Below are 57,671 nucleotides of genomic sequence, written 5' to 3' on the forward strand. Positions count from 1 at the left end.
TTTATTTTTAATGCCAAATAATTACTTGGTGTATTCATAAAAGTAAGAAAAGGCAACTGGTTAAAATAAGCCAGCTGAGAACGTACACTCACCACGCTTAGCAGCTCCGACTGCATTCTAAAGGTTACCCCCACCTCGGAGCAGGCATATATCAAACTTCGAATCTCATCCTGATCTAAAGCACCTTTGCAATACATTACCTCATCAAGGGCCTTACCATCTATCACATCGGCCATGTTCTTGTGCTCGGGCAGTACGGTATAGTTTTTTCGGTATTTGGCTCTTATGTATTTGCTATCGCTCATAATGGCCCAGACTTTAAATCCCCAATCTTTGGTATCTATCAATCTATCAATAAAATAATAGGAGTCCTCATCGGCAATTATTAATACCGATCGGGAGTTATACCCTCTGCCACGTAAAGTTTTCATGATCCGATAAATGATCCACTTATATGTATATAGAACAATCAGGTTGCTAATGGCAAATACCATGAGTACCATGCGCGAGATCATATCAAAATCCATAATCACAATTGCTGTAAACACAAAGCCCATGCCGATGCCAACAACAGTCATGTACTCCACCAAAAGGGTTGAATACATTTTTACACGAATCATTTTGCCCAATCCGAAATTATCGAGCAGTACAAACCATAGGGGTGCAATAAATAAAAAGATAATTTTATATTCTCTAAACTCTCCGCCAACAGGCTTTATGAAAGAGTGGGTTCCCCACCAGGCTGCGTAAAAACAGACCAGCGTAATTAATACCTGAAGCCCTACACTGAACTTCTCTAAGGCTGATTCTCGTTCTCTAATCATTGATATAGGGTTTTTTTAGTAAATGGGTATGATATTGTTGTTTATTGTTAATGGGTATTGGATCTTTGATCTTTCGACTTTTCCAGACTTTATTTGATATTTGGGGCTTGGAGCTTGTTTTTTCTTTCTTCCCCTCATTCCCTCTGTCTTTGCGAGGCGGAGGAACGAGGCCGCGGCAATCTGTTTATTTTCTTATGGTGATGATAGCTTTCGCGATGTTTTTAATGACTTTACCTTGCAGTGCTTGATTTTTGATCTTTGATTTTCTTTCTTGTCCTCTAGCCGGACGGGCTCAAACTTTTCCATTGATGAAAAGTTTGCTACCGAACGAAGAGAGATCATGAACACCCGTGAAAATTATTATTGTGAATAACAATCTACCGCGCAGATAAAAGATCTAAAAATCAGATCTCTTCGCTAAAACCTGAAACTCGTCCTTTTAGTCTTTCATTCTTCAAGCCTAACGTTCCTCAAACAAGTCAGGTTTCTTTACGCTACTTTTTTCTGATTTTCTTAACGCTCTTTTCTCTGATGCGGATCCTACCGCTAGCATTCGTCATGCTGAACTTGTTTCAGCATCTCCTGCTTTGGCAATGTCGGGAAAAAGCCGCCGGATAATTTTTAATTCTTCATTATTAATTTTTCTTTGTCCTCATTTCCTCTGTCTTTGCGAGGCGGAGGTACGAGGCCGTGGCAATCTGTTTATTATCTTATGCTGATGATAGCTTTCGCGATGTTTTTGATGACTTTACCTGGCAGTGCAGTGCTTGATTTTCGACCTTCGACCTTTGATTTTCTTTCTTGTCCTTTAGCCGGACGGGCTTTTCCTTTTTCCATTGATGAAAAAGTAAACAAAAAATCTACCGCGCAGATAAAAGATCTAAAAATCAGATCTCTCCGCTAAAACCTGAAACTCGTCCTTTTAGTCTTTCATTCTTCAAGCCTAACGTTCCTCAAACAGGTCAGGTTTCTTTACGCTACTTTTTTCTGATTTTCTTAACGCTCTTTTCTCTGATGCGGATCCTACCGCTAGCATTCGTCATGCTGAACTTGTTTCAGCATCTCCTGTTTTGGCAATGTCGGGAAAAAGCCGCCAGAAAATTTTTAATTATTAATTCTTCATTATTAATTAGCTATCAGCTCCAAGCTTTCCGACACTTCGGGATTGCATTTTGGATTTTCGACCTTTGACCTTTGACCTTTAGACTTTGGATTCCTCATTATTAATTAATTAGCAATCAGCTCCAAACTTACCGACACTTCGAGATTGAACTTTGGATTTTCGACCTTTGACCTTTTCACCTTTCCACCTTTTCACTTTTCCACTTTTCCACTTTCTAAATAATGCTCATACATCAATTTAATTCCTTCCTCGAGTTCTATTTTATGTTTCCAGCCCAGAGCGTGCAGTTTCGATGGATCGGTTAGCTTGCGCATGGTACCATCGGGTTTGCTGGTATCAAATTCTATGATGCCTTTAAAGCCAATTTCCTTTTGAATGGCTTCTGCCAACTGGCGAATACTCAATTCTTTTCCTGTTCCGATGTTGATATGGGTGTTGCGTACTTCGTTCAACGCGGATTCCGCTAATTTTGACGAATTACACGAATGTGATTCTTCCACCACATCTGCAAAATCTCTGTTCTCCATAAGGAATACACAGGCATCGGCCATGTCTTCGGACCAAAGGAACTCGCGCAAGGGTTTGCCGCTGCCCCATAAATCAAGACGAATGTCATTGCGAGAGCTCTGCTCGTGGCAATCTGTCACCATCTGTACACCGTACTTATTTAGCAGCTCTATAATTTCCTTTTCTTCTGCATTCCCATCCACACCTTCAACTGGTCGGCGGTTTAAATCCTCGCGAAGAGATTCCCAATTGTTGTCTTCCAAACATTTTGCCAGATGGATTTTACGCACCATAGCCGGCAATACATGGGAAGTCTCTAAATTGAAATTATCGTTGGGACCATACAGGTTGGTAGGCATCACCGAAATATAATTGGTGCCATACTGCAGGTTGTAGGCTTCGCACATTTTCAGACCTGCGATCTTGGCAATGGCGTAAGGCTCGTTGGTGTACTCCAGGGTATCGGTGAGCAAACAATCTTCGGGCATGGGCTGAGCTGCCATTTTCGGATAGATACAAGTTGATCCCAGAAAGAGCAGCTTCTTCACCCCATGCAAATAGCTCTGATGAATCACATTGTTCTGCATCTGCAGGTTCTCATAAATGAACTGTCCGCGATAGAGGCTATTGGCCATGATACCGCCTACTTTAGCAGCTGCCAGCACCACATACTCGGGTTGCTCGGCATCGAAAAAAGCCTTTACTGCCAGCTGATCCTGCAAATCGAGCTCGGCATGAGTGCGTAGTACCAAATTGGTATATCCTTTGGCTTTTAGGTTATTGACAATGGCCGATCCTACTAAACCTCGATGACCGGCTACGTATATTGTTGAATTCTTATCCATATCTGTATATTTTTATTCGCTCCTCACAAACTTGTCTTTGTGAAGGAGCCTTAGCGACTGACGCAATCTGTTGATTACTTGTAGCCTGCTATTTGTCATTCTGCCCGATTCGAGGAGATTGCTTCGTCGTTCTACCCGATTCGGGGAGATTGCTTCGTCGTCATGCTTCCTCCTCGCAATGACAGTATGAATTGTCATTGCGAAGGAGCCTGTGGCGACTGCGGCAATCTGTTGATTACTTGTAGCCTTTTATTTGTCGTTCTGCTCGATTCGAGGAGATTGCTTCGTCGTTCTGCCTGATTCGAGGAGATTGCTTCGGCTTCGTTCCTCAGCCTCGCAATGACAGTATGAATTGTCATTGCGAAGGAGCCTGTGGCGACTGCGGCAATCTGTTGATTACTTGTAGCCTGTTATTTGTCGTTCTGCCCGATTCGGGGAGATTGCTTCGGCTTCGTTCCTCAGCCTCGCAATGACAGTATGAATTGTCTTTGCGAAGGAGCCTTAGCGACTGCGGCAATCTGTTGATTACTTGTAGCCTGCTATTTGTCATTCTGCCCGATTCGAGGAGATTGCTTCGGCTTCGTTCCTCAGCCTCGCAATGACAGTATGAATTGTCATTGCGAAGGAGCCTTAGCGACTGACGCAATCTGTTGATTACTTGTAGCCTTTTATTTGTCGTTCTGCCCGATTCGGGGAGATTGCTTCGTCGTTCTACTCGATTCGAGGAGATTGCTTCGTCGTCATGCTTCCTCCTCGCAATGACAGTATGAATTGTCATTGCGAAGGAGCCTGTGGCGACTGACGCAATCTGTTGATTACTTGTAGCTCTTTTATTTGTCGTTCTGCCCGATTCGGGAAGATTGCTTCGTCGTTCTGCTTCCTCCTCGCAATGACAGTATGAATTGTCATTGCGAAGGAGCCTGTGGCGACTGCGGCAATCTGTTGATTACTTGTAGCCTGTTATTTGTCGTTCTGCCTGATTCGAGGAGATTGCTTCGGCTTCGTTCCTCAGCCTCGCAATGACAGTATGAATTGTCTTTGCGAAGGAGCCTGTGGCGACTGCGGCAATCTGTTGATTACTTGTAGCCTGTTATTCGTCGTTCTGCTCGATTCGGGGAGATTGCTTCGGCTTCGTTCCTCAGCCTCGCAATGACAGTATGAATTGTCATTGCGAAGGAGCCTGTGGCGACTGCGGCAATCTGTTGATTACTTGTAGCCTGCTATTTGTCGTTCTGCTCGATTCGGGGAGATTGCTTCGTCGTCATGCTTCCTCCTCGCAATGACAGAGGGAATTGGCAATGACAGATTATTCAAAGTAGTTGAGAACCTGATAACCACCTGCTTTCAGGTAAGCATCTTTCTTGAACAGCTTGATGTCCGATTGCATCATGTCTTCAACCAGACCGGCCAAATCGTACTCTGGTTTCCAGCCCAAAACGGTATTCGATTTACTTGGATCACCAATTAGCAGATCCACCTCGGTAGGACGGAAATACTGAGGATCGACCCCTACAATTTCATCCTGATTTTTTACTCTTTCGAGGATTTGAGGCAAATATTGAGCACCCACCTTATCAGTGAAAACTTGCTGATCAACGGCGGTTAAATGACCTTTCTCCTCAACTCCTTCTCCGCGGAAATCGATGCTTAAACCCACTTCTTTTGCGGCCAGCAATATAAAATCGCGAATGCTGGTGGTAATTCCCGTAGCAATCACATAATCCGAAGGCTTATCCTGCTGTAAAATGGCGTGCATGGCGCGGATGTAATCTTTAGCGTGACCCCAATCGCGTTTCGAGCTTAAATTCCCCATATAGGTTTGCTCCTGCATGCCCAAAGCAATACGGCTGATGGCACGGGTTACCTTACGGGTTACAAAAGTTTCCCCTCGTATGGGCGACTCGTGATTAAACAGAATTCCGTTTGAAGCGTGCATTTTATAGGCCTCGCGATAGTTTACGGTAATCCAGTAGGCATACATTTTTGCCACCGCATAAGGAGAGCGAGGATAAAATGGGGTAGTTTCTTTTTGTGGAACTTCCTGCACCAATCCGTACAACTCGGAGGTAGATGCCTGATAAATACGGGTTTTCTCTGTTAGGCCCAGCAAACGAACGGCCTCTAAAATACGAAGCGTTCCCAATCCATCGGCATTGCCCACATACTCGGGTGTTTCGAAACTTACTGCCACATGACTCATAGCCGCTAAGTTGTAAATCTCATCGGGTTGTACTTCCTGTATGATACGGGTAATGTTCATACTATCGGTTAAATCGCCATAATGCAGAATAAAATTACGATTCTCTACATGCGGATCCTGATAAATGTGATCGATTCTATCGGTATTGAACAAAGAAGAACGACGTTTCATCCCGTGAACAATATATCCTTGTTTCAATAAATATTCCGCCAAATAGGCTCCATCTTGTCCGGTAACTCCGGTAATTAAGGCAACTTTTTGTGACATTTTTTTTATTCTCTTTTATCATTGCGAGGGAACCAAAGGCAACCGAAGCAATCTGTTAATTCATTTTTTTCTTTGATAAGTAGTCAGCCATATACTCCTGTATGACCTGCGGTGATCATCACCCTACGGACTTTAACCTTTAACCTTATTCTCTCCAGCTCTGCTGGACCCGAGTATCAATATTCAACTTTTGTATTGTTAATTATTCATTTTATCGTAAACCTGAAGAACCTGTTTGGCGATAGTATCCCAATTATATTTTTTCTCTACAATGTAAATCTTAGTATTTGAATTTATATTTTCATATCTAATTTCTACTAAAAAAATCTATAGTAAACTTCAGAGGAAAAACAAAAGCTGATTCAACATACCGTCTTCGCGTATGTTTTTCCTTATAAAAACGATAAATCCACCGAATATTTAATTTATCAAAGAGTACAGGATAATAATCCAATTTATTCATTGCAATTTGATGAATAAATCCACCACAAGTAAAACCAATACCTAAAAAACCACTATTTTTTGTTTCTACTAAAAAATCTTCTTGCATTGGTGTTCCCATACCCACGATTAAATAATCTGGATTTTTACTTATTATATCTTTAATCGTATTTTTCCGATCAACCTCACCATTAAAATAGCCATCACGTGATCCTACAATATTTAAATCGGGGTAGATCTTATTAATGTTTACCATTGAATTGGTAATTTCATTTTTCTTGGCACCTACAAAATAAATTGTTTTTTTATTTTTAACGATATGCTCTAATAACAAGGATGCAACAGAAGTCATATCAAAACTTCTCCTTTTTACTGTTTTACGATAGTATGTTTTTGTAAACAAAGAAAGAATTCCACCATCCGCAAAAATTCCATCAAATTGATGAAATTTATCTTTCTGATTACTAGCAAGTAAATAGGAAACAGGATTTAAAAAGGTATAGATTTTCCTTTTTTCATTAAATATGGTTTGAAGAGGATAATCATTTGTATTAATGATTTGACGAACAATTTCTTTCATATAATTTAGAAGTTAAAACTACATATATTTTTCAAACTTAATCGACTTACTATTTTCTAGTTTATTGCCTTTCTTAATATATTTTTGCAAAACACAAGATCAACAGGATCATCTTTTATCTGTTCAGATATTGCTATCAAACTATGGTTCAGACATAAACTCTAAAAAAAACTAAGTACCTATCTTACCAGACTTGACTATATCGGTTGGTGTATGATTTCGTAAGGGATTGCGAGCTTCAAACCTATCACGTTGTACCCAAAGATGATGTGGGTGATACCGCTCAAAAACCACTGAAACCCTTATAAATTATAAACAGTGTTGTGTGCATATGTTTTTTTTATTAATTCTTTTTATAGTGAAGCATTTCAGGAAAATCTTTTAAAAATTGCCCCGCCATTACTTTTGCTCCTTCTTTTGTCGGGTGAACACCGTCTGCACAATAGCCATTTTTCCAATTCCCGTTTTCGTCAAATAGTGCTTTTTCAAAATCAACGTAACGATAGCCTGACTTGCGAATGTATTCGTTTTTGTATTTGTTAAACACCTTTGGGCAAGTAGGTACAATTCCAAATATAAGAGTAATGCCATTTTTCTTACAAAATTCTTGTACCTTCTCTGTGTAAAACAACCAACTCACATTATTTATGTATTTGTCACTACCATCGTTCATTCCTAAGCACCACACAAGATACTTTGGTTTACTAACGGTTATTGCAGTACTTAAAAAATCATAAGAATGAATTGATTTACCACCAGGTAATCCATCGCATAGAAAATTTAAACTATCCTTAAATATCCAATATGTCCATCTTGCTGGATTAGCACAACTAACATAACTGTCTCCAAAAATCCATACTTCGTTTTTATAGTCATTGCAAGCAAATGCAAAATCATTTACTTTAATCTTTGAGCCAACAGAACGAATAAAAGGATTATCCATTCCTATAAATTTACTTGAAATCTTAAATGAGTCAATTTTGTTTGTTAATAAGATTCTTGCGCTATCTAATTTTTGGTCAATAGTAATTGACAAATCATTGTTTAGTTGTAAATTGTGTTTGGTTGCAAGTTGTTGTCTAGTACTGTTTGTTTTGATGTAAGCATAAATGCTGTCTTTTGTGAGTTTTAAGTAACTGCTACACCATCTGTTGTTTCCTTTGCCAATATAAAGTGTTTCAAAAAGTTCAACTTTCCCATCGAAATGAATTTGATAATTTTGCTTTATTGCATTATTAATCAATAACTTTTCATCTCCGTCACTCAAATAGAAATTTCTCATTTCTGTTGTTGAAACGACATTTTCAGTATATGAAATAATGTTTCTTATTGCGCGCAAGTGAGGATAAAACAAAACCACAAAAGCAATGCCTAAAATAAATAGCAAAACTGCTGGTACAATAATCTTTTTCTTTGTTATTTTATTGTTTTCTCTATGTTATTATTTATTCTCGTCCGCTTAAATGGTGTCTTTTTTACCATTGCACATAACTAATCGCAATGAGTGTATATCAAATTATTCACTGTAACAACCTTTTGGGGCACTATAAAAAGAAAAATTATCAGCAGGTTAATTTTTAATTTAATTGAGAAAAAAGCTTGTACCACTCTTCTTTAATTGAATTAATAATAAATTCTTTAGATTTTTCAATAGCAGCATTTGCCATTTCATTTAATAATTGTTTGTTTTCAATAAGCTTAATTAAATGTTTTTTGGTTATTTCTTTACTATATGGTGTTGGTGTAATATAACCAGATTTCCCATCATCAATTATATCAAAAACAGCTTCGTAACTACCATAAGCAATAGGAACAACACCATAACTCATACACTCAGTCAACACTAACCCAAACCCCTCAAGATCTGACGTCAAAATAAACAAAGAAGCATCCTTGTAAAATTTTATTGGTGGCTCTACTTGAAATCCTTCAAATCTAACGCGTTCAATTTTATGTTCAGAGACATAGTCTATTAGATTTTGTTTATGCGGACCATCTCCAACTAATACTAATTCCCAATCAGGATAATCTTTAAATAATTCTTGCCAAACTTCAATAATTCTATTAACACGCTTATTAATAAAATCCATACGTCCTACATAAAGAAGTTGCTTCTTCTTTTCTGTCAAATCCATGGGTAAATAATCTACATCAATTGTAATAGGATTACTTATAGCAATGATGGCAGGCGAATCAGATATTCGAGCATATTTCAACAACGATTCTTTAAAACCATTTGATAATAGAATATATTTTTCGTTGTGTTTTACATTATAACGAATACTCCACCTTATAATCTCATCTTTAGTTCTATAAATAAGATAGTTTATTGCCTTACTAATATTATTAGACGATTCTTTAATCTTATCTTGAGCAGTAAGTATTACTTTTGAAGTATAAGGAGAACCGTGCAAAACAGAAACTAATTTACATTTAGTATTGTGAATCGCTCTATTGCAAAGCATTGTGGTTTTATATGGAAGCCCCCACTGATTAATAATTAGATCAATATCTCGAGAAATAATTTCATGATGCAACTTTTTAGCATTTCTTCTAGAATTAGCAGAATAATCCAAAGTTATTAAATCTATGCCGGAAGAGAGTTTATCCAATAATTCCATATTCGGCTGCTCAAATGAAGCAATACAAACATTATGTCCATCTTTCACAAATTCATTTGCTAATACTGTTGTTACAACTTCTACACCTCCGTAACACGGAAAAACACGATATAAAAAAAGTATATTCATTTCTTTTTAATAGATTTCATGTAAACCCCATTATAACTTCATTAAATGAAATCTGTTAACCACATATCTCAAAGTAAGCCATAAAATTGATATAACGATTTATTTTAATACGGATCTTAAAAAATCCATCTGACAATCCTGTTTCTCTTTTAGCCCATCAATCGACACAACCTTTTCAGTGATATCAGACAAACCTGCATTCTCGAAAAGAGCAATTCTAGGTGAGTCTGAATATAATTTGCATTTATTACCAAATGAAAGTGCGGGGATACATGCATGAACTCGATCAGAATGTACTTCGGAAGCATTTGCGTATAATAATAAATAATCTAACGGCGTATCTGATACCATAATACCTTTTTCTGATAATTTCTTAATATTTGAGTATGGATAGGGTTTATGATTAGTAAATATTACATTCTTAAATTCTTTTGAACACTTATCCTTTATACTCTTATGCTTTGGCTCATCAAAATTTATTATTACATAGGATTTATTATATGTATTCACTTTCGTTTCAGCAATTTTATTTACAAAAAATGCATTATCAATACCATTAAAAACATGTTTAGAATAACTTGAATAAAATTCAAATGCCCTACTATCTCTTGTCATTATAGCATGAGGATTAAGTTCCTTCAAATAACTTGATACAAATTTCACTTCATAGTCAGTATAGAAATTACCACTAGCACCTAGAAAGATTAGTTTAGTTCCATTAGAATTAGCTTTTTTTAATGCATTACCGAAGATTTTAAAAAAAGGAACAGTAAGTACACATCCAGGAATTATTAAATAATCTAATTCTACTATATCTAGAAGATTAAAAACGTCTTTTGATTTAACCATTGAATAAGATCGATCATGTAGTTGTTTTGCAAATCTCTGCATTACAGAAACCCATAACCAATGAAAGAGCTTAGATTCTTTTAAAGCCATCCCTCTGCTCATAGAAGAGGCAAAAAATGGGCATTGACTTAATTTAACTATACTAAATTCTTCTGACAACGCACCTTTTAACGTTGCTTCCGCACCTAAATCGATAAAAGCATTCCCTATATTATTGTAAAATACAGATGTAAATAAACCTACAGTTTTCATTTTAATTTTATTTTAAAGAATTGATTTTTGATTATTTACTCTACCAAATTTAATCCATAATTTAGGTAGAAGACACCGAATGTAACACCTCGTTAATACAAAATAAGAAGCGAATATGAAACTTGAATGTTTTCTCCAGTAGTAAAATTCAATTTTAGGTGGCATACCTTTAATTGAATGTAAAGAATTCCATCTCTTTGCTAAAGAATTAGCTGGATCAAAACAAGAATTAAGTGTATCATGACTTTCACATTGTCCGCAATAAATAGGCGCCTCATAAGATTTTACACCTAATTTATTTGCCCTTAAACCATAATCGCTATCGCCCCTTGTATGATTGTAAAAATAATCTAGATTACCTACAATATTGTATACGTATGAAGGAATTAGCACAATATTACCATTAAAACAATCGATCTTTTGAATAGTACCATTGGGGATAACCTTTTTTTGATTTTTTTTTAAACCACCATATGTCATTTGAGTCCGATTAAAGTCTTCAACCGCCCCTGCAATTATTGCTTTATTACTTTTCACATTAGAAGCTTTAAGTAAAATTTCAATGCAATTTTCATCTAAAAACGTATCGTCGTTCAACCATAGATAATAATCATAATTACTCTTAGCTGCTACCTGCCAAGCTAAGTGCATCCCTTTATTCCAATACAAAGTACCGTTTCCATTAATAATATGAACTTGAGGGTATAGTTCTCTAATAGCTTCTGGAGTACCATCTGTACAACCATCATTAGTGAGAAATATATCTAATTTAACATTAGTAGGAAGGTTCAATTGGTAAATTTTCTCTAAACAATTTAATGTTATATCTTTTCTATTGAATACAGTTATAACAACAGCAATAGTTTTCATTTTGTAATAATTATTTAAGTAGAGCGTTCTATTCGATAATAAATATGGACTATATTCGTGTTTAGTGTGCTATCCTCAAGGAGTCCTTAGGAATATAAATATTAAATGGCCATTTTTTTTAGAATATCAAGATTGGTAAAACTTGCTTTATTTTTATTTATCCAATCTAAATCCTTTTCCCACCATTTTAAATTCCTAAGCCATTCAATTGTTTCTTGAGAATAACGATATCCTATAATTTTGGCAGGAATTCCTCCAACAATAGCATAAGGAGGAATATCCTTAGTAACAACAGAACGTGCCATAATAACAGCACCGTCATTAATTGTAATACCTGATATAATTGAAGCCCCATTACAGATCCAACAATCATTGCCAATAACGACTGGATATTTGTTTTCCTTATCAGCATATTTGAACTCTTCAAATTCCGTACCTTCAATAAAATAGGGAGATGTTGACACAAAAGGTTTTTTATAAGGATGCGTTCCATATATCACTTCACATTTGGGACCTATCGACGTAAATCTACCTACTCTTGCCAAAATAGTTGCATTTGTCGAAATATAAGAATGTAAACCAAGATAACCTTTGAAATATGAACCACTCGCAATCTTATTAAACCCCTCAAAAATTGATTCTGTACTTATGTCGGCTTGAAATCCAAAGTTACATTGTTTCCTAAACTTAACCTTACATAATAAATACTTGGTGGTTTTAGTAAAAATATCCATACTATCTTTTAATAAATGATTTTAATAAAGGAATAATACCACAGTCTTTCATAAAACATTTCAGTGAATTAAATCTGTGTGTGTATTTTCCAAAGAATATAGTATCTATTATGGGTTTTTTTTCAACGACTAACGTATCATAAAGAAAAATGCCCGTTCCGTTTATGTTACGCAAAACATTTAATTCTGAAGGAAACAGATTTAGACCATAAGACTTTTCAACACGAAAAGGCAATGATTTCATTGTTAAAATATATCTTGAAGAATATTTGTTACGCGTATTATTAAGATCTAAACAAAGTTCATTGTGGTTTTTATTGAGGAACGAATACAAATTTTTATTTTCAAAAAAGCCATCATATTTTATGCATTCTTCTAGTAATGGCAAACGGTAATTTACCATATTGCCATCTTGCAAAGCTACTACTGTTTGAGAATACTCTTCTTTACTATGAACACCTGCCTCAGAAGTTGGACTTGATAATGAAACGTAAGGGTAAATGAAATATTTATTTTTCTCGATACAATATCTTGTGTGATACTTAAGCCAAGATTTGGTCCATCCCATTAAGGTTTGGGGAATTTTATCAGAAAATGCAAAATCCTTATTTTGTAAAAGCCAATTTTTGAACTCAAACCACTGATCGGCAAACCATATTTGCCCCCATGACTGAGCGCAATTCATAGCATATGCATCGTATTCGTTTTTTACAGGGTTAAATGGTTTCCAATTTTGATAATTTACTGCAAATGAATATAAGCTTACTCCTGCAATGTTCTTATTTTTAGAATATTTTACTACTGATTGTTTTATATAATTATACATACAATTAGACACTACTAAGTCATCTTCTAAAACAACTAAGGCATCGTGTGCAGATAATAGATCACCTGTACTTAAGATATGCCGTTTTAAGCCTAAATTTTCAGCATGTTTAATAACTATTTTTTCCCCATGAGGCCAAATAAATTCGTCACAATATTTTTCAATAATATCATTTCCACTGTAATCAATACTTATGTATAAAGGAATTTTATCATTCGAAAAATTAACTTCTTTTAATGTCAGCAGTAACCGTTTTAACGAGTTCAAACGATTATACGTTATAACAACTATTGCAATATTTTTTTTGTGCATAAACTATTTTATTATTATATACAATATATTGTCGATTTGCTACCTCTGCTATAAAAAGAGATAAAGATAAAATTAAAAAATTACCCTCCCTAAAAATCTCTGCCGTTGTTATACTCGATAATAAAAGATAAAATACAAAAGCGCTTAAATAATATTTGTTTTTATCAACTTTTAAGAACAGAATTTTAATTAAAATAGAGAAAATAGCTATTACTGTAATCCATCCTACGGCAACAGAATAGCCAAAAAGCCCCCAATCTCCATAATACAAATGTTGATCTATAAGATCTTGCATCAAAACACCATATTCAGATTTGTAATACGGAATTCCTGATCCAGTAAACATTTCCAACTGACTTTTGAAATGATGATTCACATAATAATCTAAAGACACAAGTCTTGCATAGTCTGCATTTTCGAAACTATTAGATTTATCTAATTGTTTTTCCAAAATATAATTCAATTGTTCCTCAACAATTGGCACCTGAGAAAGTATAAATAATGATAATAATACTATTGCAGACCAGTACAGTATTCGCCTTGAAAGTCCGTAAGTTTTATACATTAAGAAAAATGTAGAAATAAATAAAGCCACTGTCAGAGTGCGGAATCTCATTATTAACACAGAAATCAAGCATAATAAAACAGTTGCTAGATAAATGTATTTATTATTACTTTTAGTAATAATTTTATTGAAAGATAGAAAATAACCTAAACCAAAAATAGTACTCCCAATAATTCTGAATCGACCATTTTCTGTTAAGTCCATGTCTTTATCGGCTGATTTTAAAAAGACAATACCATAGGGCAATAGTAAATTTTGCAATATGTAAAACAAACTTACAGTAATTGCTAAAAATATGATAATACCTTCTATTGTCTTAATCCTTGGATTTTCTATTTTTAGGTAGAAATAAAAGAAAAGTAATAATAAAAAATATGAAGCGTTGACACTATGCAAAAATGCTTGATTTCTAAAAAAATAAGAGGATAAAACACTTAACAATAACCCAATAAATAAAAAAATATAATTACGATGAAAAAGACCTATTTTCTTAGTAAAACTGTAAAAGAAACACCCTAATGGAATAAATACCACTATTTTTGCAATAAAAAATGAATTAGAGGTTATGCCTAAGAAGTTAAGGTAGAGGAGCAGAAATAAAGTAATTCTTAGTGCTTTCATTATACTCTTAAGTTTTTGTCTAGATATGAAAACATAACATTTTGTTGTATTTCTAATTTTTTATCAACCAATGAATAGTTGATTTTAGATTCATCAATTTTATTATTATCACTTATAAATCGGGATTCCAAATCATAAACTTTTAGCAATGACAAAATTCTTTCATTATTATGACCTGCGTAAGTCCAAAAAGCCTTTTGAAAGATAATAGAAAGTGCAGTGCCATGAAATGACGAAGATACAACGTAATTGGCATGTTTTATGAGAGATAAGAATTGAATTGGATCTATTGTATTAAATATCGAGGATCTCAATGAGTTTATTTCACCTCTAATTTCAATTACTTTAAAATTATTCTCTTTTACCAGTTTTTTCACATGGTTATTGAGGATTGGTGAATTATGAAGATTATAGTAAAGGATATAAGGATATGTAATAACGGGAGTAAGATTTAGACATTCTTCCCACTCTTTCTGGGAAAGTAAAAACACAGGATCGAGTGTATGAAGAATAGGTTTGCTAAATATATTATCCAAATGATCTTTTAATGATTCTTCTCTCACCGAAATTTCATCAAAATTTTGCAGGTAATTTTTCACCTTTATCATATCATCTTGTTTTTTTGATATGACTCCCATACTAGCTGAGAATGCAACTTTTTTATGTGAAGATATCTCTGTCGAACCAAAATAAATCGGACCATAATTATCTCCTAAAAAAGGTTGTTTTCTCCATATTTGATCACTACCATATATGACTAAGTCAAAATTCTTAAAATCACTTACAGGATTAATATGTTTTTCAATAAATGAATTAAACAAATTTATTCTTTTTCTTTTCGACCGGAATTTTATTATTGCATATAAAACATACTTGATTTTATCCTTTAATCCTTTCTTAAAAAATAACGGTAAACTGAAATGGTCATATACTTTAAGGTGTTCTGGGTAATAATAATCAATTACAATAGGATTGTATCCTAATTTACTTAAATACTTCTTTAATGCATAACATTGTAACACAGCTCCATAATTATGAGCTCGATGATATGTTAATATTCCTATTTTCATATAATTATACTGATATTATCTATTGATATTTGTTTTTTTCAAATTATGTCTTTGAGAATTAGCTATCATAAAAGATTCGGGTGGTATACCACATATAACAATAGAAACAAACACTTCAGATTCTTTAATCTTACATAGATTACGCATTATTTTATCTTTTTCTGGACCATGGCTGCAATTTAAGATACATGCAGCAATTCCATAATAATGTAAACAGTATAATAAATTCATAGAATATATTCCTCCATCTATAAAAACCTGGTTTCGTTCCGCAACCCCCTCAAAAACTCCAAGTTCTCCTGCAACTACAATTATTTTGTTTGCAAGATGACCAAACCCTCTATTTCCTCCTTGTGCATCTAATATTTTCTCTATTTGATTTTTTTCTGAAAACGAATAGGTACGCCATGATTGACGATTACATGCAGAAGGAGTATTCTTAGCCAGTTCCAAAACCTCTATGATTTTCTTCATTGGAATATTTTCGCTAGAAAAGTTTCTAACACTTGCTCTTGAATTAGAAAATTCGTAAAAATTTTCATAGCGATTATAAAAAAAATCACTTTTTGTAATTTCTTTTTGCTTACTTGGCAAAAGGCTTATTTGTTTATGCTCAAGTTTTTCCATAGCCGCTAGTATAGCAGCTTCTAATTTAAATTTATTTCTATGAAATTCTTTATACTCTAAAACAACCTGTATTGCATGCGTAAGCTGCTCTTCTTCACTACCATAACCATCAATATATTGAATACACAACTCGCAAAGTTGAATTATTCTTTCTTTACCAAATCCTAATCTCGGGTTTGGCATAGTTAAACCTTTTTCAATAACATGGTATATGGTTATAATTTGACCTAACAATTTCTCAGGTGAATTGTTGCCATTGGAACGAGAATAAACACTATACCTTTGGAAATCATATTTGAATGCTCTAAACATATTTTTCTTGGATATAATCCAAGCTAACATTGTATTTGGCAGTATTACTTTCAATATTTTTACCAACATAATTTAATGTATTTTTTTCTTAATTGTTTTTTGAAGTATATTGTATGCATAACTACGTTCAACAGGTGTTAATCCAATTAATAAACTCGACGTTAAAGAACTAATTAAACCTAAAAAACTGACAAGTAAAAAACGATATATACCTTCTTCCAATTTAAACAATGTTACCATTGGAATTATATATGCGATAAGGCTAACCAATATTATTATAAAAATGATGCTTCTTATAAATTTTATAATAGATAAACCAACCATTTGCCGTAATAAAAGAAGCCTGATAAATAAACAAACGAATGAATTAACAATTGCAATATACAATACAGATTGTGGGGGATAATTCATTTTTAGAAAAAAATAAGAAACAGGTATATTTGCCAACATCATACCTCCTACAGTTACTTGATATAACTTAATTTTCCCTGTAGCCTGGGCCGCAGTCATTAAAGGATATGATAAAGAATCAATTAAAGAAGTAATAATTATTAAACGAGTAAAAGTAATAACATACTCAGGTATTTCTTTTAACCATACAGTCAATATAAATTTTGTTTCCAATAAAGCTGGCATAGAAAGCATAAACAGTAATAAATATGAAAATTTAGAACTTCGAAAAACTAAACTTAGCATATTTTCATTTTCCCCATTGGCATAATATTTTGTAATTTGGGGGCGCGTAGCTGTCATGAAATTAGAAACAAATTGATTGATTGCATTACTAATTTGATAAGCTATTGCTCTTGCTGCATTTACAACTGGACCAAAAAAGATATTTAGAAGTATATTAATACCCTGATTATTAAATAAAGCTGCTAGAGATCCAAACAAATTCCAACCTGAATAACCAATCAACTTCTTAAATAAAGCTTTATTCCAATAATAACTATAAGTACATTCCTGTAGTTTCTTTTTGCAATATCGTCGGTAAACAAAGGTAATCAACAAGGTTACCCCAAACGTGAGCACTGCATAGAGTTTTAATTTATCGTATGAAAACAGCACCAAAAAATAAACAACTACCAATTTCAAAATAGCTTCAAGAATACTTACATAGGCATAAACCTTCATACGCTCGTGTGATATAATGGCTGCATTATAAGGCACAGTAATCATGGTTATCATAAACGAAAAGATGGTAAATTGATATACCCAATTTGCTGCATCCTTGCGTTCCATAGGTATAGCTAATTGAGTATTTAAAAACCACAAACCGACCGTTTCAGCAAGGATTAAAATAAGAATAGCAATCAGCCCATAAATGGTCATGGTCATACTAAAAGTTTTCTTCAACTGATCGTAATTTTTTCGTCCCAACTCAAAAGCAAAGAAACGTTGCGAAGCTGAAGCCATAGTATTACTTAAAAAAGAAAACATAACAATAATTCCACCTACGACATTATATAACCCGTAATCAACAGCCCCTAATGTATCTAAAACAATTCTAACAGTATAAAGGGAAACTCCCATTATAAGGAGCATCCTAAAATAAAGCAAAAGTGTATTTTTAGCAATGCGCTTGTTGTTTTCGATAGATTTACTTTCAACTGTTTTTGCTTCTTGCATTCTTTAATTTAAAATGTATTTCTACTGTTAGGGCCGCAAAGCTATTTCTAATTCCTTCTAAAAAATCTTGGCTTGGTACTTATTTGCTTCGTTTTGGTACTTCTGAGCTAGCTCTTCCTACTAAAAAGGTGGGCTTTGGTACTTAATTTCTTCGGCTTGGTACTTCTGAGCATCGGCCTGGCAGCTTTTTGCTCCGGTTTGGTACTTATTTACTCCGGTTTGGTACTTCTGAGGTACCCCCCCACCCTGTTAAATAGGAAGTAAGGTTTAAAAGTGTAAAAGTACAAGAGTGTAAAGGTACAAAAGTGTAAAAGTACAAGAGTGTAAAAGTACAAGATTGTAAAGGTTAAACTTTTCTAGATTCTTAAAAAACCCCAGACAGTGGGTAAATATTACTGTATATCTATTTTTTTACTTTTTAGAGTTACCGGGGAATCTTTTACTTAGATCCTCGTAGATCATATCTGTTCCAGGCACGCCCGCTTTTCCGGCTCCCTTCACGTAATTGTAAAATGCAAGTGCGCTAATGTACGCTTCACTTCCTGATAATAACATGGTATCGTCGAGAAGGTCGGTTAATTGTTGCAGCGGTCCGAACACTTGCTTGAGGGTTTGCACCGCTTCCAAATCCACTTTAAGTTCTTCAACTTCCAGATAAGGAGGCACTAAATTTGGATTTGCGATCATGTGAGCGTGAGCTTTACTAACGAAAGCAAAAGTTTTATCTCCCATTTTCGGGATCTCGCGGCGATCGTCAGCCGAAAGATTCTTTAAATGGGGTAGTAATTTCTCATTCAATATTTGAATGGCATCCTTAACGGCAACTAGGTCTGCCTCTGGAATTGCTACTGATACTTGGTTTGTAGTAATCATTTTCTTTTTGCTTATAAATTAAAATCACTGTCTGGGATTCTATTATGTATTATAAAATACCTATCTAATGTACAATGATTTAGGCTTATTTAAAAACTTTTTACTAACAAAATAAAAATCGCAGGTTAAACAGAGCTTTATCTAATGGTCTTATCCTATTGCCATTAGTGCGCTTTGCCTTGTAAGTATGCTGTATTGAGGGTTTAAGTATTATGTTGTTTTTATTTTTATTTTCTTCGCTAGTTTTATAATTGTTTTTCTGGCTCTTGTTCCTTTTTACTTGTTCCTTTTTACTTGTTCCTTCTCTTTGTCCTCTAGCCGGACGGGCTTTTCCTTTTTCCATTGATGAAAAAGTAAACAAAAAATCTACCGCGCAGATAAAAGACCTAAAAATCAGAACTCTTCGCTAAAACCTGAAACTCGTCCTTTTAGTCCCTCATTCTTCGGATCTAACGTTCCTCAAACACGTCAGGTTTCTTTATGCTACTTTTTTCTGATTTTCTTAACGCTCTTTTCTCTGATGCGGATCCTAAGCCGCTAGCATTCGTCATGCTGAACTTGTTTCAGCATCTCCTGCATTGGCAATGTCGGAAAATAGCCGCCAAAAATTATTAATTTTTAATTCTTCATTATTAATTTCTCTTTGTCCTCATTTCCTCTGTCTTTGCGAGGCGGAGGTACGAGGCCGCGGCAATCTGTTTATTATTACTTCACCTGGCAGTGCTTGATTTTTGACCTTTGATTTTTGATTTTCTTTCTTTGTCCTCTAGCCGGACGGGCTCTTTAAACTTTTTGATTCATTTATAATTTTCACGGGTATTCATAATCTCTCTTCGTTCGGTACTTGATAAAAAAGTTACAAAAAATCAAGACTGCGCCAATCGGTGACCCATCACGCTTTAAAGGCTAAACAGAATAATATTCGCTCGTTCCTCACTCATGGAATTCTGTTTTTAACGCCTTCTACAGCTATGGGTTCCCCACCTGCTTTGGCAATGTCGAAAAATAGCCACCAGAAATTATTAATTCTTCATTATTAATTAGCAGTCAGCTTCCCGGCACTTCGGGATTAGATTTTGGATTTTTGACCTTCGACCTTCGACCTTTGATTTTCTTTCTTTGTCCTCTAGCCGGACGGGCTCAAACTTTTCCATTGATGAAAAGTTTGCTACCGAACGAAGAGAGATCATGAACACCCGTGAAAATTATTATTGTGAATAACAATCTTCCGCGCAGATAAAAGATCTAAAAATCAGAACTCTTCGCTAAAACCTGAAACTCGTCCTTTTAGTCCCTCATTCTTCGGGTCTAACGTTCCTCAAACACGTCAGGTTTCTTTACGCTACTTTTTCCTGATTTTCTTAACGTTCTTTTCTCTGATGCGGGTCCTAAGCCGCTAGCATTCGTCATGCTGAACTTGTTTCAGCATCTCCTGCTTTGGCAATGTCGGAAAATAGCCGCCAGAAATTATTAATTTTTAATTCTTCATTATTAATTTCTCATTATTAATTACTCTTTGTCCTCTAGCCGGACGGGCTCTTACCTTTTTCAGATGAAAAAGTAAGCAAAAAATCTTCCGCGCAGATAAAAGATCTAAAAATCAGATCTCTTCGCTAAAACCTGAAACTCGTCCTTTTAGTCCCTCATTCTTCGGATCTAACGTTCCTCAAACACGTCAGGTTTCTTTACGCTACTTTTTTCTGATTTTCTTAACGCTCTTTTCCTGATGCGGGTCCTAAGCCGCTAGCATTCGTCATGCTGAACTTGTTTCAGCATCTCCTGCATTGGCAATGTCGGAAAATAGCCGCTGGAAATTATTAATTTTTAATTCTTCATTATTAATTAATTAGCAATCAGCTCCAAGCTTCCCGACACTTCAGAATTGGATTTTGGATTTTCGACCTTCGACCTTCGACCTTTGACTTTTTTGACCTTTGACTTTTTCGACCTTTCGATCATCCCCTAAAACATAAGTGCCAGGCCGATGCTTGCATTTCGGGTACCTACTTCGGCGAAGGTAAGCCAGCGGTAGTTTAGTTTGTATCGAACCCCTGTGTGAGCTCCGTAATAGGCTTCAGGATCTTTATGCTCATTAAATACACCATCTAAATCAACTCCTAAATCAAGCCCCACATACCAGTCCCAATTGTTAGCTTCAATCCGATTTTCTTTAATCAGGTGATAGTTGGCACGAGTTCCCACAGTGAGGTCTCTCCCCTTAGAGAGGGAAGACTCTTCGAAATATACATCAGCCTGTAAACCAATTGAAAAACGGTCGGCAATACGGTATTCGTACATTCCCTCTATACCAAAACCTCCACTATACTCGGGACCTGTGGTAATTCCACCAGATAGAATGCTTTTTCCAAACATATTATCGTTTAAAACATATCTCGATTCCACCACAGACTGAGGGTTGGCAACATCTGCATCCTTCTTTTTATTTGTAGCCTTCAGGTTTAAAGCACAGAACAACAAGCTTGTCAGTACAATTAGGTTTATGATATTTTTAGAGTTCATAATTAAATAATATATAGATATTTGTAAATTGTTTTTATTCTATAATGATAATATTATCAGCACATTACAATATAGATTTTGATATAGGAATGCTAACACTTTCAAAAATACACAAAAAGATGAAAATATTGTGTTAAATCAAAAGATAATATTATCTCTCCAGAAAAAGCTAGTAGGCATTATAATTGCTTACTCCTTTAGCCAGGAAGATTCTAAGTTTGATAGTAAGCTTAAATTTTATTGTTTCTTTAACCGTAATTCTATCCCATTAAACAATTAAAACAAAAATACTCAACAGCTTCTTCATCTTTTATTTACTGATATACAAAATAGCCAAATGCTATGGCAACAGAATACTGCAAAGGCTTTGTCGGGATATTTGAATTTCTTAAACCGGATAGTTCATAGGGAAAGCAGCTCGGTCACTTTTTACATTCAAAAAAAAAACCAATTATTCGTTATGATAAATTTATAAAATGGAATTTAAACGATTAAATACTTGTTTGTTTCACTTCCTCAATTTTTATTTCGGTACTCAGGCAGGTTCCCAAACTATCGAATCGTAAAACCAAACGGTGCCTGCCTCTAATCTGAGTAATCTCACCTGTGGCTCCCTTTAGCGAACCGCAGATAACCTCTACCCGATCACCGGCTTTAAGATCGGCACTGCTAAACTCGAGTTTTCTATTTTCATCTTTCAGGAAGATCCGAAGAGCCTCAATTTGCTTCTCGGGTATGGGTACCGCTTTACCGCGGATGCTTACGTAGCAAACGGCATAATTCGAAAGCAGAGCCTGATGGTATTCTTTGGCCGAAACCCTAACAAATACATAGGACGTGAAAAGTGGTGATTCCACCCATTTTTTTCTGTCGCTCCAGGTTTTGAGTTCCTTTTTTAAGGGCAGGTAAGCTTCAATTCCCGCATCCAATAAATCCTGGTATAACTTTCGCTCCGAGCGCGATTTTGTATATATGGCATACCAAAAATACTCCATCTTGCTATTTATCAATCTTCTCTCCTGCACACCTTAATACGGTAAAATATAAATATTCCAAATAAATTTTTAAACAACAAAGCATAATAAAACCATCTTTGAAATTATAATTTAACTCACAATTCAAATTACAAATGTCACCTCCAGATACAGCTTCGCCCCTTCAGTCCCATTTTGGTCTTTGGTCTGTTTTATTTTTCTCTTAACTTTATTATCGATAGATTTTTAAATACTAAACAAATATTTAAAACATCACTCTACTCCTTCCATCCCCTAAGTCTGAAAAGAATAGTTTACAAAGATAAAAATACCAGTTCAAATAATACCAACAACCTATTTTTATTGATTATAGGGCTCTTTTATCAGACTAAACTATTATTCGAACCTGTCAAGTTTATCTTTTAAAAGATTTACATCTTTTAAAGCATGGAAAAACCTGGTAAACATATTAATGTTTCATAATCAACATAAATAACACCAACAATCACTAGTCATTTATCAAGCATCCTGTTATATTACTCATTAAACAAGATCACATCTAATACTACACATATTTCGATTGAAAAATTCAGCAGAAATCAATTGTTTTTTCTAAGTTACATAACATTATCATGAGAATATCAGATCTACTATTCTTATTATTTAATAAAACTCATATTTCAGGAAGTGAAATAGAAAAAATAGCGTCTAAAAAAGGTGCAGATACAACCCTTTTAATCCAAAAAAATGGTAACAGAAAACATATTTATGAACATTGATCAATAATATGCAATAAAAAGTATTATTTTGATTACTTTAGAAAAATCCGAACATACAATTTTAATCTTGCTTATTATGAATTTTAAAAACATCATTCTTATATTCATTTTTTCTCTGTTCTGTATTCCTCAAACAGATGCTCAAAAATTATTATCCGTTAAAAAAAGTGAGTTTGTAACTGCCAGTGATAAATCTCCGCTTGCTTATTCCAAAATTAAAAAAGCAATAGATTTATTCGAGGAGGATGCCAATTCAACAGATCAATGCATTGCTCTGTTTTTAGAAGCTTACAAGAACAACAAAGGCAATGCAGAATTAAATTACAATCTCGGAATTTGCTATCTATTTAGTAATCAGAAAGAAAAATCTACAAAATATCTCGAGACAGCCTACCAGCTTAACCCTATGCTAAGTAAAGACCTTTGTTTTTATATCGGGCTTAGCTATCAGTACCGGTCGGAATTTAATAAAGCCATTGAGCTGTTTAATAAAAACATCGAAAATGAGATTAAAATAAAAGGAGAAAAAAATAAAAATCTGATTGAACTCTGTGAAAAACATATTAATGAGTGCAGAAACGGCATTCACCTGCAATCATTACCTGCAAGCTATAGCATTAGCCTGTTAAACGATAAAGTGAATTCCCGATTCAATGATCTTAACCCCGTAAAAGTAGATCATGTGTTTTATTTTAGCTCACAGCGAAAATTAAATTCAAGTAGCAAGTCTATCGAAAAAGTATATTCAGTAAGCACCGATCAGGATGGTTTCCAAGATGTTAAAATAGAGAACATTCCCTTCGATGAGATTCTAAATGTTGCCCTGGTTGATTGTATCGGAAACAACACCTTCGCTTTTTATGCCGGTATTGATAATGGCGGAGATATCTACACGGCCGAAAAAAAAGACAACAAATGGACTGCTGTAAAAGCAATAAAAGGGGTCAACACCCTATCGTCGAGAGAGGCTTCGGCATGCATTGCTGGCAATGAGCTTTACTTTGTGAGCGACCGAAGTGGCAGCTACGGAGCATGTGACATTTTTTTCTGTACTAAAATAAAAGGCGGAAACTGGTCGGTTCCTAAAAATATAGGCCTGCACATCAACACCCCGTTCGACGAGGCCGATGTGTTTGTTACCAAGGACGGAAAAGAACTATTCTTTAACTCGAAAGGCCACAACAGCATGGGTGGATATGATATTTTTAAATGTGAGCGTCTGCAAAATGGTGGGTGGAGTGATCCGGTAAACATGGGCGCTCCCGTGAACAGTCCATACAATGACATACAATATTTTAAATCGGACGATGGGGAAGCTTTTTTCTCTTCGGAACGTGGTGCTGGTGGATATGATATTTATAGTACCGCAAAAATTGTGAAGCCTGCAAAAGAAACTTTACTTGCCAAGGAAAAACCAGCCCCAAAAAAGTTAGTGCCACAAGCTCCTAAGCAAGTAGCCCCTGAGTTAATCTACAGAATTCAGATTCTGGCCTGTAAAAACGCGGCTCCTGCCGAGGAGTTGTACAAAATCTATTCGGGCAATGAAGTAATCGCTCATCAGTTTCTTTCCGGATGGCACAAATATGCAATCGGACAGTTTAAAACCTACCGTAAGGCTGAACAATTTAAAGATTCCTGTGGTGTTTCTGGTGCATTTATTGTTTTGTTTAAAAATGGGGAGCCTATTGATTTAAGTAGTTTGTAAAGAGGGCAGCGTTCTGCCAGGATTTACTTGTTACTTGTTACTTGTTACTTGTTACTTGTTACTTGTCCTCATTTCCTCTGTCTTTGCGAGGCGGAGGAACGAGGCTGCGGCAATCTGTTTATTTTCTTATGCTTGCGATTATTTTCTCGATGTTTATGATTACTTTACCTGGCAGTGCTTGATCTACGACCTTTGACCTTTGACCTTCGACCTTTGACCTTTGACCTTTGACCTTTAATTTTCTTTCTTGTCCTCTAGCCGGACGGGCTTTTTAAACTTTTTTCTTGATAAAAAAGTTACAAAAAATCAAGACTACGCCAATCGGTGACCCATCACGCTTTAAAGGCTAAACAGAATAATATTCGCTCGTTCCTCACTCATGGGATTCTGTTTTTAACGCCTTCTGCAGCTATGGGTTCCCCACCTGCTTTGGCAATGTCGGAAAATAGCCGCCAGAAATTATTAATTCTTCATTATTAATTAGCAGTCAGCTTCCCGGCACTTCGGGATTAGATTTTGGATTTTTGACCTTTGACTTTTGACCTTTGGACTTTGACCTTTGACCTTCAATTTTCTTTCTTGTCCTCTAGCCGGACGGGCTCAAACTTTTCCATTGATGAAAAGTTTGCTACCGAACGAAGAGAGATCATGAACACCCGTGAAAATTATTATTGTGAATAACAATCTTCCGCGCAGATAAAAGATCTAAAAATCAGATCTCTTCGCTAAAACCTGAAACTCGTCCTTTTAGTCTTTCATTCTTCAAGCCTAACGTTACTCAAACACGTCAGGTTTCTTTACGCTACTTTTTTCTGATTTTCTTAACGCTCTTTTCCTGATGCGGGTCCTAAGCCGCTAGCATTCGTCATGCTGAACTTGTTTCAGCATCTCCTGCTTTGGCAATGTCGGTCTGCCCTGTTTCGGCTTTTTAATTCTTAATTACTCATTATTAATTACTCTTTGTCCTCATTTCCTCTGTCTTTGCGAGGCGGAGGTACGAGGCCGCGGCAATCTGTTCTTTATTTTCTAGTGTCGATAATTATCGGGATTTACTCTTATGGTTACTGTTTTGGCAATGTCGGAAAATAGCTGCTGGAAATTATTAATTACTCATTATTAATTTCCCTTTGTCCTCTAGCCGGACGGGCTTTTTAAACTTTTTGATTCATTTATAATTTTCACGGGTATTCATAATCTCTCTTCGTTCGGTACTTGATAAAAAAGTTACAAAAAATCAAGACTACGCCAATCGGTGACCCATCACGCTTTAAAGGCTAAACAGAATAATATTCGCTCGTTCCTCACTCATGGGATTCTGTTTGTAACGCCTTCTGCAGCTATGGGTTCCCCACCTGCTTTGGCAATGTCGAAAAATAGCCGCCAGAAATTATTAATTCTTCATTATTAATTAGCAGTCAGCTTCCCGGCACTTCGGGATTAGATTTTGGATTTTTGACCTTTGACTTTTGACCTTTGGACTTTGACCTTTGACCTTTGACCTTTGATTTTCTTTCTTGTCCTCTAGCCGGACGGGCTTTTCATTTTTGGCTTGACCCAAAAACGAAACAAAAAGGTCAAGACTACGCCAATCGGTGACCCATCACGCTTTAAAGGCTAAACAGAATAATATTCGCTCGTTCCTCACTCATGGAATTCTGTTTTTAACGCCTTCTGCAGCTATGGGTGCCCCACCTGCTTTGGCAATGTCGAAAAATAGCCGCTGGAAAATTTTTAATTCTTCATTATTAATTAGCAGTCAGCTCCAAGCTTTCGACTTTTCAAGACTTTTTTGACTTTTACACCCTTTTACCTTTACACTTTTCCACCTTTGGACTTTCGATTACTCATTATTAATTAAAAAAGCGCTTATTCCGTTAAGAATAAGCGCTTTATTTTATCTGCCGATAAAGGGGTGCCCAAATCGGGACTCGAACCCGAACAACCATAAGGTCACCAGCCCCTCAAGCTGGCGCGTCTACCAATTTCGCCACCTGGGCAAGGGAGAGCAAAATTAACAAAAAAGTAAGAATTGCAAAACATATTCAATCGATTGAATAAAAAACATTGATATTAGAAAATTAATTTCTCCTGAAATCTTTTCTATAAAAGCATTCATTATATCTTTGCAGGCAAATAAAAACTACAGATGGCAGAACAGAAAAAGGACTACACTTATCTTGATCAGATTGCATTGCAAACTGAAAAATGGACCGAACTAGATAAAAATGAAATACAGGTTATGGCTTTCAGAACCTTCTTTTTATATGGCGAAAGTCGCAATAAGAAAATGATTCCTACCTTATTTCGCATGTATGAATTTTTGTCTGCAAATACCAGCAGCGAAGAACGTACGAAACTGCTAACGGCACTCAGTGCCATTGTCCGAAAGAAAAACCCCAAAGCCATTCTGGCATTGTTTCCTTTTATTCAGGTCGAAGAAGATGGCAGAATCATACGTGCAGCCAGTCAGTTTTTTGTAAATCTTTCTGTTCTTTCGAATAAGGAGTTTCACTCGGGAACCAATATTTTAATCGAACTCATTAAAGATGCTCCTGCCGACAGAAATTCGGCTTTTATTATTCTTGGCTTAACCGATATCGGCAATCAGAAAATTGATCAGATGCTGCAATCTGTCAAACAAATTTTAAGCTCGGAAGTGATCAGTATTTTATACAATCATGGCGTAGAACTATAGAATTAGGAATTATTAGTTTAAACGATACATTCCGGCTCTTAATCTATATATACATATAGTTTTTTACATATTTTAACGCTTACAATAGTTCAAATTAAATATTTATTTTTAGATTTGATCTAAATAACAGCTCTTGCTGTTTCATCTATTAACAAATATATAATTTGGATTTATGAAGAAATTCTTACAAATAAGCCTGTTCTTATTTGCTATTTTTAGCATCGCGCCTCTTACTCTTTCGGCTCAGAACAGCCTCGAAAAAGCATTAGAGCAAGCCAAAGAAGAAAACAAAACTATTTTTATTAATTTCTCGGGATCAGACTGGTGCAGAGGATGCATTCTCCTAAAAAAAACAATACTGAACACCGATGAATTTGAATCTTTCGCCAAAAAAGAATTAATTGTACTGGACGTAGATTTTCCCAGGCTGAAAAAAAATCGCTTAGCCAAAGAGCAAGTTGAATACAATGAGCAATTGGCCGCCAAATACAATAAAAAAGGACAATTCCCTACCATTGTGCTAATGAATCAGGATGGCAAGGTCTTAGGAAAAACCGGATATAAAAAATTGAGTCCTTCTGAATACATCCAACACATTAAATCAATTATTAAACAATAACAACAGAATGAAAAATATCATTCTCAGTATTGGATTATTGCTTGGATTTCTATCCAGTGCGATGGCTCAAAGCAAATCATATACCGAAGTATTACTGCTAATGGGCTCACGCTTCGAAATTACAGCAGTAAGCACCAATCAGGAAAAAGCCAAAGTAGCCATACAAGCGGGGATTACAGAAATCAAAAGAATAGAACAATTAATATCATCCTGGGACGAAAACTCTCAGACCTCTGAGATAATCCATAATGCGGGAATAAAACCCGTTAAAGTCAATCAGGAATTATTCAACTTAATTCGCCGGAGCAAAAAAATATCGAACTTAACACATGGAGCTTTTGATATCAGCTATGCTTCAATGGATAAAATTTGGAAATTCGACGGAAGCGTAAACAGCCTGCCCAACCCGGCGGATGTTGCTGCCTCTGTTTCAAAAATTAATTATAAAAATATTATTCTTGATAAGGACAACACAAGTGTTTTCTTAAAAAACAAAGGCATGAAAATAGGCTTTGGCGCCATTGGGAAAGGTTATGCTGCCAATAAAGCCTTAGAGCTAATGTCGAAAATGGATCTTGATGGTGCTTTGGTGAATGCATCGGGCGATCTTATTAGCTGGGGAAAAGATGAAGGTGGCAAAAGCTGGAGAATTGGAATTTCAAACCCCAAAGAAAAGAATCATATTTTTTCCTGGTTAACTATCGACGAAACAGCGGTTGTTACTTCGGGAAATTATGAAAAATTTATCTTGATAGATGGAGAGCGCTACAGCCATATTATTGATCCGCGAACCGGATATCCCGTTAAGGGCTTAAGCAGCGTAACTATTATATGCCCCAATGCCGAACTTGCCGATGCTTTGGCCACCTCGGTTTTCGTATTGGGAAAAGAGGACGGATTAAAACTTATTAATAAACTAAAAGGAATTGAGTGTATTATGGTGACCGATGATCAAAATATGATTACCTCAGACAATTTGAAACTGGAATACCACAAGGCCAATAATATATCAAGTAAACATCAAATACAGATTGGAGAAACCAATGAAAAATAGAAGAAAACTAAACCTGCTGCTCATGGGCTTTTTAGCCATGATAGCGCTAAACAGCTGTGTTTCGGTTGCGGCCTACCAAAAAGCCTATCTTAACGATTCCGAAATGGCACTGCAAGCAAAAAAACTAGAAGTCTACGAAACTAATTTTCAAGCCTACAGAGAAGGTGCCGCAGGTGCCAATGGAGGAAAATCGGGAGGAGGATGCGGATGCAACTAAAGACATTTTACACACTAATGATGCTGTTATCAATATCATTATACAGTTCGGCTCAGACCGATAAAAACAGCATAGACGACAAAGAGGAAGACAGTCTTAAAAAAGTAAAAACGAAAAAATCGCCCGAAGATTTTAAGGATACAGAGGTGAATTTTTTGCTTAATTACTATGAGCAGGATGGCGACCACTCTCCCGTTACCGGGGGACAAGGAACTGAGGAACTGGATAACGTAGCTCCAAGCTTCGTGGTTCACATTCCCATGGATTCACTATCGAGTCTGGATTTAAATTTTGGTGTCGACATTTACTCGTCGGCTTCGACCGATAATATTGATTATTTCGATACTGAACATAAATCATCTGCTTCAAGTATGGATGCACGAGCACACATCAACGCTTCCTATTCTCACAAGCTTGCCAAATCGGGTAACGATTATAGCTTCCTTGCCGGATTTTCGAGCGAGTACGATGTAAGCTCCTTTAACTTTGGAGGTTCGTACACCTTTAACTCTAAAGATCAAAACCGTTCTGTAACGCTTGATGCTTTATTTATGAATGATAGCTGGGATTTATTATATCCTTATGAGATCAGAGAGAAACCAGAAAAACAAAGCATTACCGACGACACAAGAACAACTTTAAAATTTGGTTTGTCTTACTCACAGGTAATCAACAAGCGCTTACAAGCCCTGTTTTCGGCCGAGGTGGTTTCACAAAGCGGATTGCTGTCCACTCCTTTTCACCGGGTATTTTTCGATAATGCCAGTGGCATGAATATTTACGACAACATGAGCACTTTAAGAGAGCTGAGTAATGTGGAACACCTGGACGACAATCGTCTAAAAATTCCTGTTTCGATGCGTTTTAATTATTATGTAAGCGATTTTATGCGATTGAAAACTTTCTATCGTTTTTATACCGATAGCTGGGGAATTACTGCTCACACAGCAAGTGTTGAGTTACCAATGATGCTTTCTTCCTCGTTTATTGTATCGCCTTTTTTCAGGTATCACACACAAACTGCGGCTGATGATTTTTACGAATTTGGTGAGGCAAGTGCAAGTAACACGCCTGAATTTTATACCTCCGACTACGATTTATCGGATCTTAACAGCTATAAAATTGGTTTAGGATTACAGTACTCTCCAGTAATGGGAATTGGGAATTTTAAATCTCCATTCCGAAAAAATAAAAGCGCACAATTTAAAAGTATTGGTTTGCGTGCAGCTTATTACGACAGAAGCGATGGCTTAAATGCCTGGTTGGTAAGTTTGAATTTTGGCTTTACCTTCTAAAATTATATTATCATAGATTTTAATAGCTTGCCTTCGGGCAGGCTTTTTTTTTGATTTTAGCACAAAAAAAACCACCCCATTAAAAAATGAAGCGGCCATGTAATGCTTGTACAGTAATAATTCTTGAGCGAGAAACGAGACTCGAACTCGCGACCCTAAGCTTGGCAAGCTTATGCTCTACCAACTGAGCTATTCTCGCATATTATTATACCTCTTGCTCTATCTAGCGATAGCTATCGGGATAAGTTATTCTCACATTTTCCCTTTTTTTATACATTGCTATACGACAAAAGCGATGACTTATACACCCGACTGGTGAGTATTAATTTTCTCTTTACTTCCTAACATATTAAAATAAGCTACTTTTTTTGGGTAGCCTGTTTGTAAAGATTTTTTCAATAAAAAAACCGCCCCATTTAAAATGAAGCGGCCATGTAATGCTTGTACAGTAATAATTCTTGAGCGAGAAACGAGACTCGAACTCGCGACCCTAACCTTGGCAAGGTTATGCTCTACCAACTGAGCTATTCTCGCATTTTCCTTTTTATTATTACTCTAAAATTGCTGACAAAGGAAAAACTCAACAATTTTTTCGAGCGAGAAACGAGACTCGAACTCGCGACCCTAACCTTGGCAAGGTTATGCTCTACCAACTGAGCTATTCTCGCATATTTGCTAAAGCTTGTTCTAAACTTTTGCGATGCAAATATAGATAATCCAGCCTTTCTGGCAAGTATATTTTGCAAAAAAGTTTAAAAAAAATCTGTCAGCACCCCCTAATTTTCTGAGTATTTGCACAAAAGAAAAGAGGAAAAATTTTACAATTCTTCCTCTATCCTCTTTAATTAGATCCAATCTCCCTATAAATTCTCTTTTAAAAATTTATTGAAACGCTTGTACAAGTGTAATCTTGTATTTCCACCATAAATACTATGGTTTCTATTGGTATAAATTTGCATTTCGAATTGCTTGTCGGCCTGTACCAATCGTTCCGAAAGTTCATAAGTATTTTGTATGTGAACATTATCATCGGCAGTACCATGACAAAGCAATAAGGAACCTTTTAACTTGTCAACATGATTAATAGGAGAATTATCGTCGTAGCCCTTGGCATTTTCCTGAGGAGTTCTCATGAACCTTTCAGTATAAACCGAATCGTAATATCTCCAGTTGGTAACAGGAGCAACAGCAATGGCGGCAGCAAAAACATCATTTCCTTTCTCCAGACAAAGCGAAGACATAAAGCCACCATAACTCCAGCCCCAAATGGCAAGTCTGTTTTCATCAATATAAGCCTCTTCAGCAAGAGCCTTAGCAGCCGCAATCTGATCATCAGACTCTAGTCTTCCCAGTTGCATGTAAGTACATTTACGAAATTCCTGTCCTCTGGCTCCCGTTCCTCTTGGGTCTACACAAGCAACAACATATCCTTCCTGTGCCAGATACTGATACCAATCGAAACTCCAGCTGTTCTCAACACTCTGCGAATTGGGTCCGCTATACTGCGTAATCACTAAAGGATATTTCTTTGAGGAATCGAAATTGTACGGCTTAATGATCCAGGCATTTAGCATGGTCATACCATCGGCAGAAGGCAGCATGGTAAATTCTTTGGGATTGTATTGATAATTTTTCAGCTTCTCAATCAGTTCATTATTGTCTTCCAGAACACGAATCTGTTTTCCTTTGTAATTGTAAAGGCTAACTCTATTGGGCTGTTTTACGCTGGAAAAATAGTTAATGTAGAACTTATAACCTTCGCTAAAAACCGTTCTGTTGGTTCCTCTTTCAGGAGTTATTAGTTTTTTACCAGTCCCATTTAATTTTATGGAATAGGTATTTCTTTCCAAAGGAGAAATTTCAGCAGCTTCATAATAACATACTTTCTTGTTTTCATCAAAACCTAAGAAATCTGTCATATCCCAATCGCCCGAGGTAATTTGCTGAACCGCTTTTCCGGTAGCCATATCATACAAATACAAATGGTTAAAACCATCATCTTCACTTGCATAAATAAATTGCGTTCCATTGTCCAGAAAAGTCAGGAAATCAAAATTTCCTTCTTCTACGTAGTATTTATTTTCCTGGGTGTACATCACATCCGATTCGCCTGTTTTTGCATTCGACAATAAAAGCTCCAGTTTGTTCTGCAGGCGATTCAACCTGTAAATGCTAAGCATTTTTGGATTTTTAGACCATTTAATTCTTGGGATATACTGATCTTTATCCTCACCCACATCCATTTTTTTAGTGATCCTATCTTCAATATTGTAAACCCATACACTAACTTCAGAATTCTTTTCTCCTGCTTTTGGATATTTGTAGGTATAATTCTCAGGATACAAAGCATTTTCTTTAACCTGTGGATATTTACCTTCGAACTTATTCATATTAAACATTCGCACCTGACTTTCATCAAATTTCATGTAAGCTAAAAATTCACTGTCGGGCGACCATGCAAATGCTTTATTAAATTCAAATTCCTCTTCGTAAACCCAATCTGGAGTTCCATTCTGAATGGCATTAAACTCTCCATCTTTGGTGATCTTAATTTCAGATCCAAACAAAACATTATGAATAAAAATGTTGTTATCTCTTACAAAAGCAATCCTATTTCCGTTGGGCGAAAATGTAGCCAAACGTTGCTTCCCCTTCTTCGAAAGAGGAACTAACTCTTTATTTTTAAAAGTAAACACAAAATAATCGGCAGTGAAAGATCTTCGGTAAATTCTTTCGGGATTACTCATCAGTAAAATTCTCTTCTCATCGGAGCTAAACTCATACTCACTAATATTTTTAATCTCGGCCTCTTTAAATGTACTTAAATCGAGCAGCGTTTCAACCTTTTTGCCAGTCGCAAAGCTGTATTTTACAATCTTGGTACCTGCTTCTTCCAGTGTTGTGTAATGGATACCATCCTTCATTGAGCGTAAACCATATACCGATTTGGAACTGAATGTTCTATTCTGCATCAAATCTTCCATGCTAATTTTTTTCGCATTTTGCTGTGCGAAAGTAAAAGCCGAAAAACACAAGACAAAAGCCAGGGCAAGTATCTGTTTAAAATTCTTCATAATAGTTGAGTTATTTTGCAATTCGTATCGTTTGTTATTCTAAAGCTCAAAGATTCGACTTTTTTTAGAGAAAAGAAAAATTTAATAGCTGATATAAATCAATAAATATTCTCATCAAAGGCAAATAAGCAAATACAGCAGCCTAGTTTAAACATATTTTATTGATAAGAATAAAGCTTTCCACATAAATCTTTAGAATAAGAAAACATTGCCTGTTAATTTAAGCTTTGCTTTATAAGAAAATTATATCTTTGTGAATTGAATTTCAGGATAACAGATTTTTGCCGAAGAAAAATTCGTCAGGAGTGAATGATTTAATTCTGAAGTTCATATTTTCTATTTTAGTATATCATGCCGGTTTGTAGCGGTGTGAATAAAAATTTAAAACAATAGGATGATTAAAATTACATTTCCGGATGGAACAGTAAAAGAATTTGAAGCTGGAATCTCAGGTCTTGAGATTGCTAGAAGCATTTCTAATCGATTGGCAAAAGAAGTTTTGTCTATTAGCGTTAATGAGCAGTTGTATGATCTTACACGTTCGATTAATGAAGATGCAAGCATTAAGCTTCACACATGGGATGATGAAGAAGGAAAGCATGCTTTTTGGCACAGCTCTGCTCACCTAATGGCTGAAGCATTAGAAGCTTTATACCCAGGAGTAAAATTTGGTATTGGCCCTGCTATTGACATGGGTTTTTACTACGATGTTGATTTAGGTAATGGTACTGCCCTTACGGATAAGGACCTTCCTAAAATTGAGCAAAAAATGATTGAACTTGCTCGCAACAAAAACGAATACGTAAGAAGCGATATTAGCAAACAAGACGCTCTTGCATTTTTCGGCGAAAAAAATGAACAGTACAAGCTGGAATTAATTAATGAGCTGGAAGATGGCACAATAAGCTTATACAAACAAGGAAACTTTACGGATTTATGTAGAGGTCCACACCTACCCAACACAAGTCTTATAAAAGCAATTAAATTAAACTCAATTGCTGGTGCTTACTGGAGAGGCGACGAAAAAAGACCACAGCTTACCCGTGTTTACGGTATTACTTTTCCAAAAAAGAAATTTTTGGATGAGTATCTGGAAATGATGGAAGAAGCAAAAAAACGCGACCACAGAAAATTGGGAAAAGAAATGGAATTATTTACTTTTTCACAAAATGTTGGTCAGGGAATGCCATTGTGGTTGCCAAAAGGAGCTCAACTTCGCGAAAGCCTAGAGAACTTTCTAAAGCGTGTTCAGAAAAAATTCGGATACGACCAGGTGATTACTCCACACATTGGTAACATTAACTTGTACAAGACTTCGGGTCACTACGATAAGTATGGCGAAGATTCATTTCAGGCTATTCAAACTCCTCAGGAAGGGGAAGAGTATTTGTTAAAACCGATGAACTGCCCTCATCACTGCGAGATATACAAATTTAAGCCTCATTCGTACAAAGATCTGCCAATTAGACTTGCCGAGTTTGGAACTGTTTACCGATACGAACAAAGTGGTGAACTACACGGTTTAACACGTGTAAGAAGCTTTACTCAGGATGATGCTCACATTTTCTGTACTCCTGATCAATTAAAAGATGAATTTAAAAAGGTAATTGATATTATCTTTATCATATTTAAAGCGCTTAATTTTAACGAATATGTAGCTCAGGTTTCTTTACGACACAAAGAAGACCACTCAAAATACATAGGATCGGAAGAAAATTGGGACAAAGCAGAAAAAGCAATTATCGAAGCTGCCGACGAAAAAGGATTGAAAACGGTTGTCGAATACGACGAAGCAGCCTTTTATGGTCCAAAGCTTGACTTTATGATTAAGGATGCAATCGGACGCAAATGGCAATTGGGCACCATTCAGGTAGACTACAATTTACCCGAACGATTTGATCTGGAATATGTTGGAAGCGACAATCAGAAACACAGACCAATTATGATTCACCGTGCTCCATTTGGTTCCATGGAACGTTTTGTAGCCGTATTGCTTGAACATACAGGAGGTAAATTCCCATTGTGGCTAACACCTGAACAAGCTGTCATCATGCCAATTAGCGAAAAATACAACGATTATGCGAAAAAAGTTTTAAATTCGTTAAATAATTCCGATATTCGCGCCGTATTAGATGATCGCAACGAGAAAATCGGACGTAAAATCCGTGATAACGAGTTGAAAAAGACCCCGTATCTTATCATTGTAGGAGAAAAAGAAGCAACTGAAGATACTGTTTCTGTACGCAGACAAGGAGAAGGAGACATGGGATCAATGACTATTACAGAATTTGCAGAATTTATTAATAAAGAAGTAGAAGGTCAATTATCTTCTATCGAGAATTACTAACTAAATAAGGAGGACCTAGCCATAGCTGGATTTCATCAAAGAAACAGAGGACCAAGAAAACCTCAAGAGGCTCAACACAAAATCAATAAGTTAATTAGAGCCCGTAGTGTTCGCGTTGTTGGAGACAATGTAGAACCAGGTGTGTATTCAATTTCGGAAGCATTAAAATTTGCTGAAGAACAAGAATTAGATTTAGTTGAAATTTCACCCAAAGCCGATCCACCAGTTTGTAAGATCATCGATTACAAAAAGTTTCTTTATCAACAGAAAAAGAAACAAAAGGAAATGAAGGCTAAAGCCGTTAAGGTTGTCGTGAAAGAAATTCGTTTTGGTCCAAACACCGACGAACATGACTACAATTTTAAACTTAAGCATGCTGAAAAATTTCTTAACGAAGGCGCAAAAGTGAAAGCTTATGTTTTCTTTAAAGGTCGTTCGATACTTTTTAAAGACAAAGGAGAAATCTTATTGTTAAAATTTGCTCAGGATTTAGAAGAGCTGGGAAAAGTAGAGCAACTTCCAAGATTAGAAGGAAAACGTATGACCATGTTCATTACACCAAAGAAAAAGTAATATAGTTTATATAATCAATAATTAGTTTGTACAATGCCTAAGATGAAAACAAATTGCAGCGCAAAGAAAAGATTTACTTTGACTGCATCTGGAAAAATCAAAAGAAAGCACGCTTTTAAAAGTCATATTTTGACTAAAAAAAGCACTAAAAGGAAGAGAAATCTTACCTATTTTGGAACTGTTAACAAAGCAGACCAGAAAAACGTTAAGTTAATGCTTAACATGTTGTAAGAATCAGTAATTGATTTTTTAAGTTTATTAACCGAGTGATTTAGCACCAAAGAGTCCTTAAATGGAACGCTAACATTCAAAAATTAGGAATTATGCCAAGATCAGTAAATTCTGTAGCTTCAAGAGCTAGAAGAAAAAGAATTTTGAAAGAAACCAGAGGTAACTTTGGTGCAAGAGCAAATGTTTGGACCGTAGCAAAAAACACCTACGAAAAAGGTTTGCAATACGCATATCGCGATAGAAAAAAGAAAAAAGGGAATTTCCGTGCATTGTGGATTCAGCGTATTAACGCTGCAGCTAGACTAGAAGGTCTATCTTACTCACAATTAATCGGTTTGATGCACAAAGCTAATATCGAAATTAACCGTAAGGTTTTGGCTGATTTAGCAGTAAATCATCCAGAAGCATTTAAAGCTGTAGTGGGAAAAGCACAAACAGCTAAATAATAGTACTATAAATTATTTACTTTGAAAAGGGATTGTGGTTCACAATCCCTTTTTTAATACAAAAATTTCAACCTCTTATTTGTGTTGATTATTGTGCATAAAAAGTAAGTTGTCGAAAAACACTACAATAATAGGAATCCATTGACTTAGTTCTGAATCGGATTTACTATTTTTGGAATCATAACTAGCAGGGAAACTATTATACCCATTGTAATATGATATTTTAATACGATTTATATTCACAATACAATTCCCAAAAAAATAACCACAAATGAAAATTGCATTAATAGGCTATGGTAAGATGGGCAAAGAAATAGAGCAAATTGCCATTAGCCGCGGACATAAAGTAGAATTAATTATTGATCAGGACAATCAAAATGATCTTTGTCCTGAGCATCTTAAAAACATTGATGTAGCCATCGAATTTACAAATCCTAATTCGGCCTACAACAACTATATAGAATGCTTTAAGGCTAATATCCCTGTTGTTTCGGGAACAACCGGATGGCTGGATAAAATGCCTGAAATAGAAAAATTCTGTAAAAAAGGAAAAGGCTTCTTTTATGCTTCAAATTTTAGTTTGGGAGTAAATTTATTCTTCGAACTAAATAAAAAGTTAAGCAAGCTAATGGCTCCATTTAAGGAATACAATGTTGATATGGAAGAAATTCATCATACCCACAAATTAGATTCTCCAAGTGGAACTGCAATTACTTTGGCCGAAGGAATAATCGATAATCATCCAAAAAAGGAAAAATGGATTGAAGCCACAAGTATGAAAGAAGATGAAGTGAGCATACTTGCCAAACGACATGGTGCTGTTCCGGGAACTCATGCTGTTACCTGGCATTCGGAAGTTGATGAGATTAGTATTCAACATCAGGCTTATAGCCGAAAAGGTTTTGCTTTAGGGGCTGTATTAGCAGCCGAATTTATGCCTAAAAAAGAGGGTTTTTATGGTATGAATGATCTTTTACAACTATAAAATAAAATATTAGAAAATCATTTAAAATAGATTGAATGAAAGACATACTAAGAAACAAATGGTTTAAATTTTCAGTGGCTTTACTTGTAGCATTACTGATGATTATCTGGATTGGTAATTACTGGCTAATTTTAGGCTTACCAATATTATTTGATGTTTACATCAGCAAAAAAGTACACTGGGCTTTTTGGAAGAAAAAAGGAGTTAAGAAGCAAAGTGCAGCTGTTGAATGGATTGATGCAATTATTTTTGCAGTTGTAGCTGCCACAATAATAAGAATGTTTTTTATTGAGGCTTACACAATTCCAACCTCATCGATGGAAAAATCCTTACTGGTTGGCGATTATCTTTTTGTAAGTAAAGTTGCTTACGGGCCAAAAATACCGAACACTCCCCTATCGTTTCCCTTTGCCCATCATACAATGCCGGGAACTACACAAACAAAATCGTACCTGGAATGGATCAATTGGCCTTATAAAAGACTGGCGGGTATCAACGAAATTAAAAGAAACGATGTTGTAGTCTTTAATTTCCCTGCCGGGGATACAATAATTGTGGGACAGGAAAATCCCGATTACTACTCGCGCATTAGAGGAATTGCTAACTCGGTAAAAGCTTCGGACATGCAAAAAGGCCGTGAACTGCAAAACGACGAAGCGTACAAAAAAATGGCCCGAAAATATTTGGCAGAGAATAATGAAATAAGATCAAGGCCTGTTGATAAAAGAGAAAATTATATTAAGCGCTGTGTAGCAATGCCTGGCGATACAATTTCCAGTATCGACGGACAAGTTTACATTAACGGGAAAAAGCAGGATAAGATTGAGGAAATGCAATTCAGATACCAGATTAGGACAAATGGCAGCCTCATAAATCCAAGGAAATTGGAAGAGATGAACATCACGAAAACCGAAATCGGACAAAGTGGATCAATCTATGAAATGCCCTTATCGGAGGCTAAAGCTGCCAAATTAGCTAAATTAAGCAATGTATCATCTATTGTTAAAATGACTTATAATGTTGGGGCTCCCGAAGATGTTTTTCCTTTTAGCGATCATTACAATTGGAACAGAGATAACTTTGGACCTTTAGTAATTCCCAAAAAAGGACAAACTGTAAAGCTTAATCTGGAAACTTTGCCTTTATACGAAAGGGTAATTAATGCTTATGAAGAAAATTCTTTATCGGTAAAAGATTCTACCATTTATATTAACGGCAAACCTGCAGATACCTATACGTTTGCAATGAACTATTACTGGATGATGGGTGACAATCGTCACATGTCTGCAGATTCTCGATATTGGGGATATGTACCTGAAGATCATGTGGTAGGTAAAGCTTCGTTTATCTGGCTTTCGCTGGATAAAAATAAAAGTGCATTCGAAAAAATCAGATGGGACAGAATATTTAAATGGATCCACTAATCTTCACAATAAAAAATTAGCAAAAAGACACCTTCTGGTGTCTTTTTCTTTTACCATGATTTTTGTAGTTTCGCACTGTTGTGATATCACAGTTTATTACGTTTTTTTTAAGGCATCTCTCTAAATAAATACCAGACAGATGGCGAGAATACATCTGATAATTTTAAAATGGAAAATACTCAGGCCTTACTGGCAACTTCATATTTTGCCCCAATTCAGTATTATTGCAAATTAATTCAATACAATAAAGTACTGATTGAACAATGGGAAAACTATTCTAAACAATCGTACCGAAACAGATGTAACATATACGGAGCTAATGGGGTACTGCCTTTGTCGGTTCCTGTGGAAAAAGCTACTCACAAAAAAATACTAACCAAAGATGTTAGAATTTCCTACGATACGAATTGGCAAAAACTACATTTAAAAGGCATTGAAGCAGGCTACAAATCTTCTCCCTTCTACGAGTATTACATTGACGATTTAGAGCGATTTTTCACACAAAAACATGAATTTCTTCTGGATTTTAACCTGGAAATTCAGGAAGAAATTTGCTCTTTACTGGAAATAGAATGTAATACGGTACTAACCGATGATTTTATTGAAGCCGAAGCCGATCATATTATCAATTACCGCGATTCAATTCATCCTAAAGCATCTAAAAATAAAACAGACCTTATGTTTGAGGCAAAACCATACACTCAGGTGTTTGGAGACAAACATGGTTTTCAGGCGAACCTTAGCATTTTAGATGTCCTGTTTAACCTGGGTCCCGATGGATTAAGCTATCTGGAATCCTGTTTAACAGATGCTTAAATGCTCTTTTAAGTCCTGCATAATTTGTTCGTGATCGAATGCCAGCTTAGGTAAACTATCAACTTTAATCCATTGGGCTTTTAATGCGTCATCCTCTCCCTTTACCAAGGGCAATACCGATGCTTCCATTTGAGCAATATAAACTACTGAGACCGTTCTGCCACGGGGATCTCGATTTACTGCACCATAAGTTTTGAACTGACTTAAGGTAATTCCCTCAAATCCGGTTTCCTCTTTTAATTCACGAAAAGCTGCTGTCTTCAGATCCTCATCCATATCAACGAATCCCCCCGGAAAAGCCCACATTTCTTTATAAGGATCGTTTCTCCTCTGAATTAATAAAACATATAGTTCGCCCCTGCATTTGCAAAATATTGCACAATCAACAGTTAAAGCGGGTCTTGGATATTTATAGGTGTACATGATGTGTGTGAATGAGTAATAGTTATAATACACATGTGCTATTATGTCACTTCCCGGGTATTCTATTTATCGCTACTAAGGATTCTTTTAATGACTCTAAGCTTGTGTGAATATCGTTTGGTATCTACATTAAAAATTCCCTGATGATCGACATTATCGATACGAACTTTTCCTGAGGCATGAATAATTTTATGCCTGTCCCAGATAATTCCTACATGAGTGATTCTTCCCTCTGCATCATCGAAAAAAGCCAAATCGCCTGGCAAGGCTTCTTCAACAAATGTTAAGGAGTTGCCTATTAAAACCTGCTGACTGGCATCGCGGGGTAAGCTTATACCATTTAATTTGTAAACAATTTGCGTTAATCCCGAACAGTCGATGCCATAAGGTGTTCGTCCACCCCACAAATAGGGGGCATTAAAATACTTTAAGGCCGCTTTGATAATAGAATCCCGAATATGATTTTCTAGTGAATTATCATTAACCTTTCCCTGATAAAAATATTTTTTATCGCCGATACTAAAGGATTTTTCCTGAGAATTACAAGATGGAAAAGAGCTTCCCGGAACAATTAATTTATTGGAGTAATCCTTCTCCTGATATACCAGATTAAAAGTATCATTGGCAATTGCAGGAATCGTATTTTCCAACTGCTGAAATGTGGATTCTGAAATCTCAGTAATCATTTTTGTATCAACCCATCCCTCATACTTATCGAATGCTAGTCGAACCTTACTCCAATTCTCTACTTCCTCGATAATCTCAAAATACTCACCAAACAATATTTGTGTGACCATCTCGCTTTTCTCTGCAGACTCATTTCGTACTGGAATAATACTTAAATCGGAAATGCCGTATTTCATTTATTTTTTGCTTATTGTTCGTATCAATCAAATATAAAAAATAAAATTATGTTTTTACTTCCTGTTTAATATATTTGCTTTTATATAATATGGGTAAAAGAAAACAATAATAATTTTTTAGCAAAAGATATTCGATTAATTTTATACAAGAATTTTAGTATTGGTAAAACCATATAAAACGAATAACTCAATGAACAAATATTTCAGGTTGATCCGTCAGAACCTAAATAACATTTATCGTTTTTCCATAACGGCAATTACCGTTATTCTAATAATAATGTTATTTCCGAATATTGGAAATTTTAAATACGAATACCAAAAGGGCAAACCCTGGATGCATGAGACACTTATTGCACCCTTCGATTTTTCAATTCTAAAAACAGAAAAGGAACTCAAGAGTAACCGCGATAGTATCCTGACTCGTTTCAGTCCTTTTTTTAAAACAGATACTTCGGTATATCCCCGAATAATGAAAAAGTTTGAATCTAATTTTGCTAAAAAATGGAACAAATTTGAGAAATCGTCGAGCTTTAAAGCTTTAAAATATTCAGCCAAAAGAAATGAGGCCGAAAAAATACTCACTCGCAATTATATAAAAACCAACTTATCTAATTTTTATCAGAAAGGCATTGCCGATCTGCAAAACGAACAGCAAAAATACAATTTCGAACTTCCTAAAACCATAAATAAATCGCTTAATAATATAAACGAACTTATAAGTGTTAATGATATTTTCTCATCACGTGAGGCTTATGAAACTTTAAACAATCAAATTAAAGAAGATTTTGAATCGGGTCTTTTTCAGGGTTTTATTCAAGATTTAAATATTGATTCTTATCTGGAGCCAAATTTATTCTATGATAAAGAGGTATCAGAACAGGTAAAAAGCAGCATGCTTTCGAATATTTCACTTACCAAAGGAAAAGTAGATTATGGAACACGAATTGTACTTCGAGGAGACATCATTAACGATGACACTTTTCTTATTCTGGAATCGCTAAAAAAGGATTATGAAAATATTTTAGGCTCCTCCCAAAACCACTATCTAATTCTGGCAGGACAGAGTCTTTTGGTAATATCCTGCATTGTTTTATTGTTTTTATATTTAAGAAATTTCAGGAGAAAAATTCTGCACGACAATAAAAAACTCCTCTTTATTTTTATGTTGGTTTTAATGTTTGTAGCCATTACTACTCTGGTTTTAAAATTCCCTAAAATTAACATCTATATTATTCCCTTTGCACTAATAACAATTGTGGTTCGAACGCTTATGGACAGCCGTACGGCTTTGTTTGTATTTATTGTTACAGTGTTAATTACCGGATTTTTAGCCCCAAATGGATTCGAGTTTGTATTTTTACAGATGTCGGCAGGTATTATGGCAATTTATAGCTTACCTCGCCTTGAACGACGGGGACAATTGGTACTCACAGGAGTTATTACCTTTATTACTTATAGTGTTGTGTATTTTGCTTTCGCGATAACTCAAATCAGTCATATTTCAGAACTCAGCTGGTTTAATTTTATGTGGTTTGCCATTAACGGACTGCTTCTTACTTTCTCGTATTCTTTAATTTACATATTCGAGAAATTATTTGGTTTTCTCTCTGATGTAACCCTTATAGAGTTATCTAATCAGAATCATCCACTTTTACGAGAGCTTACAAAACAATCGCCTGGTACTTTTCAACACTCTTTGCAGGTTGCGAATCTTGCCGAAGCAGCAATTAACCATATTGGAGGAAATCCTTTATTGGTAAGAACAGGTGCTTTGTATCACGACATCGGTAAAATGAAACATCCCATTTACTTTATCGAGAATCAGCTTTCAAACTCAAATCCCCATGATAATTTAGAATTCGATAAAAGTGCTCAAATTATAACCGATCATGTAAAATACGGTGTAAAAATTGCTAAAAAATATAAACTTCCTCAAAAAATAATCGACTTTATAGAGACGCATCATGGGGCTGGAAAAGTAATGTATTTCTATACCTCGTTCAAAAATAAATATCCGGATAAAGAAATTGATGAAGAAAAATTCAAATACCCGGGTCCTGACCCATTTAGCAAAGAAACTGCTGTTTTAATGATGGCTGATGGAATTGAAGCTGCTTCGAGAAGCTTAAAAGTAAAATCGCCGGAAAGCATTCGAGGATTAATTGATAGTATTATCGACAAACAGGTGAGCGAACATCGCTTTGCAAATGCTGATATTACATTTAAAAATATCAATGAAATTAAGGAAATATTTACCAATGCATTAATTAATGTTTACCATGCAAGAATAGAATATCCGGAAGAAAAAAAGAACAAAGATTAGATCCTAAGATCCAATAATAGAAAAGCAAGATTAGAAGACAATAAATGTCTTTACTAATCTTGCTTTTTTTTGCATCTATAAACCACCTAATAAGTTCACAAATAACGAATTGAATGAAACCTAGCTGCATCAATTCTATTTTTTTTTGGGTGGTATTTTTCGTAACTTATAAAGAGTGATTCGTTTCACATAAATTATAGAACACAAAATATTAATCAAGCTTTTTTTACATGTCCAATTGTTAAAATAATTTGCTTTATCATACACTTAAACCTTACTATTATGATGCGAAATCCCATTTTTTTATTTGGACTAATTATTTCGATCGCGCTAGCAGTATCCTGCCAGCCAGATAAAAAGGTAGAACAGAAAAAAACAGCCGATTCTGTAATGCAGCGAAAATTAGCCAACTATTCAAAAGTAAAACTATCAGCCGATCTTAATTCTCTCTCTGCACAAGAAATTAAAGTATTTTCGAACCTTATAAAAGCTGCAAATGCTATTGATAAAGTTTATTGGATGCAGGCATACGGCAATAAAGATTCACTTTTAAGTAAGATTAGCAATCAGGATATGAAAGAATATGCCATGATTAATTACGGTCCCTGGGATCGTTTGGATGGCTTCACATCTTTTACAGATGACTTTCCACCCCGACCACTAGGAATTGGATTCTTCCCCTCTGATTTAAATCAGGAAGAATTTTTTAATCTTACTGACGACAACAAATACAATCCATTTACAATTATTAAACGTGATAAGAAGGGCAACTTAAAAGTTATTCCCTATCGCAATGCTTTCAAAGCTGAATTAAACAATGCTGCAAGCTACCTCAATACAGCGGCAGAATTAGCTGAATCAGAAGAATTTAAAATCTATTTACAACAAAGAGCTAAAGATTTAGTATCTGATAATTTTGAAAAAAGCGACTGTTTATGGTTGAAATTAAATGACAGTTCTCTCGATTTTATTGCCGGACCTATTGTAAATAGTGAGGATCATCTGTTATGGACAAAATATTCCTATGGAGCATTTATTCTTTTGAGGAATAAGGAATGGACAAAAAAGACAGAAAAATACGCTTCCCTACTTCCCTTCTTACAAAAAAACTTACCTGTTAACGATAAATTTAAATCTGAATCAAATATCAGTGAAGCAAATATTGTGATATACGATGTTCTTTACAATTCGGGTTATTGCAATGCTGGAAACAAATTAATCGGTCTGAACCTTCCAATTGGAAACAATCATATTAAATGTGGAACCAGAAAAGTGCATTTTAAGAATGTAATGCAGGCAAAATTCGACAAAATTCTTATGCCTATCAGTGCACTGGTGATTGATGAAAAACAAAAAAGAAATGTAAATTTTGATTCTTTCTTTTTAAATACAATTTTCTATGAGATAAGCAATGAACTTGGAATTTCAAATACCATTAACGGAAACGGAGATGTAAAAGATGCTTTAAAAGAACATTCCAATGTAATTAACGAATTAAAAAATGATGTTTTAAGAATGTATCTACTAAATCAGGTTCATGAAATGAGACAACTGGAAAATATCAATATGCTTGAAAATTACGTAACCTATATGGCCGATGTATTTAGATCGATACGATTTGGTATTACCGACTCTCAAGGAGTTGCCAATATGATTCGATTCTACTATTTCGAAGAACAGGAAGCCTTTAAGTATAACTCAAAAACCGGCACCTATAAAATTAACGATTACAAAATGAAAAAAGCCATAGAATCTCTTACCAAACTTGTATTAGAAATACAAGGCAATGGAGATTATGCTGCCGCCGATCGATTAGTTAAAGACAAAGGTTTTATTCGAAATGATTTGCTTCAGGATCTATATCGAATTCAAAGAGCCAGAATTCCAAAAGATTTAATTTATGATCAGGGCGAAAAAGCAATTATAACAGAAAATTAACTCATTTATATATTCTAAACCTTAGGCATCTTAAGAGATGCCTTTTTTTTATATTCTGATTAAAATATTTATCATACATTTGAGCTAGTTAAAAAAAATAAACTACAAATGACTCGCTACCTACTCTTTACTCTTTTGATGCTTACCGGACATGTAGGCTTTAATCAGCTTATTAAAGTTATTGATTCTGAAAACAAAACGCCTATCGAAAATATTTATGTGTTTGATTCACATAATTCTACTTTAACAAATAAAAAAGGAAAGGCTGATATCTCCGACTTTTCGAGAACGGAAACAATTTTCCTGCAGCATCCATCCTATCGGAATATCCAGATTACTTTTAAAATAGTAGAGGAACAAGCATTTATAATTGAGTTAGAATCAAGTATTTTTCCAATAGGGGAAGTTCTTATTTCGGCAAATAAATGGGAACAAAATTCTTCTGAGATCCCTTTAAAAATAGTACAAATAAAAGAAGAGCAAATAAAAAATAGTACGGCTCAAACCTCGGCCGATTTACTAAAAACATCGAAACAAGTTTACATTCAAAAAAGTCAGTTAGGAGGAGGAAGTCCTATGATTAGAGGATTTTCGGCAAATCGTGTTTTACTGGTACTCGACGGTGTTCGATTAAATAATGCAATTTACCGAAGCGGAAACCTACAAAATGTCATAAGCATAGATCCCAATAGTTTGGAATCGGCCGAAGTAATTTTAGGGCCTGGTTCTATAATTTATGGAAGCGATGCTATTGGTGGTGTAATGGATTTTCATTCGCTTACACCAAAATATTCCACCTCTAGTAAGACGAACATTAAATTGACATATAAAAATCGTTATTCGTCGGCTAATCATGAAATTATGAATCACGCAGATTATAATTTCGGAAAAGAAAAGCTAAGTTTTGCGGGTAGCTTTTCCTATAGCGATTTTAGTGATCAAAAAATGGGTAGTCATGGGTCTGAGGATTATTTGCGTAAGGAATATGTGCTTAGAGAAAATAATATCGACAAGATCATAAGCAATTCCGACCCTGAAAAACAAAAATACACGGCTTACAATCAGTTTAATACGGTTCAGAAAGTAAGATATAAAGCTTCGAAGAATCTGGAACTACTTTACGGATTTCATTACACCACAAGTTCTAACATTCCTCGTTACGATCGATTAACTCAATATAATAATGAGAATTTAAAGTATGCCGAATGGTACTATGGTCCACAGAAGCTACAATTACACAATTTACAGATTAATAACAGTACGAAAAATAAGTTCTACGATTCCTTTAAGATAAATACGGCATATCAAAACTATGAAGAAAGCCGACACGATAGAAAATTCGGTTCTGATTCGAAAAGAAACAGATTTGAAAAACTAGATATCTACTCGGTTAATGTAGATGCAGAAAAGAAAATATCTACCAAAACTCACTTTTTTTATGGTTCGGAATGGACCCTCAACAAACTAAACTCAGAAGCTTATGCTACTGATATCACCACAAAAAAAAGCGAAGAAATTGCTAGTCGTTATCCTGATGATTCTAAATATTCCAGTCTTGCCTTTTACTCCAATTTTAAGTGGAAGATAAATAATGAATGGACACTGAATACAGGGATTAGATATTCTCATGTCTGGATTAATTCGCAACTTGACAACAGTTTTTATGATTTTCCCTTTGAGAGCCTTAATTTATCGACCGGAGCAATAAACGGGGGACTTGGAATTGCTCATCAGTCTGCGTCAGGCTGGGGATTAAAAATAAACGCAACTTCGGGCTTTCGAGCACCCAATATCGATGACATTGGAAAGGTGTTTGATTCGGAACCCGGAAAAGTTGTGGTTCCTAACAATAAGCTTAAGCCTGAATACATTTACAACTTCGAATTTAGTGTTAATAAAAATTTTGCTCAGGTTCTTTTTGCTGAATTCAATGCGTTTTACTCGTTTTTAGATCAGGCAATGGTTCGTGATGATTATTCGTTTAATGGAAAAAACACAATGCTTTACGATGGTGTAGAGAGTGAAGTTCAAGCAATTGTAAATACCGATAATGCAAAAGTTTGGGGTTTTAACCTAAATACAATAGTAAAATTAAACACGCATCTTACTGCCGATGGAAATCTTAACCTTACCTACGGTGAATATAAAGATGGTAGTCCGGTTCGTCATGTTCCACCTTTTTTCTGCTCATTCGATATAAAGTATCAAACAAAACAACTTAAATCTAAGCTTGAATTGGAGTACAACGGAGAAATTAGCTATAAAGATTTAGCAACTACCGAAAAGGACAAGGCCTATCTTTATGCAAAAGATAAAAATGGTAATCCTTATTCTCCGAATTGGCTAATCCTTAACTGGAAAAATTCTTATTTGTTAAGCAGAAAACTTAATCTCAATTTCGCTATCGAAAACATCTTTAACAAGCGCTACAGACCTTATTCATCAGGAATAAGTGCAATGGGTAGAAATTATGTTTTTGGGCTTTCTTATTCGCTATAATCAGCATTTACTTCTATCTTCTTTTCTATAATTGATCAAAGAAAGTAACAATAATAAGCTTATTCCTGATTATAAATTCCAAATCAGACCTTCAGGCCCATAGTTATACTATCCTTTATTTTTCGAGTATCAATGTCTTTTGCAGTATAAAATAAAAACACCCCTTAACAAGCCTAAGCCTACTAAGGGGTGATAATTATTTATAAGTAGTACTATAATCTTACAACTAAATTATAGCAAGTAACTCTTCATTTATTAGTTTACATCCCACCAAAGTTTCGATGTAATCATATTACCATTTGATAACAAGCTAACAGCAGCCTGATAATTTTCTCCATTTAAAGTTGATTCTTGTCCTGGATATTCCATTCTATAAGAAATATCAGAGATTTCAACAAGTGGTGTAAAATTATAATCAAACGACTGAACAGTACCTTCAGCATCAGTAACAACATCCACAGAATAATCAGTATTAGGTGCAATTAAAGTTTTCGGATAACCTGTTCTTCTGTACTCTGCCCATGCTGTATGTGACTGCATATATAAGGCAATGTACTTTTGTGTCAATACATTCTCTTCACTGGCAGCAGGTAATGCACCTACAAAAGAAGTAATATCGGCAGCAGCTACTCCCCAATCTTCCATAGAAGCAGTTACACCAGCCTCATACTCAGCTTGTGACCATCCATTAACCTCAGACAATAAAAACTCTACTTCTGCGTAATCCATTAATGTTTGAGTAGCATTTGTAAAAAAGTGTGCTCCTTTACCTCCATCAGCATTTGGATCCCAACCTGTAATTGATACAGCAGGCAAAGATTCCCATTTAAAAGCAGCCGACTGCTCATTTAGAATACCATAAGGAATACCAACATAGTTACCAAACTGATTAACTTCAGCATACTCCGATAAACGAGGATCTGATCCAAATCCACCTTTAGTTCCGTCTAATAAATCAATAAAGCTATTTGCTACAGCAAAATCTCTTCTATCTTTAAAAGCTTTCTGCAAAGGTGATCCATTTGTTTGATTCGATTCGTATACTAATGCAGCATTATCAGAATTAGAAGTAAATACTCCACTTGATATAGCTGCTGTTATGTCGGATGAAGCAGCAGGATAAACATCAAGAATTTTAACTGCAATTCTTAATCGAAGAGAATTCGCGAACATCTTCCATTTGGCAGCATCGCCACCATAAATAGGATCTCCACTAGTAAATGCAGCTTGAGTAACATCTATCATATCAGCAGCTTCCTGAAGTTGCTTTAATAAATCAGGATAAATTTTAGACTGAGGTGCATATTTAGGTTTCAAGAAATCACCACTAACATTCAATGCCTCAAAGTCAGCATCTTCGGTAGATAGTGACCAGTAAGGAATATCTCCCCAAGTATCAGCCATTAAATTAAATGTCCATGCCATCATAATACGACATGCAGCAATCTGATTTACATTAGCACCATAGGCAGAAACACCTGGCGCTGTAGCCTCATCAGTATTTAAATCAATAATTTGACGGAAGTTTTCCAGATTAATGTATAAATCTTCCCATGTTTCTCTCATTGACTCTCTATATTGGTATCTATCTTCTTCTGTATATTCCGTTTGAGCCCAATATTGCATAGTAGGTAGAGTGAAACGTCCTGTAAACCACTCGTCATGTGTATCATCAATCATCTCTTTAACGGCATCGTTAAAGATTGTATAAGTTGGAGCTACTTCCGGATCATTAGGATTGCTTTGATAGTTAACATCGCAAGCTCCCATAGTTAAAAGTAAAGCTCCTATAAGAAATATATAATTTTTCATATTTAATATCATTTTTATTAAAATCCAAGTTGAAAATTAAATCCATAACTCTTGGTATTAGGACTAAATCCACCTTCTATACCTTGAATATTTCCTGAACCACCAACAGCACTTTCAGGATCAAAACCATCTTTATCAAGACCACCAGTCCATATATTTTTAGCATATACAGCAACTCTTAATGATCTAAACGGTCCAATAAGTGATTTTGGGAAATTGTAACCTAAAGTTACTTCTCGAAGTTTAATGTAATCAGCATCAAAAATATTCTGTGCACTTGGTCCACCAGCTCCATGATAATGTCTACCAGCCCAACTACTACCACTAACATAAGTTTCGTTAGGAGATGTGTTTGAAACAGCATAATTTCCATCAGCATCAAAAGTTACAGTACCAGTAACACCATCAATTTTAATACCACCATTATTAGCTACTGATTCACGAATATTAACACCTTTGTCATTAATTTGAGCAGTTGCACCCAACATTCCTGAATACGTTCCCCAGTTATGAGTTAGCGAATAAAATTTACCGCCTTTTTGGATATCAAATAAGAAACCAAAATCGAAGTTCTTATATGTAAACGAATTTCGAATACCCATATTATAATCTGGCAATACAGATCCAATAGGTTGAAGGCGATCAGTTCTTAAATATTGACCATCACTTCCAACTACCTTATTTCCCTGGTTATCGAAGATAAAATCATATCCCCATAACATTCCGTAAGTATCTCCAACACTAGCTCTTAAATAAGCTCCACTAAATGGTGCTCTTTGAATATCTAATGCATCAATTCCAGGATAAAGCTCAGTTAATTCATTATTAACTTTAGAATAGTTAATATTGATATCCCATGAAAAATCTGCAGTTTGAACTGGAGTACCTTTTAAGGTAAACTCAAATCCGTTGTTTTCCATCTCACCAGCATTAATATACTTACTATCAAATCCTGTTGCTGCAGATACATCCAAAGGAATAATTTGATCTTTAGTAACATTATTAAAGTAAGTTGCATCAAGACCTAATCTATTTCTAAAGAAACTTAATTCCATACCCACTTCATAAGAAGTAGTTTTCTCTGGCTTTAAGCCTTCATTTAATTTTTCTTCCTGAGTACTGTAACGAGGTGATCCCTGGAACGGGCCATCAATATTAGCCTCATAAGTAGCTATAACATTATATGGACTTGTATCATTACCTACTTGTGCCCAACCTAAACGAAACTTACCATAGTCTAACCAAGTTGCATCTTCTATTAACTCAGAAAATACAAAACTTGAAGATACTGAAGGGTAAAAATATGAATTTTCACTAGCAGGAAGAGTAGAAGACCAATCGTTACGAGCAGTAACATCAACAAACCATAAATTTTTATAGCCGAATGAAGCACTACCAAAAACAGAATTTACCTTTTTCTTACTAGAATAATCATTAACAGAAACATTTCCTGCAGAGTTTTTCAAATTATATATTCCTGGTACAACTAAACCACCAGAAGTTTGACCTCTTAGCAAATCGTATTTTTCAATACGAGAATTTCCACCAATCATAGCCGTAATATTGAAATCTTCATTAAAACGCTTCGCATAACTTAATGTAAATTCATAGTTATATTCAGAATTATTTCTTTTTGCTTCATAGTAACTTGAAGTAGATTGAGAACCTACTGCAATTCTTTCTCTATTTATAAAAGTATAAGTATCGCCGTAAACACTTAGCTTAGCTTTAAGACCTTCTAAAATTTCATAATCCACACTTACATTACCATAAAAACGATCACGTTCGTCATCGGTATAGTTTTCATAAACTATCCAATAAGGATTATCTGCATACTTTGGTGTTGAATTATCCCAAGATTGACGATTCCAGGTACGCTGACTGCCATCACTGTTCTTGTAATTTTTCAGGTGGCCCATATCAAGCTGACGCTGTCCCCACTGAAAGAACTTTTGTGAGAAACTATTGTCATCATATCCAAAAGTAGGACGCCCCATTGTTTCAGAACGTACATAGTTAATAGCAGCATTTACATTAAACTTATCTAAAAACTTTGTATTACCAGAAACACTAAAATTATGTTTGTCGTATTTCGAATTTGGAACAATTCCTTCATTATGAGTGTTAGTGTATGAAAAACGAACTCCATACTCTTTTCCTGTTCTTGCAACTGATAAAGAATTCACATAAGAAACACCAGTCTGAAAGAAATCTTCAACATCCTCTTTAGGTGCAACCCAAGCACGTGGTTTTAAATATTGATCTGGAAAACTTTCCTTATCAAAAGCATCCCAATGTAAAACCTTAAGACTCTCATCATAAGCTGGTCCCCAAGATTCATCTACTGCGTACTGAGGTACTGAATAGGTTGAACCATCAATATTAACCTGTTCGAATCCATTAACACCCCCACTAGCATCACTAAAATAAGAACCACCACCATAGCTTCTTTGTAAATCAGGAAGATCTGCAACCTTATCTATAGTAACAGAAGAACTAAAATCTACTTTAATATCATCCTTACCAGCTTTTGCTCTCTTGGTATTAATGATAATTACACCATTAGATGCACGTGATCCATAAATCGCAGCTGCAGGACCTTTAAGAACAGACATGCTTTCGATATCGTCGGGATTGATATCATTCAGCATATTACCATAATCAACTCCACCAAAACCAGCTTGAGCACTAGTACTATTAAAGTTAGAGTTATCCATTGGAATTCCGTCTAAAACAATAAGAGGTTGATTCTGTCCGAAAATAGAATTAGCTCCACGAATTAAGATTCTTTTTGAACCCGAAAAGTTTGAAGAAGAAGAAACCTGAACTCCAGAAACTTTACCTGATAATGCACTAAGTGCATCAGACTGCTTCACTTTATTCAAATCGTCTCCACCAACTTCTTGTACTGCATAACCCAAAGCTTTCTTTTCACGAGTAACTCCTAAAGCAGTAACAATAACCTCATCTACACCTATAGATTCAGTTTCCATAACAACATTAATTACAGCTCTATCTCCAACTGCAACTTCTTGAGAAACCATTCCAACAAAACTAAACATCAAAACATCAGATGCTTCAGCTTCTATGTAATACTTTCCATCAATGTCAGTACTAGCCCCTACGGTAGTACCTTGAATAACAACAGATACTCCAGGCATTCCCAGACCATCATCAGCACTGGTTACAACACCAGTTATCTGTTTGCTTTGCGCGTTTACCACTTGTATTCCCATAAAAATTAGAAATACAAATAGTCCAATCATTTTTTTCATAAAAAATCTTTTTAGTTAGTAATTAAGTAAAGATGCAAAATGGTTAATGGTAATTCTAAAGTATAAAAATAGCATTTTATCAGCTTTTAACAAAAATTAACAACTTTTTCTCAGTTCAAGACTTCATGACTTTTATCATGTTTACGGGGTTGTAGTGAGATTTTCGATACTTTTTTAATAAACTTAATTCATATATATATTCACAATTAAGTCTTAGTTATCAACACTCTAGGATTTACTAAATACATTTACTTTTTTTTGTTAAAAAAAAGATAAGTTTCATTAATTTTATATAAAGAAAAAAATCTTTATATAACCCATAAATTACAATTTTACACACTCACCCCTTCAATTTCCCCTTACCATTTTAAAAAAAAAAAGTATTTAAAACACAACCCCAAAATTAACCTAGCACACACAATAAAATACACTTAAAATCATATTACACTTATTTATTTAATACGCATCATTTTTTCCAATTAAGATTCACAATCCATCTGTTGAATTTATTACATTTGATAAAAATTAAAACGAGAATGAAAAAAATACTTAGCAACTTACAACCTTCGGAAGTTTGGAATCATTTTGAAGATATTTGTCAAATACCCAGACCATCGAAAAAAGAGGAAAAAATAATTGAGTTTTTAATAAATTTTGGAAAAAAACTCAATTTGGAAACTAAAAGAGATGATATTGGTAATGTATTAATTAAAAAACCTGCTACTACCGGAAAAGAAAATCTAAAAACTGTAGTTCTTCAATCTCACATGGATATGGTTTGTGAGAAAAATAAAGATACAGAACACAATTTTGATACAGATCCTATTGTCCCATGGATTGATAATGGATGGGTTAAAGCAAAAGGAACTACTCTTGGTGCAGATGATGGCATTGGAATGGCTGCTGAAATGGCATTACTTAGCTCTACAAATATCGAACATGGCCCAATAGAATGCCTTTTTACTGTTGATGAAGAAACAGGCTTATCTGGCGCATTTGCTCTTCAACCAGGCTTTTTTGACGGAAGTATTCTTTTAAATCTCGACTCGGAAGATGAAGGAGAGTTATTTATTGGTTGTGCTGGAGGAATAGATACTTTGGCTAGCATGGAATACAATAAAGAAGAAGTTCCAGAAGGACATTTTGCTATAAAAATAGAAGTTAACGGATTACAAGGTGGTCATTCTGGCGATGAAATAAATAAAGGACGAGGCAATTCAAATAAAATTCTGAATAGATTTCTTTGGCAAATTAATAAAAAATACGATGTTCGATTAAGCAACTTTGATGGTGGGAATCTTAGAAATGCAATTCCCCGGGAAGCAAGTGCAATAATTACCATCCCATCGAAATTTAAAGAAAATGTACGTGTCGATTTTAATATCTATGCTGCAGAAATGGAACATATCTGGGAAATCAATGAGCCAAAACTAAAATTACATCTTGAATCAACCGATCAGCCAGAATTTGTGATCGACAAATTAAGTTCTGATAATCTTTTAAATGCAATTTACGCCTGCCCTCATGGAGTATTTTCTATGAGCTCAAGAATGCCAGGTATGGTTGAAACTTCTTCCAATTTAGCATCTGTTAAATTTAAGGGTAGCAATAAAATAATTATAACAACATCACAAAGGAGTGACGAGGACAGCGAAAAATATAATATTGCTCAAATGGTTGCGAGTACATTATCTTTGGCTGGTGCAAAAATAGAACACTCCGATGGTTATCCTGGATGGGCACCTAATCCTAATTCAGAAATCCTTACCACTGCGGTAAATTCTTATAAAAAACTATTTGGGAACGAACCAATTGTAAGATCTATACATGCGGGTTTAGAATGTGGCTTATTTCTTGAAAAATACCCTAACATGGATATGATATCATTCGGTCCTACCTTAAGGGATGTTCATTCACCTGATGAAAGAATAAATATTGAAACCGTTGAAAAATTTTGGAAGCATCTTATTGATGTACTTAAAAATGTACCAACTGTCTAATATAATTCTAAAATAAATGAGATGCGATTCAAAAATGAATCGCATTTTTTTAATTGTTTAATGTACAAAAAGTGGCCGTTTAAGAAATAATACTGGTCTTTAATCATCATATTAAAATATACAAATTTATAAGCTAGTAAACTCTTAATTTTTACTTTTTGTTTACTCATAAAAACCGTAATATTGTATGCTATTTTAATACAAAAACAGTGAATCAGGAAATTTACGAAAACATAAAGTTATGGTTCGGTTCATATACCGAAAGCATATCGAGTGAATCTGAAGAAATTCAGCTAAATTTAGATCTTAAAAAAAATCATTCATTTAATACTGCTGAGATTATTGAAGATCTCGCAAAAACGATTGATTTATCTGAATCTGATATTCTAATTGCTAAAACAGCCGCACTGTTGCATGACATTGGACGATTTGAACAACTAATCAATTTTGAAACTTTTTCGGATACTGAACAGGCTAACCATATTAATCTAGGTATTAATACTATTGAATCGAATTCTGTTTTGGATGGTATAAACGAAGAATCGAAAGAAATAATTCTTGAATGTATTCGCCAACATCAGATAACAGAGCTGCCTAAATCTATCGATGAAAATAAATTGGTATTTGTGCAACTACTCAGAGATGCTGACAGAATTGATATTTTAAATATTGTTTCGAAATATTATTCTGACTGTAAACCTGGCGATAACAAAAGGCTTGAAATGGAACTTGCAGATAAACCTGACATTTCGAAAAAAGTTTTCAAAAGAATTATTGATGAAAAATCAGCCGACTATAAAGATGTTTTAACATTAAACGACTTAAAGCTTCAGCAAATGTCGTGGATATACGATTTTAAGCTAAAACAAAGCTTTCGAATTGTTAGTAAAAAAACTTACTTAAAACGTATTTTTGATACACTCCCAAAAACAGATTCGGTTATTGACATGTACCGCCAAATGAAAATATATCTGGAAAATAACTTATAATTGCTTTATTTAGATTTATTAAAAATAATATTGTTTTTTCTTCTATTTTAAAAAGAAGATTATTTATATTTACTGCGGTTATTAAGATTAAATATAGATAAATATGAGAGATATTGTTTGCAACTGCCAAATGGTTGACAGAAATACCATAAATAAAGCAATTCACGAAAAAAATGCTACTAGCATTGAAGAAATCAGAAGATATACTGGAGCCAACACTGGTTGCGGAAAATGTATGCCTTACATCAATAGCATATTAGATTCTGAAGTCCCAAAAGTTGTGCAAAAAGAAAAATCGCAAAGAAAATTTAAATTGTGGTAAAGAAAAAAAGAGCTTCGAAATTTTCGAAGCTCTTTTTTTATTCAGAAACCTGATATACAGAATCCAGAATAGTCCCATCTACCCATTTTATGACTGCAATTATATTTGAAGTAGTTTCAATTTTTTCTGGCACTCCACAAATATTTTCAGCTTCAAATTTAAGCTCTTTTAATGTTTTTATGGGTAAGTCACTATCCCTTAATTTTTCTATTAAATCTTTACGCAAGGGGTTTATAGCAATTCCTCTCTCTGTAACAATAACATCTATTAATTCACCAGGTCCGCACAATGTAGTTACCTTATCACGAATTATCGGAATACGGTTTCGAAACAATGGAATCGGCAAAATAACAGTTTTCCCAAACAAACAATTTTGCCAACCTCCTATTCCATGCA

The 57,671-nt window shown here is 35.0% G+C and carries 44 protein-coding genes and 4 tRNA genes (1 of these 48 running past the window's edge); 19 read left to right on the top strand and 29 right to left on the bottom strand.

The features are described from left to right. The 19 genes from ACT3CE_RS17695 to ACT3CE_RS17785 form a co-directional block, all read right to left on the bottom strand. A partial coding sequence (locus tag ACT3CE_RS17695; RefSeq protein WP_444711098.1) for a hypothetical protein occupies positions 1-824 on the bottom strand: 824 nt, incomplete at its 3' end. Between the two features lie 705 nt (positions 825-1,529). After that, positions 1,530-1,661 carry a hypothetical protein gene (locus tag ACT3CE_RS17700; protein ID WP_444711099.1) on the bottom strand — a complete coding sequence of 44 codons (132 nt, stop codon included), beginning with the start codon at positions 1,659-1,661 and terminating at the stop codon, positions 1,530-1,532. A 477-nt stretch (positions 1,662-2,138) separates the two neighbouring features. Next, on the bottom strand, positions 2,139-3,299 hold the full coding sequence (locus ACT3CE_RS17705) for a GDP-L-fucose synthase family protein (RefSeq protein WP_444711100.1): 1,161 nt from the start codon (positions 3,297-3,299) through the stop codon (positions 2,139-2,141). 1,306 nt (positions 3,300-4,605) lie between these two features. Then, positions 4,606-5,766, bottom strand: coding sequence for a GDP-mannose 4,6-dehydratase (gene gmd, locus ACT3CE_RS17710; protein WP_444711101.1), 1,161 nt, complete (start codon positions 5,764-5,766; stop codon positions 4,606-4,608). 307 nt (positions 5,767-6,073) lie between these two features. Continuing rightward, positions 6,074-6,787 carry a WecB/TagA/CpsF family glycosyltransferase gene (locus ACT3CE_RS17715; RefSeq protein WP_444711102.1) on the bottom strand — a complete coding sequence of 238 codons (714 nt, stop codon included), beginning with the start codon at positions 6,785-6,787 and terminating at the stop codon, positions 6,074-6,076. 343 nt (positions 6,788-7,130) lie between these two features. Next, on the bottom strand, positions 7,131-8,069 hold the full coding sequence (locus tag ACT3CE_RS17720) for an SGNH/GDSL hydrolase family protein (RefSeq protein ID WP_444711103.1): 939 nt from the start codon (positions 8,067-8,069) through the stop codon (positions 7,131-7,133). 295 nt (positions 8,070-8,364) lie between these two features. Beyond that, entirely contained in the window at positions 8,365-9,537 is a 1,173-nt protein-coding gene (locus ACT3CE_RS17725; RefSeq protein ID WP_444711104.1) for a glycosyltransferase, read from the bottom strand. A 99-nt stretch (positions 9,538-9,636) separates the two neighbouring features. Beyond that, positions 9,637-10,638, bottom strand: coding sequence for a polysaccharide pyruvyl transferase family protein (locus ACT3CE_RS17730; RefSeq protein ID WP_444711105.1), 1,002 nt, complete (start codon positions 10,636-10,638; stop codon positions 9,637-9,639). Between the two features lie 12 nt (positions 10,639-10,650). After that, positions 10,651-11,508 (bottom strand): glycosyltransferase family 2 protein, encoded by an 858-nt coding sequence (locus tag ACT3CE_RS17735; protein WP_444711106.1) that lies wholly within the window; start codon positions 11,506-11,508, stop codon positions 10,651-10,653. A gap of 101 nt (positions 11,509-11,609) precedes the next feature. Then, positions 11,610-12,242, bottom strand: coding sequence for a CatB-related O-acetyltransferase (locus ACT3CE_RS17740; protein WP_444711107.1), 633 nt, complete (start codon positions 12,240-12,242; stop codon positions 11,610-11,612). A gap of 1 nt (position 12,243) precedes the next feature. Beyond that, positions 12,244-13,380 (bottom strand): hypothetical protein, encoded by a 1,137-nt coding sequence (locus tag ACT3CE_RS17745; RefSeq protein WP_444711108.1) that lies wholly within the window; start codon positions 13,378-13,380, stop codon positions 12,244-12,246. Next, positions 13,340-14,566, bottom strand: coding sequence for a hypothetical protein (locus tag ACT3CE_RS17750; RefSeq protein ID WP_444711109.1), 1,227 nt, complete (start codon positions 14,564-14,566; stop codon positions 13,340-13,342). The genes ACT3CE_RS17745 and ACT3CE_RS17750 overlap by 41 nt, the downstream gene beginning before the upstream one ends. Further along, positions 14,566-15,636, bottom strand: a complete 1,071-nt coding sequence (locus tag ACT3CE_RS17755) for a polysaccharide pyruvyl transferase family protein (protein ID WP_444711110.1) — start codon at positions 15,634-15,636, stop codon at positions 14,566-14,568. The genes ACT3CE_RS17750 and ACT3CE_RS17755 overlap by 1 nt, the downstream gene beginning before the upstream one ends. Positions 15,637-15,651: 15 nt before the next feature. Beyond that, positions 15,652-16,644: a nitroreductase family protein gene (locus ACT3CE_RS17760; RefSeq protein ID WP_444711111.1), complete on the bottom strand. Its 993-nt coding sequence runs from the start codon at positions 16,642-16,644 to the stop codon at positions 15,652-15,654. 3 nt (positions 16,645-16,647) lie between these two features. After that, positions 16,648-18,204 carry a lipopolysaccharide biosynthesis protein gene (locus ACT3CE_RS17765; RefSeq protein ID WP_444711112.1) on the bottom strand — a complete coding sequence of 519 codons (1,557 nt, stop codon included), beginning with the start codon at positions 18,202-18,204 and terminating at the stop codon, positions 16,648-16,650. 411 nt (positions 18,205-18,615) lie between these two features. Continuing rightward, positions 18,616-19,077, bottom strand: a complete 462-nt coding sequence (locus ACT3CE_RS17770; RefSeq protein ID WP_444711113.1) for a hypothetical protein — start codon at positions 19,075-19,077, stop codon at positions 18,616-18,618. 103 nt (positions 19,078-19,180) lie between these two features. Then, positions 19,181-19,420: a hypothetical protein gene (locus ACT3CE_RS17775; protein ID WP_444711114.1), complete on the bottom strand. Its 240-nt coding sequence runs from the start codon at positions 19,418-19,420 to the stop codon at positions 19,181-19,183. 1,619 nt (positions 19,421-21,039) lie between these two features. Next, positions 21,040-21,597 (bottom strand): hypothetical protein, encoded by a 558-nt coding sequence (locus ACT3CE_RS17780; protein ID WP_444711115.1) that lies wholly within the window; start codon positions 21,595-21,597, stop codon positions 21,040-21,042. Positions 21,598-22,088: 491 nt separating this feature from the next. After that, entirely contained in the window at positions 22,089-22,592 is a 504-nt protein-coding gene (locus ACT3CE_RS17785; protein WP_444711116.1) for a UpxY family transcription antiterminator, read from the bottom strand. Between the two features lie 834 nt (positions 22,593-23,426). Between ACT3CE_RS17785 and ACT3CE_RS17790 the strand changes: the two genes are divergently transcribed. Beyond that, a complete protein-coding gene (locus tag ACT3CE_RS17790) occupies positions 23,427-25,055 on the top strand; it encodes a hypothetical protein (protein ID WP_444711117.1) in 1,629 nt (542 codons plus the stop codon). A 1,913-nt stretch (positions 25,056-26,968) separates the two neighbouring features. Here the strand turns inward: ACT3CE_RS17790 and ACT3CE_RS17795 are convergent. Further along, positions 26,969-27,052: transfer RNA gene (locus tag ACT3CE_RS17795), tRNA-Leu, on the bottom strand. 149 nt (positions 27,053-27,201) lie between these two features. Here ACT3CE_RS17795 and ACT3CE_RS17800 point away from each other — a divergent pair. The 5 genes from ACT3CE_RS17800 (at position 27,202) to ACT3CE_RS17820 (ending at position 30,935) form a co-directional block, all read left to right on the top strand. Next, positions 27,202-27,750: a hypothetical protein gene (locus ACT3CE_RS17800; RefSeq protein WP_444711118.1), complete on the top strand. Its 549-nt coding sequence runs from the start codon at positions 27,202-27,204 to the stop codon at positions 27,748-27,750. A gap of 172 nt (positions 27,751-27,922) precedes the next feature. Then, entirely contained in the window at positions 27,923-28,369 is a 447-nt protein-coding gene (locus ACT3CE_RS17805) for a thioredoxin family protein (RefSeq protein ID WP_444711119.1), read from the top strand. Between the two features lie 7 nt (positions 28,370-28,376). Beyond that, on the top strand, positions 28,377-29,423 hold the full coding sequence (locus ACT3CE_RS17810) for an FAD:protein FMN transferase (RefSeq protein WP_444711120.1): 1,047 nt from the start codon (positions 28,377-28,379) through the stop codon (positions 29,421-29,423). After that, complete coding sequence (locus ACT3CE_RS17815; RefSeq protein ID WP_444711121.1) at positions 29,413-29,640, top strand: DUF4266 domain-containing protein; 228 nt, start codon at positions 29,413-29,415, stop codon at positions 29,638-29,640. The genes ACT3CE_RS17810 and ACT3CE_RS17815 overlap by 11 nt, the downstream gene beginning before the upstream one ends. Before the next feature lie 17 nt (positions 29,641-29,657). Beyond that, positions 29,658-30,935, top strand: a complete 1,278-nt coding sequence (locus tag ACT3CE_RS17820) for a DUF3570 domain-containing protein (RefSeq protein WP_444711122.1) — start codon at positions 29,658-29,660, stop codon at positions 30,933-30,935. Between the two features lie 126 nt (positions 30,936-31,061). On the opposite strand, the gene ACT3CE_RS17825 is transcribed toward ACT3CE_RS17820, so the two are convergent. The 4 genes from ACT3CE_RS17825 to ACT3CE_RS17840 form a co-directional block, all read right to left on the bottom strand. After that, positions 31,062-31,134 (bottom strand) — tRNA-Gly (locus ACT3CE_RS17825). 262 nt (positions 31,135-31,396) lie between these two features. Further along, positions 31,397-31,469: transfer RNA gene (locus ACT3CE_RS17830), tRNA-Gly, on the bottom strand. A 61-nt stretch (positions 31,470-31,530) separates the two neighbouring features. Continuing rightward, positions 31,531-31,603, bottom strand: a tRNA-Gly gene (locus ACT3CE_RS17835). A gap of 192 nt (positions 31,604-31,795) precedes the next feature. Continuing rightward, positions 31,796-34,009 carry a S9 family peptidase gene (locus tag ACT3CE_RS17840; RefSeq protein ID WP_444711123.1) on the bottom strand — a complete coding sequence of 738 codons (2,214 nt, stop codon included), beginning with the start codon at positions 34,007-34,009 and terminating at the stop codon, positions 31,796-31,798. Positions 34,010-34,403: 394 nt separating this feature from the next. On the opposite strand from ACT3CE_RS17840, the gene thrS reads away from it, so the two are divergent. The 7 genes from thrS to ACT3CE_RS17875 all read left to right on the top strand — a co-directional run bounded on the left by thrS (position 34,404) and on the right by ACT3CE_RS17875 (position 40,831). After that, complete coding sequence (gene thrS / locus ACT3CE_RS17845; protein WP_444711124.1) at positions 34,404-36,356, top strand: threonine--tRNA ligase; 1,953 nt, start codon at positions 34,404-34,406, stop codon at positions 36,354-36,356. A gap of 21 nt (positions 36,357-36,377) precedes the next feature. After that, on the top strand, positions 36,378-36,929 hold the full coding sequence (gene infC / locus ACT3CE_RS17850) for a translation initiation factor IF-3 (protein ID WP_320120730.1): 552 nt from the start codon (positions 36,378-36,380) through the stop codon (positions 36,927-36,929). Positions 36,930-36,971: 42 nt separating this feature from the next. After that, on the top strand, positions 36,972-37,160 hold the full coding sequence (rpmI, locus tag ACT3CE_RS17855; RefSeq protein ID WP_425593783.1) for a 50S ribosomal protein L35: 189 nt from the start codon (positions 36,972-36,974) through the stop codon (positions 37,158-37,160). 92 nt (positions 37,161-37,252) lie between these two features. Next, positions 37,253-37,606 (top strand): 50S ribosomal protein L20, encoded by a 354-nt coding sequence (rplT, locus tag ACT3CE_RS17860; protein ID WP_444711125.1) that lies wholly within the window; start codon positions 37,253-37,255, stop codon positions 37,604-37,606. A gap of 271 nt (positions 37,607-37,877) precedes the next feature. Next, on the top strand, positions 37,878-38,591 hold the full coding sequence (gene dapB / locus ACT3CE_RS17865; RefSeq protein ID WP_444711126.1) for a 4-hydroxy-tetrahydrodipicolinate reductase: 714 nt from the start codon (positions 37,878-37,880) through the stop codon (positions 38,589-38,591). A gap of 35 nt (positions 38,592-38,626) precedes the next feature. Beyond that, on the top strand, positions 38,627-40,015 hold the full coding sequence (gene lepB, locus ACT3CE_RS17870) for a signal peptidase I (RefSeq protein ID WP_444711127.1): 1,389 nt from the start codon (positions 38,627-38,629) through the stop codon (positions 40,013-40,015). A 168-nt stretch (positions 40,016-40,183) separates the two neighbouring features. After that, the gene (locus ACT3CE_RS17875) at positions 40,184-40,831 is read left to right on the top strand and encodes a WbqC family protein (protein ID WP_444711128.1); all 648 of its coding nucleotides are present in this window, start codon (positions 40,184-40,186) and stop codon (positions 40,829-40,831) included. On the opposite strand, the gene ACT3CE_RS17880 is transcribed toward ACT3CE_RS17875, so the two are convergent. Next, entirely contained in the window at positions 40,817-41,254 is a 438-nt protein-coding gene (locus tag ACT3CE_RS17880) for an NUDIX domain-containing protein (protein WP_444711129.1), read from the bottom strand. The genes ACT3CE_RS17875 and ACT3CE_RS17880 overlap by 15 nt on opposite strands. A 62-nt stretch (positions 41,255-41,316) precedes the next feature. After that, positions 41,317-42,117 (bottom strand): C40 family peptidase, encoded by an 801-nt coding sequence (locus ACT3CE_RS17885; protein ID WP_444711130.1) that lies wholly within the window; start codon positions 42,115-42,117, stop codon positions 41,317-41,319. Between the two features lie 190 nt (positions 42,118-42,307). On the opposite strand from ACT3CE_RS17885, the gene ACT3CE_RS17890 reads away from it, so the two are divergent. The 3 genes from ACT3CE_RS17890 (at position 42,308) to ACT3CE_RS17900 (ending at position 48,877) form a co-directional block, all read left to right on the top strand. Then, entirely contained in the window at positions 42,308-44,440 is a 2,133-nt protein-coding gene (locus ACT3CE_RS17890; protein ID WP_444711131.1) for an HD family phosphohydrolase, read from the top strand. Positions 44,441-44,722: 282 nt separating this feature from the next. Then, positions 44,723-46,378: a dipeptidyl-peptidase 3 family protein gene (locus tag ACT3CE_RS17895; protein ID WP_444711132.1), complete on the top strand. Its 1,656-nt coding sequence runs from the start codon at positions 44,723-44,725 to the stop codon at positions 46,376-46,378. Positions 46,379-46,486: 108 nt separating this feature from the next. Further along, positions 46,487-48,877: a TonB-dependent receptor plug domain-containing protein gene (locus tag ACT3CE_RS17900; RefSeq protein ID WP_444711133.1), complete on the top strand. Its 2,391-nt coding sequence runs from the start codon at positions 46,487-46,489 to the stop codon at positions 48,875-48,877. 255 nt (positions 48,878-49,132) lie between these two features. Here ACT3CE_RS17900 and ACT3CE_RS17905 read toward each other — a convergent pair whose 3' ends face one another. Together ACT3CE_RS17905 and ACT3CE_RS17910 are read right to left on the bottom strand one after the other, a co-directional pair. Then, entirely contained in the window at positions 49,133-50,689 is a 1,557-nt protein-coding gene (locus ACT3CE_RS17905) for a SusD/RagB family nutrient-binding outer membrane lipoprotein (protein ID WP_444711134.1), read from the bottom strand. A 17-nt stretch (positions 50,690-50,706) separates the two neighbouring features. Beyond that, entirely contained in the window at positions 50,707-53,964 is a 3,258-nt protein-coding gene (locus ACT3CE_RS17910) for a SusC/RagA family TonB-linked outer membrane protein (RefSeq protein WP_444711135.1), read from the bottom strand. A 536-nt stretch (positions 53,965-54,500) separates the two neighbouring features. Between ACT3CE_RS17910 and ACT3CE_RS17915 the strand changes: the two genes are divergently transcribed. The 3 genes from ACT3CE_RS17915 to ACT3CE_RS17925 all read left to right on the top strand — a co-directional run bounded on the left by ACT3CE_RS17915 (position 54,501) and on the right by ACT3CE_RS17925 (position 57,275). Continuing rightward, complete coding sequence (locus ACT3CE_RS17915) at positions 54,501-55,964, top strand: aminoacyl-histidine dipeptidase (protein WP_444711136.1); 1,464 nt, start codon at positions 54,501-54,503, stop codon at positions 55,962-55,964. Positions 55,965-56,173: 209 nt separating this feature from the next. Beyond that, positions 56,174-56,953 (top strand): HD domain-containing protein, encoded by a 780-nt coding sequence (locus ACT3CE_RS17920; RefSeq protein WP_444711137.1) that lies wholly within the window; start codon positions 56,174-56,176, stop codon positions 56,951-56,953. A 103-nt stretch (positions 56,954-57,056) separates the two neighbouring features. Beyond that, a complete protein-coding gene (locus tag ACT3CE_RS17925; RefSeq protein ID WP_444711138.1) occupies positions 57,057-57,275 on the top strand; it encodes a (2Fe-2S)-binding protein in 219 nt (72 codons plus the stop codon). Positions 57,276-57,312: 37 nt separating this feature from the next. On the opposite strand, the gene citF is transcribed toward ACT3CE_RS17925, so the two are convergent. Beyond that, positions 57,313-57,671, bottom strand: the 3' end of a protein-coding gene (citF, locus tag ACT3CE_RS17930; protein ID WP_444711139.1) for a citrate lyase subunit alpha. The gene runs 1,198 nt beyond the window's last position; only the last 359 of its 1,557 coding nucleotides appear in the window; its start codon lies off the right edge, out of view; its stop codon occupies positions 57,313-57,315.

The organism is Marinifilum sp. RC60d5 (assembly GCF_052400665.1).
Classification (GTDB): domain Bacteria; phylum Bacteroidota; class Bacteroidia; order Bacteroidales; family Marinifilaceae; genus JBQTGK01.

What these genes read in the sequence shown, in the direction of transcription:
- ACT3CE_RS17755 (WP_444711110.1), bottom strand. Translation starts at nt 15,636, where the DNA reads ATGAAAATAGGAATATTAACATATCATCGAGCTCATAATTATGGAGCT.
- ACT3CE_RS17720 (WP_444711103.1), bottom strand. Translation starts at nt 8,069, where the DNA reads ATGAGAAATTTCTATTTGAGTGACGGAGATGAAAAGTTATTGATTAAT.
- ACT3CE_RS17895 (WP_444711132.1), top strand. Translation starts at nt 44,723, where the DNA reads ATGATGCGAAATCCCATTTTTTTATTTGGACTAATTATTTCGATCGCG.
- ACT3CE_RS17905 (WP_444711134.1), bottom strand. Translation starts at nt 50,689, where the DNA reads ATGAAAAATTATATATTTCTTATAGGAGCTTTACTTTTAACTATGGGA.
- ACT3CE_RS17730 (WP_444711105.1), bottom strand. Translation starts at nt 10,638, where the DNA reads ATGAAAACTGTAGGTTTATTTACATCTGTATTTTACAATAATATAGGG.
- ACT3CE_RS17700 (WP_444711099.1), bottom strand. Translation starts at nt 1,661, where the DNA reads ATGGAAAAAGGAAAAGCCCGTCCGGCTAAAGGACAAGAAAGAAAATCA.
- ACT3CE_RS17820 (WP_444711122.1), top strand. Translation starts at nt 29,658, where the DNA reads ATGATGCTGTTATCAATATCATTATACAGTTCGGCTCAGACCGATAAA.
- ACT3CE_RS17805 (WP_444711119.1), top strand. Translation starts at nt 27,923, where the DNA reads ATGAAGAAATTCTTACAAATAAGCCTGTTCTTATTTGCTATTTTTAGC.
- ACT3CE_RS17810 (WP_444711120.1), top strand. Translation starts at nt 28,377, where the DNA reads ATGAAAAATATCATTCTCAGTATTGGATTATTGCTTGGATTTCTATCC.
- rplT (WP_444711125.1), top strand. Translation starts at nt 37,253, where the DNA reads ATGCCAAGATCAGTAAATTCTGTAGCTTCAAGAGCTAGAAGAAAAAGA.
- ACT3CE_RS17915 (WP_444711136.1), top strand. Translation starts at nt 54,501, where the DNA reads ATGAAAAAAATACTTAGCAACTTACAACCTTCGGAAGTTTGGAATCAT.
- ACT3CE_RS17875 (WP_444711128.1), top strand. Translation starts at nt 40,184, where the DNA reads ATGGAAAATACTCAGGCCTTACTGGCAACTTCATATTTTGCCCCAATT.
- ACT3CE_RS17840 (WP_444711123.1), bottom strand. Translation starts at nt 34,009, where the DNA reads ATGAAGAATTTTAAACAGATACTTGCCCTGGCTTTTGTCTTGTGTTTT.
- ACT3CE_RS17880 (WP_444711129.1), bottom strand. Translation starts at nt 41,254, where the DNA reads ATGTACACCTATAAATATCCAAGACCCGCTTTAACTGTTGATTGTGCA.
- ACT3CE_RS17735 (WP_444711106.1), bottom strand. Translation starts at nt 11,508, where the DNA reads ATGAAAACTATTGCTGTTGTTATAACTGTATTCAATAGAAAAGATATA.
- gmd (WP_444711101.1), bottom strand. Translation starts at nt 5,766, where the DNA reads ATGTCACAAAAAGTTGCCTTAATTACCGGAGTTACCGGACAAGATGGA.
- ACT3CE_RS17745 (WP_444711108.1), bottom strand. Translation starts at nt 13,380, where the DNA reads ATGCACAAAAAAAATATTGCAATAGTTGTTATAACGTATAATCGTTTG.
- ACT3CE_RS17800 (WP_444711118.1), top strand. Translation starts at nt 27,202, where the DNA reads ATGGCAGAACAGAAAAAGGACTACACTTATCTTGATCAGATTGCATTG.
- ACT3CE_RS17725 (WP_444711104.1), bottom strand. Translation starts at nt 9,537, where the DNA reads ATGAATATACTTTTTTTATATCGTGTTTTTCCGTGTTACGGAGGTGTA.
- lepB (WP_444711127.1), top strand. Translation starts at nt 38,627, where the DNA reads ATGAAAGACATACTAAGAAACAAATGGTTTAAATTTTCAGTGGCTTTA.
- ACT3CE_RS17715 (WP_444711102.1), bottom strand. Translation starts at nt 6,787, where the DNA reads ATGAAAGAAATTGTTCGTCAAATCATTAATACAAATGATTATCCTCTT.
- rpmI (WP_425593783.1), top strand. Translation starts at nt 36,972, where the DNA reads ATGAAAACAAATTGCAGCGCAAAGAAAAGATTTACTTTGACTGCATCT.
- ACT3CE_RS17790 (WP_444711117.1), top strand. Translation starts at nt 23,427, where the DNA reads ATGAATTTTAAAAACATCATTCTTATATTCATTTTTTCTCTGTTCTGT.
- ACT3CE_RS17780 (WP_444711115.1), bottom strand. Translation starts at nt 21,597, where the DNA reads ATGAACTCTAAAAATATCATAAACCTAATTGTACTGACAAGCTTGTTG.
- ACT3CE_RS17775 (WP_444711114.1), bottom strand. Translation starts at nt 19,420, where the DNA reads ATGGAAAAAGGAAAAGCCCGTCCGGCTAGAGGACAAAGAGAAGGAACA.
- ACT3CE_RS17890 (WP_444711131.1), top strand. Translation starts at nt 42,308, where the DNA reads ATGAACAAATATTTCAGGTTGATCCGTCAGAACCTAAATAACATTTAT.
- ACT3CE_RS17750 (WP_444711109.1), bottom strand. Translation starts at nt 14,566, where the DNA reads ATGAAAGCACTAAGAATTACTTTATTTCTGCTCCTCTACCTTAACTTC.
- ACT3CE_RS17705 (WP_444711100.1), bottom strand. Translation starts at nt 3,299, where the DNA reads ATGGATAAGAATTCAACAATATACGTAGCCGGTCATCGAGGTTTAGTA.
- ACT3CE_RS17885 (WP_444711130.1), bottom strand. Translation starts at nt 42,117, where the DNA reads ATGAAATACGGCATTTCCGATTTAAGTATTATTCCAGTACGAAATGAG.
- ACT3CE_RS17785 (WP_444711116.1), bottom strand. Translation starts at nt 22,592, where the DNA reads ATGGAGTATTTTTGGTATGCCATATATACAAAATCGCGCTCGGAGCGA.
- ACT3CE_RS17925 (WP_444711138.1), top strand. Translation starts at nt 57,057, where the DNA reads ATGAGAGATATTGTTTGCAACTGCCAAATGGTTGACAGAAATACCATA.
- ACT3CE_RS17760 (WP_444711111.1), bottom strand. Translation starts at nt 16,644, where the DNA reads ATGTTGGTAAAAATATTGAAAGTAATACTGCCAAATACAATGTTAGCT.
- dapB (WP_444711126.1), top strand. Translation starts at nt 37,878, where the DNA reads ATGAAAATTGCATTAATAGGCTATGGTAAGATGGGCAAAGAAATAGAG.
- ACT3CE_RS17765 (WP_444711112.1), bottom strand. Translation starts at nt 18,204, where the DNA reads ATGCAAGAAGCAAAAACAGTTGAAAGTAAATCTATCGAAAACAACAAG.
- ACT3CE_RS17770 (WP_444711113.1), bottom strand. Translation starts at nt 19,077, where the DNA reads ATGATTACTACAAACCAAGTATCAGTAGCAATTCCAGAGGCAGACCTA.
- ACT3CE_RS17740 (WP_444711107.1), bottom strand. Translation starts at nt 12,242, where the DNA reads ATGGATATTTTTACTAAAACCACCAAGTATTTATTATGTAAGGTTAAG.
- thrS (WP_444711124.1), top strand. Translation starts at nt 34,404, where the DNA reads ATGATTAAAATTACATTTCCGGATGGAACAGTAAAAGAATTTGAAGCT.
- ACT3CE_RS17910 (WP_444711135.1), bottom strand. Translation starts at nt 53,964, where the DNA reads ATGAAAAAAATGATTGGACTATTTGTATTTCTAATTTTTATGGGAATA.
- ACT3CE_RS17815 (WP_444711121.1), top strand. Translation starts at nt 29,413, where the DNA reads ATGAAAAATAGAAGAAAACTAAACCTGCTGCTCATGGGCTTTTTAGCC.
- ACT3CE_RS17900 (WP_444711133.1), top strand. Translation starts at nt 46,487, where the DNA reads ATGACTCGCTACCTACTCTTTACTCTTTTGATGCTTACCGGACATGTA.